At 72.7% G+C, this 53,417-nt stretch carries 59 protein-coding genes (2 of these 59 cut by a window edge); 27 read left to right on the top strand and 32 right to left on the bottom strand.

Translation table 11 applies throughout. From position 1 onward, the window contains the following. Window positions 1-795: the 5' portion of an aldo/keto reductase gene (locus ACIQWX_RS30990; RefSeq protein ID WP_400878466.1), read on the bottom strand. The gene continues 225 nt to the left of window position 1, outside the view; only the first 795 of its 1,020 coding nucleotides appear in the window; it begins with the start codon at window positions 793-795; the stop codon falls past the left edge of the window. A gap of 91 nt (window positions 796-886) precedes the next feature. On the opposite strand from ACIQWX_RS30990, the gene ACIQWX_RS30985 reads away from it, so the two are divergent. The 8 genes from ACIQWX_RS30985 to ACIQWX_RS30950 all read left to right on the top strand — a co-directional run bounded on the left by ACIQWX_RS30985 (window position 887) and on the right by ACIQWX_RS30950 (window position 7,863). Beyond that, window positions 887-1,426 carry a TetR/AcrR family transcriptional regulator gene (locus tag ACIQWX_RS30985; RefSeq protein WP_400878463.1) on the top strand — a complete coding sequence of 180 codons (540 nt, stop codon included), beginning with the start codon at window positions 887-889 and terminating at the stop codon, window positions 1,424-1,426. Next, complete coding sequence (locus tag ACIQWX_RS30980; protein ID WP_400878460.1) at window positions 1,423-2,544, top strand: cytochrome P450; 1,122 nt, start codon at window positions 1,423-1,425, stop codon at window positions 2,542-2,544. Before ACIQWX_RS30985 ends, ACIQWX_RS30980 begins: the two co-directional genes overlap by 4 nt. A 4-nt stretch (window positions 2,545-2,548) precedes the next feature. After that, window positions 2,549-2,980: a pyridoxamine 5'-phosphate oxidase family protein gene (locus ACIQWX_RS30975; protein ID WP_400878458.1), complete on the top strand. Its 432-nt coding sequence runs from the start codon at window positions 2,549-2,551 to the stop codon at window positions 2,978-2,980. A gap of 177 nt (window positions 2,981-3,157) precedes the next feature. Continuing rightward, on the top strand, window positions 3,158-4,357 hold the full coding sequence (locus ACIQWX_RS30970; RefSeq protein WP_400878455.1) for a cytochrome P450: 1,200 nt from the start codon (window positions 3,158-3,160) through the stop codon (window positions 4,355-4,357). Then, complete coding sequence (locus ACIQWX_RS30965) at window positions 4,351-5,010, top strand: TetR/AcrR family transcriptional regulator (protein WP_400878452.1); 660 nt, start codon at window positions 4,351-4,353, stop codon at window positions 5,008-5,010. The genes ACIQWX_RS30970 and ACIQWX_RS30965 overlap by 7 nt, the downstream gene beginning before the upstream one ends. Continuing rightward, entirely contained in the window at window positions 5,007-5,207 is a 201-nt protein-coding gene (locus tag ACIQWX_RS30960; protein ID WP_372664516.1) for a ferredoxin, read from the top strand. Before ACIQWX_RS30965 ends, ACIQWX_RS30960 begins: the two co-directional genes overlap by 4 nt. Further along, window positions 5,204-6,376, top strand: coding sequence for an NAD(P)/FAD-dependent oxidoreductase (locus tag ACIQWX_RS30955; protein ID WP_400878449.1), 1,173 nt, complete (start codon window positions 5,204-5,206; stop codon window positions 6,374-6,376). The genes ACIQWX_RS30960 and ACIQWX_RS30955 overlap by 4 nt, the downstream gene beginning before the upstream one ends. An 80-nt stretch (window positions 6,377-6,456) precedes the next feature. Further along, a complete protein-coding gene (locus tag ACIQWX_RS30950) occupies window positions 6,457-7,863 on the top strand; it encodes a BNR repeat-containing protein (protein ID WP_400878446.1) in 1,407 nt (468 codons plus the stop codon). Between the two features lie 3 nt (window positions 7,864-7,866). Here the strand turns inward: ACIQWX_RS30950 and glmS are convergent, their stop codons facing one another. From glmS to dapA, 3 genes are read right to left on the bottom strand one after another with little or no spacing between them, the layout of a single operon-like run. Then, entirely contained in the window at window positions 7,867-9,690 is a 1,824-nt protein-coding gene (glmS, locus tag ACIQWX_RS30945; protein ID WP_400878444.1) for a glutamine--fructose-6-phosphate transaminase (isomerizing), read from the bottom strand. Window positions 9,691-9,703: 13 nt separating this feature from the next. After that, window positions 9,704-9,976, bottom strand: coding sequence for a hypothetical protein (locus tag ACIQWX_RS30940; RefSeq protein WP_400878441.1), 273 nt, complete (start codon window positions 9,974-9,976; stop codon window positions 9,704-9,706). 50 nt (window positions 9,977-10,026) lie between these two features. After that, window positions 10,027-10,896, bottom strand: a complete 870-nt coding sequence (dapA, locus tag ACIQWX_RS30935; RefSeq protein WP_400878438.1) for a 4-hydroxy-tetrahydrodipicolinate synthase — start codon at window positions 10,894-10,896, stop codon at window positions 10,027-10,029. A 73-nt stretch (window positions 10,897-10,969) separates the two neighbouring features. Between dapA and ACIQWX_RS30930 the strand changes: the two genes are divergently transcribed. Further along, window positions 10,970-11,893, top strand: coding sequence for a LysR family transcriptional regulator (locus ACIQWX_RS30930; protein WP_400878435.1), 924 nt, complete (start codon window positions 10,970-10,972; stop codon window positions 11,891-11,893). Here ACIQWX_RS30930 and ACIQWX_RS30925 read toward each other — a convergent pair. The 4 genes from ACIQWX_RS30925 to ACIQWX_RS30910 all read right to left on the bottom strand — a co-directional run bounded on the left by ACIQWX_RS30925 (window position 11,841) and on the right by ACIQWX_RS30910 (window position 16,238). Beyond that, window positions 11,841-12,419, bottom strand: a complete 579-nt coding sequence (locus tag ACIQWX_RS30925) for a UbiX family flavin prenyltransferase (protein ID WP_400878432.1) — start codon at window positions 12,417-12,419, stop codon at window positions 11,841-11,843. The genes ACIQWX_RS30930 and ACIQWX_RS30925 overlap by 53 nt on opposite strands. After that, window positions 12,416-13,726 (bottom strand): MFS transporter, encoded by a 1,311-nt coding sequence (locus ACIQWX_RS30920; RefSeq protein WP_400878430.1) that lies wholly within the window; start codon window positions 13,724-13,726, stop codon window positions 12,416-12,418. Before ACIQWX_RS30920 ends, ACIQWX_RS30925 begins: the two co-directional genes overlap by 4 nt. 21 nt (window positions 13,727-13,747) lie before the next feature. Continuing rightward, window positions 13,748-15,070, bottom strand: coding sequence for an MFS transporter (locus ACIQWX_RS30915; protein ID WP_400878427.1), 1,323 nt, complete (start codon window positions 15,068-15,070; stop codon window positions 13,748-13,750). 403 nt (window positions 15,071-15,473) lie between these two features. After that, window positions 15,474-16,238: an IclR family transcriptional regulator gene (locus ACIQWX_RS30910; RefSeq protein WP_400878424.1), complete on the bottom strand. Its 765-nt coding sequence runs from the start codon at window positions 16,236-16,238 to the stop codon at window positions 15,474-15,476. 113 nt (window positions 16,239-16,351) lie between these two features. On the opposite strand from ACIQWX_RS30910, the gene ACIQWX_RS30905 reads away from it, so the two are divergent. Genes ACIQWX_RS30905 through ACIQWX_RS30880 form a run of 6 tightly spaced genes read left to right on the top strand, consistent with a single transcriptional unit; the run spans window position 16,352 to window position 22,798 of the window. Then, the gene (locus ACIQWX_RS30905) at window positions 16,352-16,942 is read left to right on the top strand and encodes a CoxG family protein (RefSeq protein ID WP_400878421.1); all 591 of its coding nucleotides are present in this window, start codon (window positions 16,352-16,354) and stop codon (window positions 16,940-16,942) included. Further along, window positions 16,942-17,826, top strand: a complete 885-nt coding sequence (locus tag ACIQWX_RS30900) for an FAD binding domain-containing protein (protein ID WP_400878417.1) — start codon at window positions 16,942-16,944, stop codon at window positions 17,824-17,826. Before ACIQWX_RS30905 ends, ACIQWX_RS30900 begins: the two co-directional genes overlap by 1 nt. Beyond that, a complete protein-coding gene (locus tag ACIQWX_RS30895; protein WP_400878414.1) occupies window positions 17,783-20,107 on the top strand; it encodes a xanthine dehydrogenase family protein molybdopterin-binding subunit in 2,325 nt (774 codons plus the stop codon). The genes ACIQWX_RS30900 and ACIQWX_RS30895 overlap by 44 nt, the downstream gene beginning before the upstream one ends. Next, on the top strand, window positions 20,104-20,583 hold the full coding sequence (locus ACIQWX_RS30890) for a (2Fe-2S)-binding protein (protein WP_400878411.1): 480 nt from the start codon (window positions 20,104-20,106) through the stop codon (window positions 20,581-20,583). The genes ACIQWX_RS30895 and ACIQWX_RS30890 overlap by 4 nt, the downstream gene beginning before the upstream one ends. Further along, window positions 20,580-21,350: an alpha/beta fold hydrolase gene (locus ACIQWX_RS30885; RefSeq protein WP_400878408.1), complete on the top strand. Its 771-nt coding sequence runs from the start codon at window positions 20,580-20,582 to the stop codon at window positions 21,348-21,350. The genes ACIQWX_RS30890 and ACIQWX_RS30885 overlap by 4 nt, the downstream gene beginning before the upstream one ends. After that, window positions 21,347-22,798, top strand: a complete 1,452-nt coding sequence (locus tag ACIQWX_RS30880; RefSeq protein WP_400878406.1) for a UbiD family decarboxylase — start codon at window positions 21,347-21,349, stop codon at window positions 22,796-22,798. The genes ACIQWX_RS30885 and ACIQWX_RS30880 overlap by 4 nt, the downstream gene beginning before the upstream one ends. Window positions 22,799-22,845: 47 nt before the next feature. On the opposite strand, the gene infA is transcribed toward ACIQWX_RS30880, so the two are convergent. The 3 genes from infA to ACIQWX_RS30865 all read right to left on the bottom strand — a co-directional run bounded on the left by infA (window position 22,846) and on the right by ACIQWX_RS30865 (window position 24,618). After that, window positions 22,846-23,067, bottom strand: a complete 222-nt coding sequence (gene infA / locus ACIQWX_RS30875) for a translation initiation factor IF-1 (RefSeq protein WP_400878403.1) — start codon at window positions 23,065-23,067, stop codon at window positions 22,846-22,848. Further along, window positions 23,057-23,839, bottom strand: a complete 783-nt coding sequence (locus ACIQWX_RS30870) for a GNAT family N-acetyltransferase (RefSeq protein ID WP_400878401.1) — start codon at window positions 23,837-23,839, stop codon at window positions 23,057-23,059. Before ACIQWX_RS30870 ends, infA begins: the two co-directional genes overlap by 11 nt. 170 nt (window positions 23,840-24,009) lie before the next feature. Then, window positions 24,010-24,618: a TMEM175 family protein gene (locus ACIQWX_RS30865; protein ID WP_400878398.1), complete on the bottom strand. Its 609-nt coding sequence runs from the start codon at window positions 24,616-24,618 to the stop codon at window positions 24,010-24,012. Window positions 24,619-24,648: 30 nt separating this feature from the next. Here ACIQWX_RS30865 and ACIQWX_RS30860 point away from each other — a divergent pair, with 30 nt between their 5' ends. Further along, complete coding sequence (locus tag ACIQWX_RS30860; protein WP_400878396.1) at window positions 24,649-25,059, top strand: hypothetical protein; 411 nt, start codon at window positions 24,649-24,651, stop codon at window positions 25,057-25,059. Between the two features lies 1 nt (window position 25,060). On the opposite strand, the gene ACIQWX_RS30855 is transcribed toward ACIQWX_RS30860, so the two are convergent. Further along, window positions 25,061-26,563, bottom strand: coding sequence for a phosphodiester glycosidase family protein (locus ACIQWX_RS30855; protein WP_400878393.1), 1,503 nt, complete (start codon window positions 26,561-26,563; stop codon window positions 25,061-25,063). 244 nt (window positions 26,564-26,807) lie between these two features. Between ACIQWX_RS30855 and ACIQWX_RS30850 the strand changes: the two genes are divergently transcribed. After that, entirely contained in the window at window positions 26,808-27,473 is a 666-nt protein-coding gene (locus ACIQWX_RS30850; RefSeq protein ID WP_400878390.1) for a hypothetical protein, read from the top strand. Between the two features lie 13 nt (window positions 27,474-27,486). Next, window positions 27,487-29,259, top strand: a complete 1,773-nt coding sequence (locus tag ACIQWX_RS30845; RefSeq protein ID WP_400878388.1) for a GMC family oxidoreductase N-terminal domain-containing protein — start codon at window positions 27,487-27,489, stop codon at window positions 29,257-29,259. 120 nt (window positions 29,260-29,379) lie between these two features. Here ACIQWX_RS30845 and ACIQWX_RS30840 read toward each other — a convergent pair whose 3' ends face one another. The 3 genes from ACIQWX_RS30840 to ACIQWX_RS30830 are packed head-to-tail and all read right to left on the bottom strand — an operon-like array spanning window position 29,380 to window position 31,306. Continuing rightward, on the bottom strand, window positions 29,380-30,018 hold the full coding sequence (locus ACIQWX_RS30840; RefSeq protein ID WP_400878385.1) for a DUF3618 domain-containing protein: 639 nt from the start codon (window positions 30,016-30,018) through the stop codon (window positions 29,380-29,382). Continuing rightward, window positions 30,015-30,443, bottom strand: a complete 429-nt coding sequence (locus ACIQWX_RS30835) for a phage holin family protein (RefSeq protein WP_091390416.1) — start codon at window positions 30,441-30,443, stop codon at window positions 30,015-30,017. Before ACIQWX_RS30835 ends, ACIQWX_RS30840 begins: the two co-directional genes overlap by 4 nt. Next, a complete protein-coding gene (locus ACIQWX_RS30830; RefSeq protein WP_400878382.1) occupies window positions 30,443-31,306 on the bottom strand; it encodes a hypothetical protein in 864 nt (287 codons plus the stop codon). The genes ACIQWX_RS30835 and ACIQWX_RS30830 overlap by 1 nt, the downstream gene beginning before the upstream one ends. Window positions 31,307-31,441: 135 nt before the next feature. On the opposite strand from ACIQWX_RS30830, the gene ACIQWX_RS30825 reads away from it, so the two are divergent. Both ACIQWX_RS30825 and ACIQWX_RS30820 read left to right on the top strand, forming a co-directional pair. Beyond that, window positions 31,442-31,885 (top strand): DUF2243 domain-containing protein, encoded by a 444-nt coding sequence (locus tag ACIQWX_RS30825; RefSeq protein WP_400878379.1) that lies wholly within the window; start codon window positions 31,442-31,444, stop codon window positions 31,883-31,885. Between the two features lie 4 nt (window positions 31,886-31,889). Further along, a complete protein-coding gene (locus tag ACIQWX_RS30820; protein ID WP_400878376.1) occupies window positions 31,890-32,669 on the top strand; it encodes a cytochrome c oxidase assembly protein in 780 nt (259 codons plus the stop codon). Here ACIQWX_RS30820 and ACIQWX_RS30815 read toward each other — a convergent pair. The 4 genes from ACIQWX_RS30815 to ACIQWX_RS30800 form a co-directional block, all read right to left on the bottom strand. Next, complete coding sequence (locus ACIQWX_RS30815; RefSeq protein ID WP_400878373.1) at window positions 32,611-34,593, bottom strand: amino acid transporter; 1,983 nt, start codon at window positions 34,591-34,593, stop codon at window positions 32,611-32,613. The two genes, ACIQWX_RS30820 and ACIQWX_RS30815, sit on opposite strands and share 59 nt — an antisense overlap. Window positions 34,594-34,667: 74 nt before the next feature. Next, entirely contained in the window at window positions 34,668-35,108 is a 441-nt protein-coding gene (locus ACIQWX_RS30810; RefSeq protein WP_400878370.1) for an SRPBCC family protein, read from the bottom strand. Window positions 35,109-35,136: 28 nt separating this feature from the next. Further along, window positions 35,137-35,955 carry a MerR family transcriptional regulator gene (locus tag ACIQWX_RS30805; protein ID WP_400878367.1) on the bottom strand — a complete coding sequence of 273 codons (819 nt, stop codon included), beginning with the start codon at window positions 35,953-35,955 and terminating at the stop codon, window positions 35,137-35,139. Next, window positions 35,933-36,397 carry an SRPBCC family protein gene (locus ACIQWX_RS30800; RefSeq protein WP_400878364.1) on the bottom strand — a complete coding sequence of 155 codons (465 nt, stop codon included), beginning with the start codon at window positions 36,395-36,397 and terminating at the stop codon, window positions 35,933-35,935. Before ACIQWX_RS30800 ends, ACIQWX_RS30805 begins: the two co-directional genes overlap by 23 nt. 104 nt (window positions 36,398-36,501) lie before the next feature. Between ACIQWX_RS30800 and ACIQWX_RS30795 the strand changes: the two genes are divergently transcribed. Beyond that, the gene (locus tag ACIQWX_RS30795) at window positions 36,502-36,864 is read left to right on the top strand and encodes an STAS domain-containing protein (protein ID WP_400878361.1); all 363 of its coding nucleotides are present in this window, start codon (window positions 36,502-36,504) and stop codon (window positions 36,862-36,864) included. A gap of 28 nt (window positions 36,865-36,892) precedes the next feature. On the opposite strand, the gene ACIQWX_RS30790 is transcribed toward ACIQWX_RS30795, so the two are convergent. From ACIQWX_RS30790 to ACIQWX_RS30775, 4 genes are all read right to left on the bottom strand, one after another. Continuing rightward, window positions 36,893-37,174, bottom strand: a complete 282-nt coding sequence (locus ACIQWX_RS30790) for a hypothetical protein (RefSeq protein ID WP_400878358.1) — start codon at window positions 37,172-37,174, stop codon at window positions 36,893-36,895. Window positions 37,175-37,236: 62 nt separating this feature from the next. Beyond that, window positions 37,237-37,674 (bottom strand): Hsp20/alpha crystallin family protein, encoded by a 438-nt coding sequence (locus ACIQWX_RS30785; protein ID WP_400878356.1) that lies wholly within the window; start codon window positions 37,672-37,674, stop codon window positions 37,237-37,239. 99 nt (window positions 37,675-37,773) lie between these two features. Next, on the bottom strand, window positions 37,774-38,556 hold the full coding sequence (locus tag ACIQWX_RS30780) for a GAF and ANTAR domain-containing protein (RefSeq protein WP_400878353.1): 783 nt from the start codon (window positions 38,554-38,556) through the stop codon (window positions 37,774-37,776). Continuing rightward, complete coding sequence (locus ACIQWX_RS30775; RefSeq protein ID WP_400878350.1) at window positions 38,546-38,935, bottom strand: STAS domain-containing protein; 390 nt, start codon at window positions 38,933-38,935, stop codon at window positions 38,546-38,548. Before ACIQWX_RS30775 ends, ACIQWX_RS30780 begins: the two co-directional genes overlap by 11 nt. 148 nt (window positions 38,936-39,083) lie before the next feature. Here ACIQWX_RS30775 and ACIQWX_RS30770 point away from each other — a divergent pair, with 148 nt between their 5' ends. Next, window positions 39,084-39,845, top strand: coding sequence for a class I SAM-dependent methyltransferase (locus tag ACIQWX_RS30770; RefSeq protein WP_400878347.1), 762 nt, complete (start codon window positions 39,084-39,086; stop codon window positions 39,843-39,845). Here ACIQWX_RS30770 and ACIQWX_RS30765 read toward each other — a convergent pair. Then, window positions 39,821-40,399, bottom strand: coding sequence for a TetR/AcrR family transcriptional regulator (locus ACIQWX_RS30765; RefSeq protein ID WP_400878344.1), 579 nt, complete (start codon window positions 40,397-40,399; stop codon window positions 39,821-39,823). The genes ACIQWX_RS30770 and ACIQWX_RS30765 overlap by 25 nt on opposite strands. Before the next feature lie 95 nt (window positions 40,400-40,494). Between ACIQWX_RS30765 and ACIQWX_RS30760 the strand changes: the two genes are divergently transcribed. Next, entirely contained in the window at window positions 40,495-41,388 is an 894-nt protein-coding gene (locus ACIQWX_RS30760) for an SDR family oxidoreductase (RefSeq protein ID WP_400878341.1), read from the top strand. On the opposite strand, the gene ACIQWX_RS30755 is transcribed toward ACIQWX_RS30760, so the two are convergent. The 3 genes from ACIQWX_RS30755 to ACIQWX_RS30745 all read right to left on the bottom strand — a co-directional run bounded on the left by ACIQWX_RS30755 (window position 41,385) and on the right by ACIQWX_RS30745 (window position 44,505). Beyond that, window positions 41,385-43,064, bottom strand: a complete 1,680-nt coding sequence (locus ACIQWX_RS30755; RefSeq protein ID WP_400878338.1) for an alpha/beta fold hydrolase — start codon at window positions 43,062-43,064, stop codon at window positions 41,385-41,387. The genes ACIQWX_RS30760 and ACIQWX_RS30755 overlap by 4 nt on opposite strands. Before the next feature lie 111 nt (window positions 43,065-43,175). Next, the gene (locus tag ACIQWX_RS30750; protein ID WP_400878336.1) at window positions 43,176-43,334 is read right to left on the bottom strand and encodes a hypothetical protein; all 159 of its coding nucleotides are present in this window, start codon (window positions 43,332-43,334) and stop codon (window positions 43,176-43,178) included. A 49-nt stretch (window positions 43,335-43,383) separates the two neighbouring features. Then, window positions 43,384-44,505 (bottom strand): serine hydrolase domain-containing protein, encoded by a 1,122-nt coding sequence (locus ACIQWX_RS30745; RefSeq protein WP_400878333.1) that lies wholly within the window; start codon window positions 44,503-44,505, stop codon window positions 43,384-43,386. A gap of 152 nt (window positions 44,506-44,657) precedes the next feature. On the opposite strand from ACIQWX_RS30745, the gene ACIQWX_RS30740 reads away from it, so the two are divergent. Continuing rightward, the gene (locus ACIQWX_RS30740) at window positions 44,658-45,620 is read left to right on the top strand and encodes a zinc-binding dehydrogenase (RefSeq protein ID WP_400878330.1); all 963 of its coding nucleotides are present in this window, start codon (window positions 44,658-44,660) and stop codon (window positions 45,618-45,620) included. A gap of 6 nt (window positions 45,621-45,626) precedes the next feature. Here the strand turns inward: ACIQWX_RS30740 and ACIQWX_RS30735 are convergent, their stop codons facing one another. Both ACIQWX_RS30735 and ACIQWX_RS30730 read right to left on the bottom strand, forming a co-directional pair. Then, window positions 45,627-45,860: a hypothetical protein gene (locus ACIQWX_RS30735; protein ID WP_400878327.1), complete on the bottom strand. Its 234-nt coding sequence runs from the start codon at window positions 45,858-45,860 to the stop codon at window positions 45,627-45,629. Next, window positions 45,830-46,810, bottom strand: a complete 981-nt coding sequence (locus ACIQWX_RS30730; RefSeq protein ID WP_400878324.1) for a S8 family peptidase — start codon at window positions 46,808-46,810, stop codon at window positions 45,830-45,832. The genes ACIQWX_RS30735 and ACIQWX_RS30730 overlap by 31 nt, the downstream gene beginning before the upstream one ends. A gap of 100 nt (window positions 46,811-46,910) precedes the next feature. On the opposite strand from ACIQWX_RS30730, the gene ACIQWX_RS30725 reads away from it, so the two are divergent. After that, window positions 46,911-49,532 (top strand): CHAT domain-containing protein, encoded by a 2,622-nt coding sequence (locus tag ACIQWX_RS30725; protein WP_400878322.1) that lies wholly within the window; start codon window positions 46,911-46,913, stop codon window positions 49,530-49,532. Between the two features lie 3 nt (window positions 49,533-49,535). On the opposite strand, the gene ACIQWX_RS30720 is transcribed toward ACIQWX_RS30725, so the two are convergent. Both ACIQWX_RS30720 and ACIQWX_RS30715 read right to left on the bottom strand, forming a co-directional pair. Continuing rightward, entirely contained in the window at window positions 49,536-50,201 is a 666-nt protein-coding gene (locus tag ACIQWX_RS30720; protein ID WP_400878319.1) for a DUF4097 family beta strand repeat-containing protein, read from the bottom strand. 106 nt (window positions 50,202-50,307) lie between these two features. Continuing rightward, on the bottom strand, window positions 50,308-51,261 hold the full coding sequence (locus tag ACIQWX_RS30715) for a LysR family transcriptional regulator (RefSeq protein WP_400878316.1): 954 nt from the start codon (window positions 51,259-51,261) through the stop codon (window positions 50,308-50,310). 141 nt (window positions 51,262-51,402) lie between these two features. On the opposite strand from ACIQWX_RS30715, the gene ACIQWX_RS30710 reads away from it, so the two are divergent. Beyond that, window positions 51,403-52,203: an alpha/beta hydrolase gene (locus ACIQWX_RS30710; protein WP_400878313.1), complete on the top strand. Its 801-nt coding sequence runs from the start codon at window positions 51,403-51,405 to the stop codon at window positions 52,201-52,203. A gap of 4 nt (window positions 52,204-52,207) precedes the next feature. Next, on the top strand, window positions 52,208-53,002 hold the full coding sequence (locus ACIQWX_RS30705) for an SDR family NAD(P)-dependent oxidoreductase (RefSeq protein ID WP_400878310.1): 795 nt from the start codon (window positions 52,208-52,210) through the stop codon (window positions 53,000-53,002). A gap of 5 nt (window positions 53,003-53,007) precedes the next feature. Here ACIQWX_RS30705 and ACIQWX_RS30700 read toward each other — a convergent pair whose 3' ends face one another. Continuing rightward, on the bottom strand, window positions 53,008-53,417 hold the 3' portion of the coding sequence (locus ACIQWX_RS30700) for a hypothetical protein (protein ID WP_400878307.1). It continues 331 nt past the right edge of the window; 410 of the gene's 741 nt are visible here — the last part of the coding sequence; the start codon falls outside the window, past its right edge; the stop codon is at window positions 53,008-53,010.

Below are 53,417 nucleotides of genomic sequence, written 5' to 3'. Positions count from 1 at the left end.
CTGAATCAGGGAAAGATCCGCTTGGCCGGCGATCTTGACGAGCTTCTCGACGGCGTCGAGCCGGGCCTGGTTGGCCGGGTCGGAGAGGTCGAATCGCTGGGGCAGGACGCCGGCGCGGTTCGTCGTGATCTCGCGCCCGGCGCGGACCGCACCCGACAGCCAGCCGGACGCCAGCGGGCTCCAGGCCAGCACGCCGAGGCTGTACTCCTGCGTCACCGGGAGCACGTGGGCCTCGATGCCGCGTTGCAGGATCGAGTAGCTGGGCTGCTCGGTGACGTACCGACCCAGGCGGTTTTCCCGGGCGGCCCACTGGGCCTGCACGATCCGGTACGCGGGGAACGTCGACGAGCCGAAGTAGCGGATCTTGCCGGCGCGCTGCAGGTCGGTCAGCGCGGAAAGCGCTTCCTCGTCGCTCGTGGCGGGGTCCCAGCGGTGCATCTGGTAGAGGTCGACGTGGTCGACGTCGAGCCGGCGCAGGCTGTCGTCCAGTGCCTTGAAAATCCAGCGGCGCGAGGTGCCGCGGTGGTTGCGCTCCTCGCCCATCGGCATCGCGGCCTTGGTCGCGAGCACGAGGTCGTCGCGGCGGTTCTTGATCGCCTTGCCGACCATCACCTCCGACTCGCCCTGGCCGTACATGTCGGCGGTGTCGACGAGGTTGACGCCGCCTTCGAGGGCGGCGTCGACGATGGCGGTGGCCTCGTCCTGGGTGGTGCGCCCGATCGCGCCGAAGTTCATCGCGCCGAGTGCGAGGCTGCTGACCTGGACGCCGGTGCGGCCCAGGGTGCGGTACTGCATGAGGGGAATCCTCCGTGAGATGATGGCAAGCGGAACGTTGCTCCGCTAACGATACGGAGCATTGTTCCGGTTAGCAACCCCGGGAGGTGTGGTGACCAGACCCAAGCGCGCGGACGCCCGGCGCAACGAGAAGACGCTGCTCGACGCGGCGGCCGCGGTCTTCGTCGCGTCGGGGGTGGACGCGCCGGTGCGGGACATCGCGGCGAAGGCCGGCGTCGGGATGGGCACGATCTACCGCCACTTCCCGACGCGGGCCGACCTCATCGTCGCGGTCTACCGGCACCAGGTGGAGGCCTGCGCCGACGCGGGTCCCGCGCTGCTCGAGACGGCGTCTTCGCCGCACGCGGCGCTGGCGGAGTGGATCGACCTGTTCGTCGACTTCCTGGTGACCAAGCACGGGCTCGCGGGGGTGCTGCAGGGTGACGGCTTCGCCTCGCTGCACGCCTACTTCCTCGATCGCCTGGTCCCGGTATGTGCGCAGCTGCTCGAAGCCGCCGAGCTGACCGCGAAGGTGCGCCCGCTGGAGCTGATGCGCGGGGTGGGCAACCTGTGCATCGGCGCCGAGGACGGCAACCCGGACTACGACGCCCGCCGGCTGGTCGGGCTGCTGATCGCGGGGCTGCGCGCATGACGATCGAACAGCTCACGACCGACCCGTACCCCCTGCTGGCCCGGCTCCGCGAGACCGAGCCGGTGGCCTGGCGGCCCGAGCTGACCGGCTGGCTCGTCACCCGGTACGACCTCGCGCTGCAGGTCATGCGCGACGCGGCGACCTTCACCGTGGACGACCCGCGCTTCTCGACCGCGCAGGTCGTCGGCCCGTCGATGCTCTCGCTCGACGCGGGTGCGCACACCCGGCACCGGTCGCCGTTCGCCCGGCACTTCCGGCCGCGGGAGATCGAAGACCGGTTCGAAGGGTTCGTCCGCGCCGAATGCGCCCGGCTGGTCGACGGGTTCGCCGCCGACGGCCGGGCGGAGTTGCGGCGGGCGCTGGCCGGTCCGCTGTCGGTCGCGGTGGTGGCCGACGCGCTGGGCCTGGACGGCACCGACACCGCGCGGGTGCTGGCCTGGTACGACGCGATCGTGTCCACTGTGGACGACATCTCGGCCGGTCGCTCGCCGGGTTCCCGTGGCGCGGAGGCGTTCGGCGAACTGCGTGCGCACATCGAGGGCACGGTCGGCCGGCCTTCGCTGCTCACCGAGGCGGCCACGGCGCTGGAGCTGCCGGAGGTGGTGTCGAACGCGGCGGTGCTGATGTTCGGCGGCATCGAGACGACCGAGGGCATGATCGCCAACCTCCTGCTGCACCTGCTGCGCGAACCCGCGCAACTCGAGGCCGTGCGGGCGGACCGCGCGCTCGTCCCGGCCGCGATCGAGGAGTCGCTGCGCCTGGAACCCGCGGCGGCGGTGGTCGACCGGTACGCCACCCGCGACGTTTCGCTGGCGGGGGCGTCGATCGCGCGGGGCGACCTCGTGACCGTGTCGCTCACGGCCGCCAACCGCGATCCGGCGGTGTTCGAGAACCCGGACGTCTTCGACCCGAGCCGTCCGGACCTGCGCAAACAGCTGGCGTTCGCGCACGGGCCGCACTTCTGCCTCGGCGCCGACCTCGCCCGGCTGGAGACGCGGATCGCCGTGGAGACGGTGCTCGACCGGCTGCCCGGGATCGCGCTGGCCGAGCCGGCGGCGCCGTCGGGGCTGGTGTTCCGCAAACCCGTCGCCGTGCCCGCGCGGTGGCTGCCATCATGACCGGATGACGACGTGGCGTGAGGTCGAAGCGGCGGAACCCGAGTTCGCCCAGCGCGTGCGGACGTTGTTCGACGCGCGCAAGCACAAGACGATGGCGACCCTCCGGGCCGACGGCTCGCCCCGGATCTCGGGCATCGAAATGAAGTTCGACGACGGCGAGCTGACGTTCGGGTCGATGCCGAACGCGCGCAAGGGCGCCGACCTGCGGCGGGACCCGCGGGTGGCGTTGCACAGCGCGACGGTCGACCCGGTCGACGGTGCCGAAGCCGACTGGCCGGGGGAGGCGAAGATCTCCGGCCGCGCCATCGACGACGGGGAGCGGTTCCGCGTGGACGTCGCCGAAGTGGTCCACACGCACCTGAACGAGCAGGCGACGCTGCTGGTCGTCGAGTGGTGGACCCCCGAGGGCGGCCTGCGCAAGGTCGAGCGCGAGTAAAGCGCCCCAATGTGGCCTTGGTTGCGTCTCGCGCACCGAAGGCCGCCTTGGGTGCGTCTGACGCACCGAAGGCCACATTGGGGCGCTTGGGCCCGGCCAATTAAGTCAAGCGCTTGACGTAATCATGGATCGTCGCCATGCTCGTCGTAGGGGTCATTCACCAACGAGGAGACCGCCATGACGCAAAGCCACACCGAGCTGCCGCGCTTCCCGTTCGTCGCCGGGACCGCGCTCGCGCCGCCCGCGGAGTGGGCCGAGTTCCGGACGAAGTGCCCGGTCGCGCCCGTGCAGCTGGCCAGCGGGGACGAAGCCGCGCTGATCACCCGCTACGCCGACGTCAAGAACGTGCTGTCCGACCCGCGGTGGACCCGGCCCACGCCCGCCGACAACGCCGCCCGCGTCGCCGACACCGAGTCCGGCGGCGTCTTCAACAGCGAGATGGCGACCGTCCTCCCGCAGCACGGCGAAGGGCACCTCACCTGGCGCCGCACGATCGGGAAGTGGTTCACCGCCAAGCGGATGAACGCGCTGCGGCCCGGGATGGCCGCGATGGCCGAGCAGCTCATCGACGACCTCGTCGCGAAGGGCGCGCCCGGGGACCTCAAGGCCGGGCTCGCCTTCCCGCTGCCCGTCTGGGTCATCTGCGACATGCTCGGCGTGCCCGACTCCGACCGCGACCGCTTCGCGCACTGGTCCGACGTGATGCTCAGCATGACCCGCTACACCCAGGCCGAGTTCGACGCCGCGCAGCAGGAGTTCGGCCGGTACATGGGCGGGCTCATCGCCGAAAAGCGGGCCGAGCCCGGCGACGACATCCTCAGCGCGCTGCTGCCCGAAGGGTGGCCCGACGCGATGCTGGTCGCCACCGGCATCGGCCTGCTGATCGCCGGCCACGAGACCACCGCGAACATGATCGCCAAGATGGTCGCGATGCTGCTCGCCGACCGGACCCGGTGGGAGCGGCTGCTGGCCGACCCGGCGCTCGTGCGCACCGCCGTCGAGGAGTCCCTGCGCTTCGACGCGAACGCCGGTGTCGGCATGTCCCGCTACCTCTCCGACGACTTCGAGGTGGCCGGCACCGTCCTGCCCGGCGGCACGACCGCGATGTGCAGCATGGCCGCCGCGAACCGCGACGAGACCGCGTTCGAGAACGCGTCCGAAATGGACCTCGGCCGCAGCCCGAACCCGCACCTCGCGTTCGGCGCCGGCGCGCACGCCTGCCTCGGGCAACCCTTGGCGCGCACCGAACTGCAGGTGACGCTGGAAGTCCTGCTGCGCAAGCTGCCGTCGCTCGAGCTCGCCGTCCCCGCCGACGAACTGCGCCGCGTCGAAGGGCTCGCCGTCGGCGGGCTGCGGGAACTGCCCGTCCGGTGGTGACCGCGGTCGACCGGGCCTTCGCGACGCGGGAGGCGATCCTGACCGCGGCGGAACGGCTCTACGCCGAACACGGCGTGCTCGCCGTGTCCAACCGGCAGATCAGCGAGGCCGCCGGGCAGGGCAACAACACCGCCGTCGGCTACCACTTCGGCACCCGCGCCGACCTCGTCCGGGCCATCGCCCGCCGGCACTCCGCGGCGGTCGAAGAGCTCCGGGCGCGCATGCTCGCCGACCTCGGCGACGGCGCGGACCTGCGCGACTGGGTCCGGTGCCTGGTCCACCCGTCGACCGAGTACCTGGCGCGGGCGGGCACGCCGAGCTGGTTCGCCCGGTTCACCGCGCAGGTGATGACCGAGCCGTCACTGCGGTCGGCCGTCGCCGTCGAGACGCTTTCGTCGCCGGCGCTGGCGCGGACCGTCGAGGGGCTCAGCCGGTGCCTGCCCGAGCTGCCCGCCGACGTCCGCGCCGAACGCAACGCCATGACCCGTCAGCTGCTGATCCACACGATGGCCGAGCGCGAACGCGCGCTCGCCGAAGGCGATGACACCCCGCGAGCCAACTGGCGTGAAGCCGCCACCGGCCTCACCGACGCCCTCGTCGGCCTCTGGCTCGCTCCCGTGACACCCCGCAACCCAGGAGAGGAACAAGCATGAAGGTCACTGTGGACGAAGGAAAGTGCTGCGGCGCCGGCACCTGCGTGATGCTCGCGCCGGACGTGTTCGACCAGCGCGACGACGACGGCATCGTCATCCTCCTCGACGAAACCCCCGGCGAAGAGCTGCACGCGACCGTCCGGGAGGCGGCGAGCGTCTGCCCCGGTGTCGCGATCTCGGTCAGCGAGGACGCGTGAACGTCCTCGTCGTCGGTGCTTCGGCGGCCGGGCTCGCGACCGTGGAAGCCCTGCGCCGCAAGGGCTACGACGGTCGCGTGACCGTGCTGGGCGCCGAGGCGCACCTCCCGTACGACCGGCCGCCGCTGTCCAAACAGGTCCTCGCCGGGAGCTGGGCACCTTCGCAAACGAGCCTGCGCACTCCCGACGCACTGTCCGCATTGGACACCGAGTTCGTGCTCGGCGACCCGGCGGTGCGGCTGGACGCCCGTGCACGGACCGTCCACACGGCACAGGGTCGGGCGCTGACCGCCGACGCCGTCGTGCTCGCCACCGGGCTCCGGCCGCGCACGCTGCCGGGCCAGGACGGCCTCGCGGGCGTCCACGTGCTGCGCACGCTCGACGACGCGCTGGCCTTGCGCGCGGACCTGGCGCCGGGCAAGCGGGTCGTGGTCGTCGGCGACGGCGTCCTCGGCGCGGAGATCGCGGCCACCGTGTGCGGCCTCGGCGTGCCGGTCACGCTGGCCGGCCCGCAGCCCGCGCCGCTCGCGTACCAGTTCGGGCCGCTGGCCGCGGGTCTGCTCGCCGACCTGCACATCGGCCGCGGTGTCGACCTGCGGCTGGGAAGCGCCGTCACCGGACTGTCCTCTTCAGATGGTCGAGTCAACGGTGTTCGCCTGGAAACCGATGAGGTGCTGCCCGCCGACGTCGTCGTGGTGGCGTTCGGCGCGGCCCCGGCGACGGAGTGGCTGGCGGGCAGCGGAGTGCTGTGCGACAACGGTGTCGTGTGCGACTCCCGCTGCCGCGCGGCGGACGGGATCTACGCGGCCGGCGACGTGGCCCGCTGGCACCACGAAGGCCTCGACGAGCTGCTGCGCCTGGAGAACCGGACGAACGCGACCGAGCAGGCGGCCGCCGTCGCGGGCAACATCCTCGGCGAAGATCGCCCCTACACGCCGGTGCCGTACTTCTGGACCAACCAGTTCGACGCGCGCATCCACGTGCACGGGACGCTGTCCGCGGACGCCGAAGTGTCCATTGTGGAAGGCGAGGTGGCGGCGGGCCGGTTCGTGGCGCGGTACCACCGGCGTGGCGAGGTCGTCGGCGTGCTCGGCTGGAACATGCCCAAGCAGGCCCGGCAGCGTCGCCAGGAGATCGCCGGGGCCGCGGTGTTCGCCGGGAAGCCGTAAGCACATACCCCCGTTCGTCGGTTGACGACGGCGCGGGGGAGGGTGACCCTGTTCACGTTAACATCGTGGAAGGGGCGGTCATGGCGCTGCGTTCCCGGATCTTCGGCGTGCTGGCGGCCGTCGTCCTCCCGCTGCTGCCCGTCGCGCCCGCTTCGGCGGCCGCGGCCGTGTCCGCGACGAAGATCGGGGACACCCGGCTCGACGCCACCGCGCTGTACTTCGTCTCCTACGACGGGCTGGTGAACAACGACTCCTTCCAGCAGAGCGGGATCTTCAGCTACGCCGGCTACCAGTACGCGGCCTGGTACACCGCCGACCGCAGCGCCGTGCTCGCCCGGCGGGCCGGCACCGGCGCGTGGCAGACCGCCGTGCTGCCGCACAAGCTGACCGTCGACGACTCGCACAACGTGATCTCGATGGGCGTCTCCCCCGACGACGGCCGGCTGCACGTGGCCATGGACACCCACGGCACCCAGGTGTTCTACGTCGAGTCGGTCGCGGGCCTGCTGTCCGCGCCGGCCTCGCACGCCTGGACCCCGGCCGCCTTCGGCCCGGTGCAGCGCACGCTGAACGGCGTCGACCTCGGCGCGATCACCTACCCCCAGTTCGCGGTCACGCCGGAGCGGCGGCTGCAGCTGAGCTACCGGACCGGCACGTCCGGCAACGGCGTCAACGAGCTGGCCGAGTACAGCGGCGGCAGCTGGCGCAAGCTCGGGAAGTGGACGTCGGCGACCGGGTCGTGGACCTCCGGCAACGGCGTCACCAGCACGACCCGCAACATGTACCTGCACGGCATCACCTACGGCCCCGGTGGCCGGCTGCACGCCGCTTTCACTTGGCGCGAAGGCAATTCCGGCGTGCTCTGCAACGCGGGCGGCCTGGCCAACCACGACACCGGGTACGTCTACAGCGACGACCGCGGCCGCACCTGGCGCAACAACGCGGGCGCGGCCGTCGCGACGACCGGCGGCACGCCGGTGGCGGTGGGGTCGCCGGGCACCGTGGTCGACCCGCTCGGCGTCGACCACGGCCTGATGAACCAGGAGAGCCAGGCCGTCGACTCCGCCGGGCAGCCGCACGTCGTGATCAGCTACGTACCCGGCCGGTTCACCCAGTGCGTCACGAACTACTCCGCGCAGCGCAAGCAGTACGGCCGGACGTTCTTCCTCAGCCGGGCCGCCGACGGCAGCTGGACCAAGCGCGAAGTGCCGGTCGCGCCCGGGTCCACCCAGCGCACGAAGCTGGTGTTCGACCGCGGGGACAACGCTTACCTCGTGATGCCGTACGGCCGGATCGTGGCCGCGTCGAAGGCGAGCGGCTGGACCGACTGGACGACGGTGTACACCCCGGACCTGAACGCCTTCGGCGAGGTCGACGTCGACGACTCGCGCCTCGCCGCCACCGGCGTGATTTCCGTGCTGTACCAGCAGGTCTCCACCGGAACGACGCCGTCGCCGATCCGGGTGGCCGACTTCCGCCTCGGCTGAGGACTACTCGACGGTGACGGACTTGGCGAGGTTCCGCGGCTTGTCGATGTCGTAGCCCAGCGTCAGTGCCGCGTGGTAGGCGAGCAGCTGCAACGGGATCGTCAGCAGGATCGGGTCGAGCTCCGGCTCGGTCCGCGGCACGACGATCCGCGGGACGTCCAGCTCGCCGAAGTCGACGTCCTCGTGCGTCACGGCCAGGACGGACCCGCCGCGGGCCTTGATCTGCTGCAGCGCCGCCAGGTTGCGGCCGGCCAGCTCGTCGGCGGGCACGATCGCGACTGTCGGGAGCGTGTCGTCGATCAGGGCCAGCGGGCCGTGCTTCAGCTCGGACGTCTGGTACGCCTCGGCGTGGCGGTAGGAGATCTCCTTGAACTTCTGCGCGCCTTCGCGGGCGACCGGGAACCCGCGGACGCGGCCGATGAAGAACAGGCTCTTCGCGGTGGCCGCGGCCTTGGCGTGCTCGGCGATCGCGGGCTCGTCGTCCAGGATGGACTTGATCTGGCCCGGCAGCGCGCGGATCGCGTCGATGATCCGCTGACCGTCCGCATTGGACAGATCGCGCACCCGGCCCAGTGCCAGCGCGATCAACGCGAAACCGACGGCCATGTTCGTCAGCGCCTTGGTCGAGGCGACCGCGATCTCGGGGCCGGCGTGCAGGTAGACCCCGCCGTCGCAGGCGCGGGCGATGGTCGAGCCGACGACGTTGACCAGGCCGACCACCCGGCCGCCCTTGCGCTTGATCTCCTCGACCGCGAACGCGGTGTCGATCGTCTCGCCGGACTGGCTGACCGCGATGTAGAGCGTGTCCGCTTCGATGATCGGGTTGCGGTAGCGGAACTCCGACGCGGCTTCGGCGTCGGCCGGGATCCGGGCCAGCTCCTCGATCATCGTCGCGCCGATCTGGCCGACGTAGTAGGCGGAACCGCAGCCGAGGATCTTCACGCGGCTGAACCCGCGCAGCTCCCGCGGCGTCAGGTTGAGCCCGTCGAGCCGGGCGACGCCGAACCGGTCGTCGAGCCGGCCGCGGATGATCCGCTCGACCGATTCGGGCTGCTCCTGAATCTCCTTGACCATGTAGTGCGGGAACCCGCCGAGGTCGAGGTCTTCGGCGGCGATGTCGATCTCGGTGGCCGGCTTGGTGGTGTCGCTCTCGTCGACGGTGAAAGTCCGGTAGCCGGTGGCGAAGACCGTGGCGAACTCGCCGTCGTCGAGGTGCGCGACCTGCGAGGTGTGCCGGACCAGCGCAGCGAGGTCGCTGGCGACGAACATCTCGCGCTCGCCGACGCCGATGATCAGCGGCGAGCCGTTGCGCGCGATCACCAACCGGTCCGGGTGTTCGCTGTCGGCGACGGCGATCGCGTACGTGCCGGTGATCCGCGAGACGGCCTCGACCACGGCGTCTTCGAGCGTTTCGGCGGCCGAGCGCGCGATCAGGTGGGCGAGGACCTCGGTGTCGGTCTCGGAGGTGAGGGTGACGCCGGCGTCGGCGAGCTGGGCGCGCAGGGCGTCGGCGTTGTCGATGATGCCGTTGTGGACGACGCTGATCCGGCCGTCTTCGGACGTGTGCGGGTGCGCGTTGGCCTCCGACGCCGGCCCGTGCGTCGCCCAGCGCGTGTGGCCGATGCCTGCCTTGCCGGCGAGTCGTTTCGGCAGCGCGGCGGCGAGGTTGCGGACCCGGCCGACGACGCGGTGGACCTGCGGGGCGCCCTTGGCGCCGAGGACGGCGATGCCCGCGGAGTCGTACCCGCGGTACTCGAGCCGGGTCAGGCCCTCGAGGAGGATGGGGGCGGCGTTCTGGCCGCCGATGTAGCCGACGATCCCGCACATGGCGAACCTTCTTTCAGCCGTAGACGATGCGCCGCAGCTGGCGCTCGGACAGGTCGGGTGCGGCCACCAGCCGGCCGCGCAGCTCGGCGGCGATGAGCGGGAAGATCTCGGGGTTCTTCCGGCCCTCGGCCTGCAGCTCGGCGTGCCGCCGGCGGACGTAGCCCTCGGTGGGCGTCCGGTAGTAGGCGAGGACGTCGTCGACGACGCGGGCGGCGACCCCCGGCGCCAGCCCGGTGGACGCGGCCACGCGCTCGACGATGTCGGTCTCTGCCACGTCGGCCATCATGCCCTGCGGGTGTCGCGGGTTCCAAGTTCTTGCCCGAAATCGGGCAAGCTTTACTGGTTGGACGGTTTAGGGGTTGCGTGTGTCGGTCTACCGCCTGCTTCGACCAGGGGGAGCCGGACCGCCGCGTGCGGGATGACGCCCAGCTCGACCAGCGCCGCCTTGGCCGCCGTCGTCCCGGGGCCGGCCCGCATGATGGCCTCCACCAGCGGGATCAACGACCGGTTGATCGCCCGCGCCGACTCCAGGTCGCCACGGCCGACCGCCGCGATCAGGGCCGCCGTGCGGTCCGCCACCACGTTGCCCACCACGCTGACCACGCCCGCCGCGCCGCACGCCAGGTACGGCAGGTTCAGCTCGTCGATGCCGCAGTAGTACGCCAGTCCCGTGGCCGCCATCACCGTCGTCGCCTCGAACAGGTCGCCCTTCGCGTCCTTGACCGCCCGGATCCGGGGGTGCGCGGCGAGTTCGGCCAGCGTCGACGGCGTCATCGCGATGCCCGCGCGCGCCGGGACGTCGTAGAGCATCACCGGCAGGTCGGTCGCGCCGGCCACCGCGAGGCAGTGGGCCACGACGCCGGCCTGCGTCGGCCGGGAGTAGTAGGGGCAGACGAGCAGGAGCCCGTCCGCGCCGGCCGCCTCGGCGTCGCGGGCCCGGCGGACGCTCGCGGCCGTGTCGTACGTGCCGACGCCGGCGATCACCCGGGCGCGGCCGCCGGTTCGCGCCGCGACGTTCCGGACGAGCCCGGCGGCTTCGGGCTCGGTCAGGGTGGGGGACTCGCCGGTCGTCCCGCCCACGACGAGTCCGTCGCACCCGGTGGCGAGCAGGTGGTCGACGAGGCTGGCGAGGCCGGGTTCGCTGAGCGCCCCGCCGGGCTCCATGGGGGTCACCATCGCGACGAGGTTGGCGCCGAAGTCGGTCATGCCGTCGACCGTGCCCGGCTTGAATGCTGCGGTCCAGTGACGGTTTCTTGCCGGTATTGCGTAGCCTGGCTTGATGATCGAGGTGGGCGCGCTGCGCGCGTTGCGGTCGGTGGCGGCGCTCGGCACGCTGGCCCGCGCGGCAGACGAGCTGGGGTTCACGGCGTCGGCGGTGTCGCAGCAGCTCAAGCGGCTGGAGCGGCAGGTCGGCGTGCCGGTGCTGGCGCCGGCGGGGCGCGGGGTGGTGCTGACCCCGGCCGGCCAGGCGATCGTCGACGCGGCGCCGTCGGTCTTCCAGGCGTTGGAGCGCTGTGCCGAGGCGGCCCAGTCGGTCTCGGAAGGAGCGCCGCGCGGCACGCTCCGGGTGGTGGCGTTCTCGACGGCGATCCGCGGCCTGCTCGCCCCGGTGCTGCGGGGACTGGCGGAGCGCTGCCCGGACCTGCGCGTGCAGATCACCGAACAGGACCCCGACGAGGCGTTGCGCAGCGTGGACGCGGGAACGGCCGACCTCGCGCTCGTCCACGACGCCGACGGGCTGCCGGCCCCGCTGCCGCCGTCGATGACGCAGCTTCTGGTGCACACCGACGTCGGTGACGTGGTGCTGAGCCGCGCGCACCCGCTGGCGTCGGCCGCCGCGCCGCTCGGCCGCCTCGACCTCGCGGGGCACGCGTGGGTGACCAGCCCACCGGGAACCGTGTGCCACCAATGGTTCCGCCGCCTGTTCGCGGACGCGCCGGAGGAGCCGGACGTGCGTCACCTGGTCGACGACTTCGCGACGCAGCTGGCGCTGGTCGCGTCGGGGGAGGTGATCGCGTTGGTCCCGAGACTGGCCCGGCCGCCGCTGGGGGACGGTCTGGTGGCTCGTCCGTTGCACCGGCAGCCGAAGCGGGAGGTTCATGCGGCGTGGCGGCGAAGTGCCGACGCCAGCCCGGCGATCCGGGCGCTGCTCACGGAACTCGGTCGAGCTTCCCCTCCCACGCCGGCGGCGCCAGGTCGGTGACCCCGACGCGGGCCAACGCCCGCCGGGCCGTGTGGTCCACCAAGTCGTCCACCGTTGCCGGGTGCGGGTAGAACGCCGGGACCGGTGGGGCGATGATCGCGCCCGCTTCGGCGGCCGCCGTCATCGATCGCAAATGCCCTACGTGCAACGGTGTTTCGCGGACCATCAGCAGCAGCGGGCGCCCCTCCTTGAGGCACACGTCCGCCGCGCGGCTGACCAGGTCGTCGGTGTAGCTCCACGCGATCGCCGACAACGTCTTGACCGAGCACGGCGCCACCAGCATCGCGTCCACCGGGAACGAGCCCGACGCGATGGACGCGCCGATCTCGCCCGGCCGGTGGTGCACCGCCGCGAGCTTTCCCAGGTCCGAAGGGGAAAGCCCGCACTCGTGGCGGACGGTCACCGCGCCCGCCTTCGACATGACCAGGTGGACCTCGACGTCCGGCCGGTGGGCCAGCAGCTCCAGGATCCGCACGCCGTAGCACGCGCCGCTGGCCCCCGTGATCGCGACGACCAGCGTGGTCATTCGATCGCCTCGATGCGCCGTCCGGTCTTGTCCGGCGCCGTGATCGCGAGGACCGCGGCGGCGACCGGGCCGACGATGCCGAGCGCCAGCGCGAGCGGCACCGTGCCCGCCAGCGACAGCGCCACCAGCGGGAACAGCCCGGCGCCGAACCCGCGTCCGGCGTAGTAGGAGAGGTTCGACCCGCTCGAGCGCACGCGCGTCGGGAAGAACTCGGCCATCCAGATGCCCAGCACGCCGAACCCGCCGCTGCCGCCGGCGCACATCATCAGCGCCCAGAACGTCGGGTACGCCCAGAAGTCCGTGCCGATCTTCGCCGAGCCGCTCACGACGAGGCTGAGGAACCAGCCGAACCCGAGGATCCCGAACACCGCCGACGCGAACATCGCCCACTTGCGCTTGAGGACGTCGGACAGGATTCCGGTGAGGGGGTAGGTGATCCCGGTGACGACCAGTCCCAAGAGGACGATCAGGCTCGCGGTGCCCAGTGGTACCTTCTCCACCTTGATCAGGAACGTCGACAGGTACGAGATGAGCGAGTTCGTCGTCAGGAACAACGCCGTCGCCAGCGCCATGAACACGATCGTGCCCCACGCGTAGCCGCCGCGGAACACGTCGAACAACGGGACCTTGGTGCGCCGCAGCTCTTCCGGCACGCGTCCGGCCTTCAGCTCGCGCTGGTAGAGCAGCCACTGCTCGGATTCCGGCAGCAGCACGGCCGACGCCACGCCGATCACCAGCGTCGCGAGTCCGATCAGGACGTACCCGGTGCGCCAGCCGCGGTCCTCGCCGAACGCGACGAGGCAGGCGTAGACCACGCCCTCGGTCAGGATCTGGCCGACGAAGTACATCGCCTGGATCGAGCCGCCCATCATGCCGCGCTTGCGCGTCTTCCAGCACTCGGCGAACATCGAGAACGACAGCCCGAACAGCCCGCCCATCCCGACGCCCGCGAGCAACCGGGTCAGCAGGAACAGGAAGTAGTTCGGGGCGAGCCCGCCGAGCAGCGCGGCGACGCCGAACGCGAGCACGGACCCGGTGTAGGTCCACCGCCTGCCGTAGAGGTCGCCGAGCCAGCCGCACAGGATCCCGCCCGCGATCGAGGCGAACCCCTGCAGCGTCGCGACCTGCACGATCTGGATGGTGCTGACGTGGAAGCTCTCGGCCAAATAGGACAGTGGGTAGCCGACGAGGTTGAGCTCGGCGCCGTCGAAAAGCGTGCCGAGGAAGGCGAAGAAGAGGATGCGGGCGGTCTGCGGGCGTGCCGAAGTGAGCCCACCGGCACCGGTGGGCGTGCGCAGGGTCGACAAGGAGGTTCCCCTTTCCGGGGATCAGTCGGGCAGCTGGTGGCCCCGGGTCTCGGGGCAGAACGGGGCGACGACGAGGCCGAGCACGTAGATCGACCCGACGGCGGTCGCGGCGACGCCGTACCCGCCCAGCTTCGAGATGATCGCGCCGGCGGTGAGCGGGCCGAGGAAGGCGATGAACCGCGCGGCGTTGAACACGAACGCCGCGCCGGTCGCGCGCAGGTGGGTGGGGTAGAACTCGGGCAGCCACACGGGCATCCAGGTGTACTGGCCGAGCGTGAAGAAGCCGTTGACGACGAGCACGACGACGATCAGGCCGAGGCTGTGCGTCCACAGGAACAGCACCGGGGTGAGGACGAGCGACGCGGCGAAGTACAGCAGCACCGCGGGTTTCCGGCCGACCCGGTCGGCGATGAAGCCGAAGGCGATGTACCCGGCGATCGCGCCGGCGTTGTAGATCATCCCGGCACCGCTCGCCCACGAGGTGGCCGAATGCCCGTCGGCGGCGGCGCGCGAGGCGACGTAGGCGGGGACCCACGTCGAGATGCCCCACCAGCCGAGGGTGGTGACCAGGGACATCAGCGAGCCGAGGATGGTCAGCCTGCGCAGCTTGGGGTCGACCAGGATCTGGCGCAGGGTGAGGCGGGTGAACGACTTTTCGTGAGCGGTCAGCTCGCCGTCCCGCTGCTTCAGCTCGCGACGCCGCCGGTGCGCACTGGTCCACGACTCGGACTCGGGCACCTTGCGGCGCAACCACAACGCGAACAGCGCGGGCAGCACGCCGATGAGGAACATGTACCGCCACGAGTCCGGCCCCAGCGGCGCGATGAAGTACCAGCACGCCGAGGCGACGAAGAACCCGAGCCCGAGCCCGCACTGCATGAGGCCGGCGGCCTTGGCGCGCGCGTGCGCCGGCCAGGTCTCGGCGACCAGCGAGGTACCGGTGCCCCACTCCGAACCGAGCGCGAAGCCGGTGATGAACCGCAGGACGAGGAACGAGGTCCACGACCAGGAAACCGCGGTGAGGCCGGTGAAGGCGGCGTAGAGCACCATCGAAGTGAGGAGGGCCTTGCGGCGGCCGAAGTAGTCGGCGAACACCCCGCCGGCGATCCCGCCGAAGCCCCAGCCGAGCAACGTGACGGCGATCGTGGCGCCGGTCAGGAAAGACACTTGGGTGGCCGGGGCGCCGGGCTCGAGTGTCCTCAGGACGAGACTGGCGGTCAGGATGAGCGCGTAGGTCTCGAAGCCGTCGAAGAGCCAGCCGAGGTTCGCGGCGAGCAGGGACCGCCACTGGGTGCGGTTCAGTGTCTTGGCCCAGGGTTTCCGGGCGAGCGCGACCTCGGACACGGGATCTCCTTTCCGGGCCGCCTTGGGCCGGAAGTCTTGTCCTCTAGGTAGGACATCGAGTCCTGCATGCGGAACCGTAGGTCAGGTGGTGGCGGAGGTCAAGGAGTGGTCCGGGATGCTGGACTCGGGTCTCGTCCGCAGGTGCGGAGTCAGAATCTAAATTGATCCGCAAATGCGGTTTTCTGCTGGACTTGCGGCCAGATTTGCGGACCAGGGCGAAGGTGATCCACAGTGGACTTTGCGGGGTTGGCCTTCGATGGGCGGCTTCGGCTGGGCGGCCTTGGCGGGGTGGGCCTTGGGTGGGCGGCCTCGGCCGGGCGGGCCTTGGTCGGGCGGCTTTAGCTGCGTGACCTCGGCGGCTTCAGCTCGGCGATCCCCACCGAGCGCCCTCAAGCAGGCGACCTCAGTCCGCGACCTTCGCCGCGCCGCCGGTGCGTTCGGTGATCTGCGCGGCGCACTCCCTGATCAGCGACCCATAATGATCCACAGTGGACTCGTTCAGCTCCGAAGCGAACGCCAGCGAGCAGACCACCATGCACACGTGACCCTGCGCGTCGAACACCGGCGCCGCCACGCCGGACTGGCCGAGGTCGTACTCGCGGATGCTCTCGGCGTACCCGCGCTCCCTCGTGTCCTCCAAGACCTCGCGCAGCTCCTCGCGGGTTGCGACCGTCTCGGGGGTGAACTCCTCCACGCCGAACTGCTCGACCAGCCGGTCCACCTCGGCCGGGTCGGTCCAGGCGTGGAACGCTCGCATGATGGCCGGTGCGGAGAACGGGAACGTGTCGCCCACGCCGACCGTGATGCGCACTCCCTTGCCCCGGTCGCCCTTGGCCAGCACCGAGTACGCGCCCTTTCCGTGCGGCTGCACGGCGAACACGACGAAGTTGATCCGCTGGTTGAGCGCGTCCAGCTCCTGCTGGACGATCTCCGTCATCCAGTCGTCGGACAAGCGCGCCATCGCGAGCAGGCGCGGGCCGAGCGACCAGCCGTCGCGGCTGGTCGTCCAGCCGGCGCGCTGCAGGGTCCCGAGGATGTTGTAGCAGGTGCTGCGGTTGAGCCCCAGCTCCTCGATCAGCACCCCGGAGGCCACCGGTTCCGGCCAGTCCCTCGCGATCCGCTCCAGGAGCCGCACGGCGCTCAGCACCGCTGGTACGTCGCTCGTCATCCTCGCCCCTCGTCGTTCTTCCTTCGCGCACGGTAGCCGAGCGGGTTTGCGTGTCGCCAGGACCGTGTTAGTGTCCTCTATATCAGACACCTAGTCCTCTCTGGTGGTCAGAAATGAAGCTCGGCTCCTCCTTCCTCGTTCCCGCCGGCCACGAACGCGTGTTCGCGCACTTCCTCGACCCCGACTCGATGCGGGTCAGCGTGCCCGGCTGCACGGAACTCGACCGGGCGGACGCGGAGCACTACCGCGGCCGGCTCGTCAACGAGATCGCGCACGTCCGGTTCAGCGCCGGGTTCTCCGCGGAGATCACCGAGCTGGCCGAGCCGGAATTGGTGCGCGCGCTGCTCAAGGGCGAGGACCACAAGCTCGGCAGCTCCATCAAGATCGACGCGCGGCTCGCCGTCCAGCCCGACGGCCCGGATTCGTCCAAAGTGGACTACAGCCTGGACGTCGCGATCTGGGGCCGGATCGGCAGGCTCGGCGAGTCGCTCGTGCGCCGCCGCTCGCAGGAGGTCGAAAAGGAGTTCGTCGCGGCCTTCTCCGAAATCTGCGCCGCCGGTCCGCCGGGGCCGGACAACCCCGGCCTGCGCAGCGTCCTCGAACGCCGGAACGGGCCCGCGCCGGTGACCGGAGGCCCGGTGACCGAAGCCCCGGTCTCCTGGTGGCGCCGCCTCCTCGCGCGTCTGTTCGGGAAGAAGAGCTGATGCCCGTCTACCACTACCCGGACACGCTCGGCGAAGCCTGCTCGCTCATGGCGGCCGGCGAAGACGCGATGGTCTACGGCGGCGGGACGGCCGTCCAGATCCTGCTCAAGCAGGGCGTCCTCTTCGCGTCCGACCTCGTCGACATCGGCGCCGTCCCGGGCCTCGGGGAGATCACCCGGACCAGGGACGGCCTGCGCGCCGGCCCGCTGGTCACGTTGCGGCAGATGGAAACCAGCCCGCTCGTGCGGGAACTGGCGCCGCTGGCCGCCGAGGTCTACGGCCGGGTCGCCAACCCGCGCGTCCGCAACACCGCGAGCGTCGGCGGCAACCTCGCGCACGGCGACTACCGGCTCGACCCGCCGACCGCGCTGATGGTGCTCGACGCCCGCGTCGAGCTCACGTCGTCGCGGGGCAAGCGCGCCGTGCCCGCGCGCGAGTTCTTCGTCGACTTCCAGCGGACGGCCCTCGAACCCGGCGAGATCATCACCGCGGTCGACATCCCGCGCCAGCCCGAAGACGCGGGCGCGCACTTCGCCAAGCTGTCCAGCCTGGCGGTCAACGACTGGCCGGCCGCGTCGGCCGCCGCGCTGGTCGTGCCGGCCTCCCGCGGCCGCCGCCAGGTCCGGCTCGGGCTCGGCGCGCTGGCCCACGTGCCGGTGTTCACCCAGTTCGAACTGGCCGGCGACACCGGCGTCGACGAAGCCGTGGCCACGGCGAAGGAAGTCGCCCGGCCGCTGATCGACCCCCTGCCGGACGTGCGCGGGGGAAGCGCTTACAAGACGCGGCTCGGCCTGGTGGCCGTCGAAGAAGCCGTGCGAGGTTCCTGGAAGGAGCGTGACGATGAGCGACGGATCCCGTTCCTCGGCCGGCGCCGCCGTCGGTGAGCGGTGGGCCCGCACCGACGGGCGCGCCAAGGTCCGCGGCGAGTTCCGGTACGCCGCCGAAGAACCCGTCCGGCCGTGCCTCGACGTCGCCGTCCACCGCAGCACCCGGCCGCACGCGCGGATCGTCGCGATCGACACCTCCCGGGCGCTCGCGGCCGAGGGCGTCGTCGCGGTCGTCACCGGCGCGGACCTGTTCGCCCTGCTCGGCGACCGGATGCTGACCGGGCCCGCGTTCTCCGACCAGCCGTGCCTGGCCGTGGGCAAGGTCCGGTACGTCGGTGAGCCGGTCGCGGCCGTGCTGGCGCACAGCGTCGCGGCGGCCCGCCGGGCGGCCGAGGAGATCCAGGTCGACTACGACGAGCTGGACCCGGTGCACGACGTCGACGCCGCCATCACCGGAACGTCGTTCGTGCACGAGGAACTACGGCCGTCGGCGGTGTTCGGCGACCTCAAGCACCTGCGCGGCAAGCGCGACACGAACGTCAACTACGAGTTCACCTTGAAGCGCGGCGATCCGGACGCAGCGAAGGGCAGTACGGTGGGCGCCGAGTTCTGGGCGCCGCCGACCCACCACGTGCCGATCGAGCTGCCGTACGCGGCCGCGTGGCCCGAGGGCGACCGCGTCGAGCTGCTGGCCACGACGCAGACGCCGTCGTACGTCCGCCAGAGCCTCGCCGACCTGCTCGACCTGCCGCTCAACCGCGTCCGGGTGCGGACCGCGCCGCTCGGCGGCAGCTTCGGCGCCAAGATGTACGACCGCCTCGAACCGCTGGTCGCGGCGCTGGCGTGGACGCAGCGCAAGGCCGTGCGCATCACCGCCACCCGCGAGGAGGCGTTCCTGCTCACCACGCGCCACGGCGCGGCGGTGTCCGGCAGCATGACCGCGGACGCGGACGGCCGGATCGTCGCCGCCACCGCCGACGTCCGGTACGACACCGGCGCCTACGCCGACGTCGGGCCGCGCATCACCGCGAAGTCGGGCATGGTCGCCACCGGACCGTACAAAGTGGACAACGTGCGGATGCGCTCCCGGTGTGTCTACACGAACAAGCCGTCCGCCGGGCCGTTCCGCGGCTTCGGCGTGCCGCAGGTGACGTGGTCGCACGAGTCCCTTGTGGACGAACTGGCGCGCGAACGCGGTGAGGACCCGGCCGAGTTCCGGCGGCGCAACCTGCTGCGGGAAGGCGACATCGCACCCGTCGGCACGCCGATGCACAGCGCGGACTTCGTCGGCTGCCTCGACGCCGTCACCGAAGCCATCGGCTGGTCCGAGCCGCTGCCGCCCGCAGAGGGGCGGTTCGTGCGCGGGCGCGGCGTCGCGGTCGGGATCAAGGCCGTGCTGACCCCGACGATCTCCAACGCGACCGTGCAGCTCAACCAGGACGGCTCGGCGACCGTGCTGATCAGCACCGTCGACATGGGACAGGGCAGCGACACGATCATGGCGCAGATCGCCGCCGAGGTGCTCTGCCTCGGCGAGGGCCGGGTGCGCGTCATCGGCGCGGACACCGACGTCACGCCGTACGACACGATCACCGCGGGCTCGCGCTCGACCTACCACACCGGCAACGCCGTCCGGCTCGCCGCGGAGTCCATGCGCGACAAGCTGATCGCGCTCGCGGCGAAGCACTTCGACGTGGCGGAGACCGACCTAAAGATCACCGGCGACGGACTGGTCAGCGCCCAGAACCAGGCCACCGTCAGCATCTCGGACCTGCTGCTCGCCCACTTCGGCGCGCGGGGCACCACACTCACCGCCGAGGCGAACTTCAGCACGACGTGGCAGCCCTACGACCACGAGACGGGGCAGTCGCCGCAGGTCACCGAGCACTGGTTCGCCGGCGCGGCCGCCGTCCAGCTGACCGTCGACACCGCGACCGGGCGCGTGCACGTCGAGCACCTCGCGGTGGCCGGCGACGTCGGCCGCGCGATCAACCCGGCCCTGGTCGAGCAGCAGCTCTCCGGCGCGGCGATCATGGGCCTCGGGCACGCGTTGTTCGACCAGCTCGTGTTCGACGAGGGCCAGATCGTCAACGGCACCCTGCTCGACTACCAGCTGCCGTCCATCAAGGACATGCCGGACAAGCTGACGCCGATCGTCGTCGAGAGTCCACATCGGACCGGCCCGTTCGGCGCCAAGGGCGTCGGGGAGACCGCGATCATCCCGCTCGCCCCGGCGATCGCCAACGCCGTGCGCGACGCGACCGGCGTCCGGCTGACCGAGCTGCCGCTCACCCCCGAGCGGATCCTCACCGCGATCACCGAGCAGGAGCAGTCATGAGGGAGATCCAGCTGACCGTCAACGGACGGCGCCGCCGCCTCGCCGTCGCCGACGACGAGCTGCTGCTCGACGTGCTGCGCCGCGAGTTCGGCGTGACGAGCGCGCGCGAAGGCTGCGGCGTCGGCGCGTGCGGCGCCTGCACTGTCCTGGTGAGCGGACGCAGTGTCTCGAGCTGCCTGACCCGCGCCGCGCGGTACGACGACGCCGAGATCACCACGGCCGACGGGCTGCCGGACGGCGACGAGGTGGTCGAGGAGTTCGTCGCGGCCCGCGCGATGCAGTGCGGCTACTGCATCCCGGGGTTCGTGCTGATGGCGCACGAACTCCTCGAAGAGAACCCGCGGCCGACCGACGACGACGTCACCGAGCACCTGGAAGGCAACATCTGCCGCTGCGGCACCTACGGCGAGATCCGCACCGCGATCAAGGCCGCGGCCGCCCGTCGCGAAGCCCGCGAGGGAAGGAAGAGCGCGTGAAAGAGCTGAACGTCCACCGCACCGGGACGCAGGGACGGCCCGTCGTGCTGCTGCACCCCCTGGCGCTCAGCGGCGCGGTCTGGGACCCGGTGGCCGAATACCTCGGGCAGCGGCACCAGGTCCTCGCCCTCGACGCGCGAGGCCACGGACAGTCCTCTTGGGACGACACTGAGTTCACGGTGGAGGACATGGCCGCCGACGCCGCCGCTGTCATCGAGGACTTCGGCGCGGGCCCGGCCGACGTCATCGGGTTGTCCATGGGCGGCAGCACGGCGCTGGTGCTCGCCGCGAGCCGCCCGGACCTCGTGCACCGGCTCGTCCTCGCCGACGCGACCGCGTGGTACGGCCCGGACAGCGCCGCCGAGTGGGCGCAGCGGGCCGAGCGGGCGCTCGGCCTGGACCGTCGTGCCCAGCTCGAGTTCCAGCGGGACCGGTGGTTCGCCGACGCGTTCCGCGCGGCACGTCCCGACGAGGTCGAGCGCGTGTGCGACATCTTCGTCGCGACGGACTCGAAGGCCCACGCGGCCGCCTGCCGGGCGCTGGGCGGGCTGGACGCGCGGGACCGGCTCGGCGACGTCCGGGCCGAAACGCTGGTCCTCGTCGGCGCCGAGGACTACGCGACCCCGCCGGAGATGTCCCGCGAGCTGGCCGCCGGGATCGCGGGCGCCCGGCTGGAGGTGCTCGACCGCGCCCGGCACCTGAGCCTGCTGGAACGGCCGGACCTGTGGCCGGTCGTCGCCGCGCACTTCGCCGGGGAGCCGTCGTGACGGAACCGCTGCTGAGCCTGCGTTCGCACCTCGACGCCGTCGCTGGGTTCGGAGAGCTGCGGACGGTGCGGGGCGCGCACTGGGACCTCGAGCTCGGCGGGATCGCCGAGCTGAGCTACCGGCTGCCCGGGACGCCCGCCGTGCTGTTCGACGAGATCACCGGCTACCCGGCGGGGATGCGCGTGCTCACCGGCAGCACGGGCTCGCCGCGGCGGTTCGGGCGGACCCTGCGCCTGGGCGACGACCTCGACGACGCCGGCGTGGTCGAGGCGCTGCGCGGCAAGCCGTCGCGCTGGGCGGCGGCGGCCCGGGACTTCCCCGTCCGGGCCGTCGACGACGCGCCGCTGCTGGCCAACGAGGTCCCCGGCGAGAAAGTCGACTTGGTGACGTTCCCGGTGCCGCGCTGGCACGAGCACGACGGCGGCCGGTTCATCGGGACGGGCTGCTTCGTCGTCACCAGCGACCCGGACACGGGTGTCCACAATGGTGGGTGCTACCGGATGGAGGTGGCCGACGAGGGCCGGTCCGTCACCCTCGCGGTGGTACCGGGCAAGCACGGCGACCAGAACATCCGGCGCTGGTTCGAGCGCGAAGGCCGCGCGCCGGTGACGGTCTCCTTCGGACACGACCCGCTGCTGCTCGTGCTGGGCGGAACTGAGGTGCCGCACGGGATTTCCGAACTGGAGTACGCCGGTGCGGTGCTCGGCGAGCGCGTCCCGGTCGTGACCGGGCCGGACACCGGGCTGCCGATCCCGGCGGGCAGCGAGCTGGCGATCGAGGGCTGGCTGCGGCCGGACCACCTGCGCGAGGAGGGACCGTTCGGCGAGTGGACGGGCTACTACTCGGGCCGCCGGCGGCCGAACCTGGCGGTGGACATCACGCGGCTGTACCACCGCGACGACCCGATCCTGCTCGGCGCCCCGCCGGGCAAGCCGCCGCACGACTACTCGTACATGCGCACGGTGATGAAGTCGGCGATGATCCAGGACGAGCTGGCGGCGTCGGGCGTCCCGGGCGTGGTCAAGGCGTGGGCCCACGAATCGGGCGGCGGCCGGCTGTTCGTCGCGGTGTCGGTGAAGCAGCGCTACGCCGGGCACGCGCGCCAGGTGGCGTACCTGACCGCGCAGTTCCCGGCGGCGGCGTACATGAACCGGTACGTCGTGGTGGTCGACGACGACATCGACCCGGCCGACCTCGACCAGGTGATCTGGGCGATGTCGACGCGCAGCGACCCGGCCGGCGACATCGAGGTGATGAAACGGACTTGGGGGAGCAAACTGGACCCGCTGTCCGTGGAGGGCGAGCTGCCGTTCAACAGCCGCGCGATCATCGACGCGTGCCGCCCCTACGAGCGGCTGGCGGACTTCCCGCGGGTGGCGGAAAGCTCACCGGAGTTCCTGCGGGACATCGCGGCGAAGTGGCAGACGGCGCTGGCCGGTCGTGAGTGAGGAACAGTGTTCTAACACTGTTTTTCTCACTCACGACCGGCGCGGGACTAGGTGCGGTAGCGGAACAGGATGCGGCCGCGGGCGAGGTCGTACGGGCTCAGCTCCACCAGGACCCGGTCGTACGGCAGGATCTTGATGTAGTTCTTCCTGATCTTCCCGCTGATGTGCGCGAGGACGTGGTGCCCGTTCGGCAGCTCCACCTTGAACGTGGCGTTGCGCAGGCACTCGATCACGGTTCCCTCGACTTCGATGCCGCCCTTATTCGCCATGGCGCACCAGCTCCAGGCTGCCGCCCGACCGCCGGGCGCCGAGGCTGTCGAACAGCGCCGTCGCCGCCGGGTTGGTCTCCTTGACTTCCGCTGACGCCGTGGGGATTCCGGCCGCGTGCAACGAGCCCAGCACGTCGGTCAGGAGCGCCCGGGCGATGCCTCGGCGCCGCTGGTCCGCGCGGACCGCGAGCAGGCCGATCCGCGGCAGCCGCGTCACCTGGACGACCCGGACCAGGCCGACGTACGAACCGCCCGAAGCGGCGGCCGCGTACAGCGCCGGGTCGACGATGGTGTCGCCGTCCGGCCGGGGCAGCACCTCGGCCGGCATCTCCTGCCAGCCGACGCTCGCCTCGACCTCGGCCCGGATCACGCGGTCCAGTTCGCGCAGCGGGCCCTCCGAAGCCGAGCCGCGGGGCACGAGCGTCACGCCCGGAGGCGGGGTCACCGGTGCCTGCCGGGTGGGCACCAGGTACTCCCGCTCGCGACGGCGGATCGTGAAGCCGGCTCGTTCCCAGCCGGCCAGCAGCTCGGCGTCGGTCTCGTCGACGACCGTGTACGAGGAGACGGGCAGGTCGGCCAGCATCGCGTCGGCGAGCTGGTCGAAGACCGAGCGGTGCCAGGCGTCGATGCTGAGGAACGTGCGCCCGTCGGGCCGGGTGGTGGCCTCGCCGCGGCCGGCGACCTGGTCGTCCTCCAGCGCGTGCCACAGCTGATGCGTGATCCGGGTGATCACCACCGCCGGCTCGCCCGAGGTGAAATGCGAAGTTTGCAAAGGTTCGTACCTTTCGGGAGTGCGTCAAGCGCTCCCGGCGACCCCTACGTCAGTCGCCCGACCGTGACGACGAGGGGAGCACCCACATCGAAACAGCGTTCATGGGGCTCACCTCCCGGCGTCGAGTCACGGTCACCGGCACGATAGCGCGCCGCCGCCGTCCCGCCCACTCATTTACCGGCGCGCGCCACCACCAGGCGGGCGACCAGCGACGGGAACGCCAGCAGCACCAGCACGTAGTAGCCGAAACCGGGCTCGACGAACCCGACCACGACGGCGAGCGCGAACACGACCGCGCTCAGCACGTGGTTCCAGAACACCTCGTCCGTCACGGGTTCGGCGTCCCCGCGGATCGCCGGGTCGCGGCGGATGAGGAACACCATCGTCGTGTGGCACAGGCTGCTGGCCAGCAGCGTCCCCAGGTAGAACAGCACGGTGAAGCGTTCGGACCGGTACGCGCCGATCAGCTCGGTGGGGAAGGGCAGCAGGGCGATCGTCAGCAGCCAGAGGAAGTTCACGCGCACGAGCGCGGTGCTGTAGGAGCGCACGTGCTCGAAGATGCGGTGGTGGACCGACCAGAAGCGGCCGATCACGACGAAGCTGAGCAGGAAGCTGACGATCTTCGACCAGTTGTCCGTCACCGCCTCCACCGCGGGCTTGTGCTCCGCGACCAGCTCCGGCACGAGGTCGGTGAGCGGCAGGACCAGCAGCGTCAGGGCGATCGCGACCACGGCGTCGGTGAAGAACACCAGCCGCTCGGATGATTTCTTCTGCTCCACGTGGCCATCCAACACTACAATCCCGGGGCCATGACCCTCGCCGCCGCGATCACGTTCACCTGGCTCGGGATGGTGCTCGCGATCTCCTTCCTCGAAGCGCCGCTGAAGTTCCGCGCGCCCGGCGTCACCCTGCCGCTCGGGCTCGGGATCGGCCGCGTGGTGTTCGCCGCGCTCAACAAGGTCGAAGCCGTGCTCGCGCTCGGTGTTGTCGTCTTCCTGGTCGCCGGGCCGCGGACGGTCCCGGCCGTCGTCTTCGCCGCGGTCGCGGTGCTCGCGCTGCTCGTCCAGCTCTTCGCCGTGCGGCCCGCGTTGACGCGCCGCTCGGACCGCGTGCTGGCGGGCGAAGACGGCCCGCGCAGCCACGCCCACCTCGTCTACATCGGACTCGAGGTGGTCAAAGCGGCCGCACTGCTGGCCTTCGGCGTCGCGTCCCTCGCCTGAGTCACCGCTTCGGCAGCACCAGCAGCGCGTCGCCGACCGGGCGCTCGCCCGTCGCGTCCGAAGGCGAACTGACCAGCTTGCCGTCGATCGCCATCGCCGTCGAGCCGCCGCCGTCGAGGTTGATCGCCGTCACCGCGCCCAGCCGCGCCATCAGCTTCGCGCCCTCGATCAGCGAAAGCCCTTCGGCGAAGCCCGGTTGACGCCCGTCGGCGGTGACGATCAGCAGCCGTCCCCGCCGGTCGAGGCCGACCATCGTGCGCGGGTTGCGCTTGACGCCCCAGCCATACACGAACGACGGGTCGCCCGGGTGCACGATGCCGTCCGACGCCGCGTTCACCGCGATCCGGCCGTCGCGGACCAGCCACGGGCCGCCGTTGACGACGCCGGTGGGGCGGACCGGGTGCGCGCCCTCGAAGATGCGCGTCCCGACCGGCAGCCTCGTGCCGGGCCGCGCGTGCGCGGTCAGCCACGTCGCCGCCGCGCCGATGCCCTGCACGGTGTGCCCGCCGGCCGGCACGGCACCGCCGGCGGGTCGCACCGCCGTGACGACGTCGCGGGCGTCCAGCACGGCCTCGACGCCGTCGCCGGCCGGGGTCGGCGTGCCGAGCTGCGGGGTGAAGAGCACCAGCTCGTCGGGGTGCGTGCAGGTCGTGTCGTGCAGCGGCCGGTCCGTCGGGACGTCGCCGGGCTCGCCGCAGTTGCGGATCAGGCCGGGCTTGCGGTTGACGCCGTTGACCTCGCGGCCGCCGACGGTGAGCGCGGTCCGCGGGACGCCGATCGACGGCCGGTCGCCGAGCAGCAGCGCGGGCCGCCCGGCGGTGGCTTCGCTCTGCAGGAGGCCCTGGTAGACGCCGATGCCGGCCGGCTCGCCGGGGATGCCGTCGCGCGGGTCGATGACGAAGAAGCCGCCGTTGGTCCCGACGAGCGCGCCCGCGGCGGCCGCCAGCGCCGACGTCGTCCGCCGGCCCGCGACCGACTCCCCGTGCGACGCGACGACGTCCCCGCGGAACCGCCGCGGATTGACGACGGCGACGCGGACGCGTTGCGGGCCCTGCGCTTCCGGCCCGTCCTGGCCGGTCCACTCGACGGCGCCGGGGAAGCCGTTCGCGGCCATGGCGCTCGCGGTGGCGGCGGCCTGCGCGCGGTCGGCGAAGGAGCCGACCCGCACCCGCCAGCCGAGGGCACCGCGTGGGGTGTCGGAGAAGGCCGGCCAGTCGACCTCTTCGGCGCGCGCGGCGAAACCCTTGCCGCGCAAGGCGGTCACGAGGGCGTCGGCGTGCTCGCGGGTCCCGAGCACCGACGCCGGCGCGTCCGGGTCGGGGCTCGACCCGCCGGGCACCTGCGTGGTGACGGTCCAGGAGTTGTGCCCGGTGCCCTCTCCGGTGACCGTGGTGGAGACGGTCAACCCGGGCGCGAGAACGTCCCCGCCGGCCGAGGCGGGCGAACTCAGCGCGACCGTGAGCGCGGCGGACAGGACCAGGGCGAGCGGCATCCTCGTCTTCACGCGAGGCACCGTACCCGGACGGAGTGGCTTGCGCACGAACTTCCGATGTACTCCGGTTGCCGCGTTTATCCGGCGGATTTGTCACGGCACGACGGGCGGAGCGGGGCGGACTCCGTCGGCGGCCACAACCGCGCGGCGGCCGATCGGGTGGTCCGCCCGGAATGACCGGCGAGGCCGCCGGATCCTCCTAAAGTCGTTGTCCACGAACGCAATCGGCGCAGGTACGCGAGACGCGGTGGTGATCATGGCGGTGCCCGGAGAACGGTTCCCGATCGGACGGCGCGCGGTGCTGGGCGGGGTGGCGGCCGTTCCGCTGCTGCTCGCGTTCCGTGCGGCGCCGGCCGAAGCTGCGAGCCTGCCGCCGATCAAGGACGCCTTCGACGGGCTCGTCGCCTTCCTCGTGCCGGGCCGGGACCGGTTCTCCGTCCACCAGGGACGAGCCTCCACTTCGGACGGTGGGGTCGCCGCGGGTGCCGGACCCGCGCTGGAGTACGTCTACGACCAGGCGATCCCGTACCCGCTGGTGGGCCGGCCGTTCGACCTGAACCTGCCCGGCGCGGCGGCCGTCGCGGCGATCCTGAACCTCGTCGCGGCCGAGGTCGCGCCGGCCTCCGTGCTGGGGCCGTTCGCCGCGGCTTTCGCCAACCTTTCCTTCGCCGACAAGGTCGAGGTCTTCCGCCGGCTGGAGGAACCGGGACTCGCCGACGGCACTCCCGTGCGCTTCATCCTCGACACCGTCCCGACGCTGGCGGCGTTCATCGCCTACTCCGAGGCGCCGGTGTTCGACCGCGCCACGAACCGGCTGACCGCGGTGCCGCTGGGCTGGCAGCTCAGCGCGTACCAGGGGATCGGCGAGGGCTGGCCCGAATTCCAGGGCTACTACCGGGGAATCGACCGGGTACCGGACTGAGGAGGACGTCGTCATGCGCGACATCGTGGTCGTCGGGGCCGGTGGCGGCGGGCCCGTCGTGGCCAAGGAGCTGGCCGCCCGCGGGCTCGACGTGCTCGTGCTCGAAGCCGGGGCGCGGCACCTGCGTCCGGAACAGGAGTGGACGCGGCTGGAGGACGACACCAACGACCCCATCACCGGGCGGTTCCGGGTCGGGCCGTCGCGGCGCGAAGAAGCACCGTGGCTGCGGGACTTCCCGCAGAACTCGTTCGTCTGGCAGATCGCCGGCGTCGGCGGGACGACGCTGCACTACTTCGGCAACAACCCGCGGCCGGCCGCCGGCGCGTTCGCCGGGTACGAAGGCGCCGACCGGGCCGAGTACGACACCGCGCACGTTTTCCCGTTCCCCTACGCCGAACTCCGGCCGTACTACGAGTGGTGCGAGGAGACGCTGCCGGTGCGGACGGCGCCCATGGGCACCAAGGAAGCCGTCTTCTTCCGCGGCGCCGAACGCATGGGGCTGACGCACCAGACGTGGAAGGACGTCCGCGGCCCGTCCTACCGGGCGCAGGAGAACGCGATCCTGCAGCCCCAGGGCACCGCGGGCCGCACCGCCGACCCCGCGCGGCTGCTGTTCCCGGAAGCGCGGGGCTGCACCTTCTGCGGGCACTGCTTCCAGGGCTGCCTCGAACCGCGGCGCGCGCCGCGCAACCTCAAGGCCAAGCGGTCGACCGACAACTCCTACGTCCCGATGATGCTGACCGCCGACGCGTGGGCACCGGGCGGTCGGGCGGCGGAGCTCGTCACCGACGCCTACGTCGTGCGGGTGCTCTCGGAGCGGGCCGGCTCGCGCACGGCGGCCCGCGGGGTCGTCTACCGCACGCCGGACGGCGCGTTGCACACCGTGGAGGCGCGCGTGGTCGTGCTGGCCGGCGGGTGCATCGAGAATCCCCGGCTGTGGTTCAACAGCGGGCTGCCCAACCCCAACGACTGGGTCGGGCGCGGGCTGACCGAGCACCACCTCGACTGGGTCGTCGGCACCTTCGACGAGTACACCGGGGAGTCGAAGGGCGCCGGGTCGAACGCCCGCCTCGACTTCCCCGGCTACGGCGGGGTGGAGAACGTCTGCCTGCCCCCGGCGTTGCAGGCCTTCGCCTTCGCCTACAGCGACGCCGGGATGTCCGGCTACTACGACAACGGCGCGGGCGTCGGCCCCCAGGGCGCCGACACGCTCGGCCGCTTGGTGGGCAACGACCTCAAGGCGGCGCTCACCGACGTCAACAAGCTGCTGACCGCGCTGGTCGTCACCGACGACGACGTCCAGGCCGAAAACCGGGTGACGCGGTCGGCGATCATCCCGCCGGACGAGCACGGCCCGGTGCCGCGCGTCGAGATCCGCCACCGCGCCCGCACGGCGCGGACCCGGCGCAACCGCGAGTTCCTCGCCGCGCGGTCGGCCGAGCTGATGCGGCTCGCGGGCGCGCGGAGCGTGCACCGCCTCGACTGGGCGCCGCTGCTGCTCCACGTGCAGTCCAGCATGCGCATGGGGCTCGACGCGGCCGATTCGGTGCTGGACGCGACGGCCGAAGCCCGCTGGGTCGACCGCCTGTTCATCGCCGACAACTCGGCGCTGGCCAACGCGGCGGGCGGCGCCAACCCGACGTTGACGACGCAGGCGGTCGCCACCCGCACGGCGGAGAACATCTTCCGGCGCTACTTCGGCGGCGACCCGTGGGTGGGCCGCGAGGCACCGACGTCGTCGATCGACGACCGGGTCACCCAGGCGGTACTGGCCCGCGATCTCTAGCGCCCCAATGTGGCCTTCGGTGCTCCACCGATGCCCCCGCCGCCACCCTCAACGGAGGCGCTTCGCGCCGCAGTGCCTATTCAACGCAACCAAGGCCACATTGGGGCGCTCGGGGCCGGGTCAGCTCCGGACGTTGTGCTGGGCTTCCTGCGCCCGGTCGGTGACGTCGCCGGTGGCCGACTGGGCTTCGTCCTTCACCGTGGACGCGCTGTCCGCGGCTTCGGACTTCACCGACTCGACCGCCTGCTGCGCCGGCTCGCGCAGGTTCTCCTTGAGCTCCTCCGCCGCGTGCTGGGCGACCGGGGCCAGCTGCTCGCGGGCCAGGTCGGTCGCCTGGCTCGCCAGCTTGCGCTCCGGCTCGCTCGCCGGCAGCAGGGACGACACCAGCCAGCCCGCGCCGAACGCGATCAGGCCGGCCGCCAGCGGGTTGCCCTGCGTGCCGCGGCGGATCTGCTGCGGCGCTTCGGACACCGCGTCGGCCGCGGAGCTCACCTTGTCCTGCGCGGTCGAGGCGGCCGAGCTCACCTTGTCCTGCGCCGTCGAGGCGACCGAGCCCACCTTGTCCCCGGCGACCGACGCGTGGTGGTCCGCGGTGCCCATCACTCGCTCCTTCGCGTTGCCGAACGCCGTCCGCACGCGGCCGACGCGGCGTTCGACGATGCGGCCGGGGCTGACCTTCTCGGTCAGCGCGTTGACGTCGGTGCTCAGGTTCCGTTGCGTGCCTTCGATTTCCCGGCGGATCCGGTCCGGTTCGGTCATGGTCGTTCGCCTTTCAGTGCGTCCGGGACCTGCTGCAGGGTCTCGACGGTGCGTTCGGGTTTCGGGTTGATGCGGCGGAATTCGCTGCGCCCGGTGGCGTACAGGACCGCGCCGGCGATCGCCCAGACCGCGGCCACGATCAGCGCGGCCCAGCCCCCGTCCATCACGTTTTCGAGGCCCTGCCACAGCGCGACGGACAGGAACAGCAGGACCATGTAGCCGGCGAACCCGGCGCCGCCGAACATGCCGGCGCCCTTGGCCGCCTTCGTGGCTTCGGCCTTCGTCTCGGCCTTCGCCAGCTCGACCTCCTGGCGCACCAGGGTGGAGAGGTCCTTCATCACGTTGGACAGCAGTTCGCCGACCGAGCTGTCGGCGACGTCGACGGGCGGGCTCGCCTGCGGCGGGGGCCCGGGTGGCTGGGTCATCACGGCACCTGCCCGGGCGAGGTGGGCCGGCTGGGCTGCGGCAGGGGCTGCGCGCCCGGCTGCGGCGCGGCAAACCCGCCGGGCGTGGTCGGCGGCGCGTCGAGCCGGTCGGCGCCCGGCTGGGGCGCGATGAGGCCGTCGGGACCGACCGGGCCACCCGGCTGCGGGGCGTTGTACCCGCCGGGCGCGACCGGCGGCGCGTCGATGCCACCGGCGCCAGGCTGCGGTGCGTTGTACCCGCCCGGCGCGACCGGCGGCGGGTAGCCCGTCCCGCCCGGGCCGGGAGCCGGCGGCACCGGCGGAACGCCGGCCGGACCCGCGTGCGACGCCGGGGCGGCGGCCGCCTGCCCGTTCGGCGAGCTGTTTTCCTGCTGCTGCTGGGCGACGACGCCGCGGGTGAGCCGTCCGACGAGGGCGCCGGCCACCGCGGCACCCACCAGGAACGTCCCGGGACGGCGGCGGGCGAAGCGCCGCACCTCGTCGAGCAGGTCGCCGGGTTCGCGGTGCTCCAGCCAGTCCGCGACCGAGCGCGTCTTGTCGGACACCTGCCGCGCGACGTCGGCGGCGACGCCCGGGGAGTCGGTCTGTTCGGCCATCCGGTCCAGCTGGCCCGCCAGCTGGTGGAGGCTCTGGGCCGCCTTCCGCTGGCCGTCCTTGGCTTGGGACTCCAGCTGCGCGCGTCCTTCGCGAAGGAGGTCACGCGCCTCGTGCTGAGCGTGCTGGGCGACGTGTTTCGCTTCCTGCGCAGCGGTTTGCGCGACCTCGCCGCCGCGGTCCGCGGCCGTCGAGGCCACCTCGCGTGCTTCGTTCTTGGCGGTTTCCGTCGTCGACGGCGGCGACTGGCCGCCGGATCCCTGTGTCATCCCTACCTCCTTGCGGGAGAGGCACTTCCGGTGCCCTCGGCTTCGTTGAGCGGCGGGCTACCCGGGCGGGATCGGCATAAACCGCCATGCGTGTCCGCGCGAAACCGGGGTAGCCCGCTAGCGGAGGTGGTGGGTGTGCCGGAACTCGTCGTCCGGAAGGCGCGTTCGGCGTGGGCGGGAGTGCTCGCCGGGGTCGGCGTCGCCGCCTTCGTCGACGAAACGGTGTTCCACCAGCTGCTGCACTGGCACCACTTCTACGACGGCTCGACCACCGACGCCGGGCTGGTCTCCGACGGGCTCTTCCACGCGTTCGGCTGGTTCGCGCTCGTGTTCGGCCTCGTGCTCGTCGCCGACCTGCGGCGCGGCGACCGGCTCTCCGGCCGGGCCCTCGCCGGCGGGGTGCTGACCGGAGCCGGCGCGTTCCAGCTGTACGACGGCACGATCCAGCACAAGCTGCTCGGCCTGCACCAGATCCGCTACGCCGTGGACCTCACGCCGTACGACTGGACGTGGAACGTCGTGGCGGTGGTCCTGCTGGCCGCCGGCGTGTTCTTCCTGCGCCGCGCGAAGACGGCGTGACGGCGTGACGGGGCACGGCGGCCCGGCCCCGGCGATCCTGGCCGTGCTGGTGTTGGCGGCCTACGAGCTGGGCGCGTGGCGCCTGCGCGGCCGCGGCGACCGGTGGCCACCGGCGCGCGACGCCGCTTTCGGCCTCGGCGTCGCCGCCGCGATCTTCCCCGCCGCACCCGGGTTCACCGGGCACGTGCTGCAGCACGTCGTGGCCGGCATGCTCGCGCCGCTCCTGCTGGTGCTCGCCCGCCCGGTGACGCTCTTGCTGCGCACCGCTCCGCTCGCGGTGCGCCGCGGGCTCAAGCCGGTGCTGCGGTCGCGCCCGGCGGCGGTGCTGACGTACCCGCCGGTCGCGGCCGTCCTCGACGCCGGGAGCCTGTGGCTGCTCTACCGGACCGGCCTGTTCGCCGCGGCCGGCCGCGACCCGTGGCTGCACGACTTCGTCCACGTGCACGTCGTCCTGACCGGCGTCCTGTTCACGGCGTCGGTGTGCCGGCTCGACCCGCTGCGCCACCGCGTCGGCCTCGGTCCACGCGCGGCCGCGCTGGTCGGCGCCGCGGCCGCGCACGCCGTGCTGGCCAAGTCGCTCTTCGCCACGCCGCCGCCGGGCACGGCCTTCACCGTCGCCGACCGCCAGGCCGGCGCCCAGCTCATGTACTACGGCGGCGACCTGGTCGAACTGGGCCTGGCCCTGGTCGTCGCGCTGAGCTGGTACGCCGCCCGCGGCCGGGCCGTCAGCCGCCGACGTGGATACCCGGCCGGCGCGCCGGGTCCTTCTCCGCGCTGCGGATGATCTCGCGGACCACCGGCGCGGTGTCGCCGCGGCCCAGGATCAGGTAGCGGAACAGGTGCCCGAGCGGGTTGCCCTCCGCCCACTCGAAGTGGCACTGCGGCCGGACGCCGGTGACGTCGCGCAGGGCCAGGAGGATCGCCGCGATGGCGTTCGGCGCCGCGGGGCTCTCCGCGCGCAGGATCCGGTAGCCGTCGATGTCGACGCCCCGCACCTCGAGGACGTTGCTGAACTCCGACGGGTCCACGACGTCGATCTCCAGGAAGATCACGTCCGCGGCGCCGGGGACCGGGTTCATCGAGCGCTGCTCGGCTTCCTTGGCCGAGTACTCCGCCTCGTCGCCGCCTTGCCGCCGGTTGGCGATGATGTGCAGGTTGCCGTCGTGGGCCAGCGAATCGGCGACGAACCGGCGGGCCTCGTCGTCGAACTCGATGCGCTCGGCCCGCAGCTCCGTCGTCCGCGAAACCCGCGACACCAGCGAGACGACGATGATGCCGAGGATGAACAGGGCCGAGATGGCGATGCCGTCCGGCTTCTCGATGACGTTCTCGACGAGCGCGTACACCAGGACGAGCGTCAGGACGACGAACCCGATCGCCGCGCCGCGCTGGTGCCGCCGGATCGCCGAGATGCTGACCGCGACCGAACCCGACACCATCATCGCGAGGATGCCGGTGGCGTAGGCCCCGGCCTGCGCGTTGACGTCGGCGCCGAACGCGACGGTGATGAGGATGCTGATGGCCGTGTAGACGAGCACGACCGGCCGCACCGCGCGGCCCCACTCCGGCGCCATGCCGTAGGACGGCAGGTACCGCGGGACGATGTTGATCAGTCCGGCCATCGCCGACGCGCCGGCGAACCACAGGATCAGGACGCTGCTGATGTCGTAGGCGGTGCCGAAGATCTCGCCCAGCTCGCGGTGGGCGAGGTAGGCCATGGCCCGGCCGTTGGCTTCGCCGCCCTCTTTGAACGCGTCCGCCGGGATCAGCACGGTCGTGACGAAGCTGGTCGCGATCAGGAACACGGACATGATCAGCGCGGCCGCGGTCAGCAGCTTGCGCGTGTTGCGGATCCGCGACTCGAGCTTCTCCTCCGGCGTCTTCCCCTTCGCGGCGACCAGCGGCATCATGCTGACCCCGGTCTCGAACCCGGAGAGGCCCAGCACCAGCAGCGGGAACGCGATCACGGCCGGCCCGACGATGCCGCCGAACCCGCCGCCGCCCGCGGTGAGCGCGTCGGTCCAGCGGGACAGCGCCGCGGAGTCGCCGAGCAGGTCGACGACGCCGACGACCGTGACGATCCCGTTGAGCAGCAGGAAGACCGCGACGAGCGGGATGGCGACGCCGACCGCCTCGCTGAAGCCCAGCAGGAAGACCCCGCCGAGGATCAGCAGCAGCACGACGGTGATGAGCACGGCGTGCCCGTGCAGGAAGCCCGGCAGGTACGGGTTCTCCAGCATGTGCACGGTGGCGTCGGCCGAGGAGAGCGTGATGGTGATGATCCACGACGTCGCGACGAAGCCGAGGAGCGTGAGGACGAACAGCTTCCCGCGCCAGAACGGCAGCAGGTCCTCCAGCATCGCGACCGAGCCCTGGCCGTGCGGGCTTTCGCGGGCGACCCGGCGGTACATCGGCAGCATGCCGAGCAGCGTCAGCGCGACGATCAGCAGGGTCGCCAGCGGCGAGAGCGCCCCGGCGGCGAGCGCGGCGATGCCGGGCAGGTAGGAGAGGGTGGAGAAGTAGTCGACGCCGGTCAGGCACATGACCTTCCACCAGGCCTGCGGGGTGCCGTGGTCCTCACCGCCCTGCCGGCCGACGGGGGCGACGCGGTGCTCCAGCAGCCACCGGGCCAGCCCGGAGGCCGGCGGCTTCGGCGGCACCGGGCTGTCGACGCTCGCCGGCACGGTCACCTCGGGTGAAGCACCCATCCTCGTCCCCTCATCGCTGGACAACGCCGGGCACAAGGATGCCCGACGCGGGACGGGCGAGGCGCGAGGGTCCGCTAGCGGGTCTCGATCACCCGCTTGAACTCCGTACAAGCGCGTTCGACCTTGCGCTGCGGATCGGCGAGCAGCGACGCCACCGCCGCACCCACCTTCCCGCCGGGCGGCGCGTACTCGAGGCTGACTTCGAGCCCGGTACGCCCGTCGCCCTTGTCCTCGAACACGACCACACCGCCGTTGGACACGTCCGGGTCGGCCGCGTCGACCGTCGTCCAGGCGATCCGGTGCGGTGCCGCGTCTTCGGTGATCCGCGCCTCCCACTCGAGCGTCTTGCCCGCCGGGCCGGCGACCTTCCAGCGCGTCCGGGAACCGTCTTCGGTGAGCGCTTCCACCGACTCGACGTCGGAAAAGATCTCCGGGAGCCGGGTCAGCGGGCGCCACCAGTCGTAACACGCCTGGGCGGGCGCCTGGACCTCGATGCGGTGCGTGGCTGTTTCCATGGTCGCGGGCTACCCGCCTCGACCGTCGTTATGCCCGGTCGAGGAGAACGAGTGCGTCGCCGAGCGTGGCCGGGCGCGCCGCTCTTCCGGTCCGGCTCGGCCAGCCGGGCCCGGCCAGGACGAGCCGCGGCACCGGCAGCCGGCGCGGTGGTTCCGCCGCGTGGCTCGCCCACAGCACCACGGCCGCCGGGCCGGTGCGGGCGATCGCGTCCCGCAGCGCGGTGTCCGGAATGGACCCGCCCAGGAACAGCGCCGCGCGGCCGTGCTCGGCCAGGGCCGCGCGCAGGACCTCCAGCGGCAAGGTGTGCCGCTCGCCGTCCGCGCACGCCAGCAGGACCGGCGGCGACGCACCGGCCGGCGCCGGGATGCGGTGCAGGGCCGCGGCGATGGCCCACGACAGCCCGTGCACCAGGTCGACGCACCGGTCGCCGTCCAGGGCGGCCAGCGCGGGCCGGCACAGGTCTTCCCACGTGCCGGCGACGTCGTGGCCGTTCAGGTGCGCGTCCAGCAGTGCGGTCGCCGTGTCGATCTTCAGCCGGCGGACCGCGGAGAGCAGCGTCTCGACGTCGGTGCCGCCGGCCCGGAACGCGCGGGCGGCCGCGGACTCCGCGCCGAGCCCCTGGTCGATCAGGTGCTTCATGCGCAGCAGCGCGTCGACGTCGGCCCGGCCGTACCGGCGGTGGCTGCCCGTCTGGGGCGTGGTCAGCCGCAGGTCGTAGCGGCGGTGCCACGCGCGCAGCGTCGACGGCGGCAGGCCGAGCATGCGCGCGACCGCCCCCGCCGTCCAGGTGACGGCGGGGGCGGTCGCCGGGGTGTCCGCCGGCTCAGGTCCCGGGCCGCTCGACATCGCCGCGCCACGCGCCGGTCTCGCGGCCGCCGCGTTCCTCGATGAAGGTCTTGAAGCGGCCCAGGTCGCCCTTGACCCGCCGGTCGAGGACGCCGAGCTTGTCCGCCACGTTCTCGACGAAGCCCTCGGGGTCGATGTCCAGCTGCGCGGTGACCCGCGTGTGCCGGTCGTCGAGGCGGTGGAACGTCACCACGCCGGCGTGGTTCGGGCCGGTGTCCGACTTCCACGCGACGCGCTCGTCCGGGTGCTGCTCGGTGATCGTCGCGTCGAACTCGCGGGTCTGCCCGCCGACGCTGATCTTCCAGTGCGTGTGCGTGTCGTCGAGCTGCCTGATCTCGTCGACGCCTTCCATGAAGTGCGGGAAGGACTCGAACTGGGTCCACTGGTTGTACGCCGTGCTGACATCGGTTTCGACGTCGACGGTCTCGGTCACGGTGCTCATCGCGGGCGTCTCCTTCCTGATGTGGTCAAGGTGCGGTTACCCCGGGAATCGATGACAAAACGATGCGGTCCGCCTAAAGTCGGGCACGGTGGAAGGGAGGCGCGGTGGCCGACGAGCGGACGCTGAACGTGCGGGTGCGCACGGTGCCCGAAGCCGTCGTCGTCGCGGCCGCGGGCGACCTGGACCTCGGCACCGCGCCGGTGCTGCGCGCCCGGACGCGGGCCGTGCTGGACGACCGGCCGGGTGCGCTCATCGTCGACCTGGACGGGATCGGGTTCTGCGGATCGGCGGGCCTGCAGGTGCTGGCCGAGCTGGCCGCGGAGACGACGGCGGGCGGGGTGCCGCTCGCGGTGGTCGCGGACGGGTACCCGGTGCTGCGCGCGGTCCGGCTCAGCCGGCTGGACGAGGCGTTCGCCGTGCACCCGACCGTCGACGCCGCCTGCGAGTGGATCCGCGACCGGCCCTGAGTCCGCAGTGGACGTCCACTGTGGATGGTCAGGCGGCGGTGCGCACGGTCCGTGCGGTCCGTGCGGTGCTGGTGACGGCGGCGAGCACGGCGTCCGCGTCGAGGGCCGGGTCCCACAGCGCGCACCCGGCGACGTGAGCGAGCCGGCGCCGCCGGTGCGGCCCGGAGTCGGTGAGCGCGACGTCCGTGGGGCGGCCGTTCTTGACCGCGTGCACCGCGCGGGTGACGAGCACCGCCTCCTGACGGGTGGTGCCGAGTTCTTCGGCCGCGGCGAAGATCCGTTCCGCCGCGGCCTGGACGGGATCGGTCATGCTGTTCCTCGAAAGCCCTTCGCGGCGGACCGGCCGGTGCCGGTCCGCCGCGGCCGGGTGCCTCAGGCCTTGATCTGCTTGCGGTCGGAGTCCTCGCCGGCGATCTCGATGCGGCGCGGCTTCGCCTTCTCGGCGACCGGGATGCGCAGCGTCAGGACGCCGGCCTCGTAGTCGGCCTTGATGTGGTCGGCGTCGAGGGTGTCGCCGAGGAAGAGCTGGCGCGAGAAGACGCCGAGCGGCCGTTCGGAGACCTGCATCTGGACGTCGTCGCCGCCGGGGAGCGGGCGACGCTCGGCCTTGACGGTCAGGACGTTGCGCTCGATGTCGAGCTCGATCGCGTCCTTCGTGACGCCGGGCAGGTCGAAGCAGACCACGAACTCGTCGCCGGCGCGGTAGGCGTCCATCGGCATCGCGGCCGGCTTGGACCAGGTGCCGGGGCTGCCGAAGACCTGCTGGGCGAAGCGGTCGAGCTCGCGGAACGGGTCGGTGCGCATCAACATCGTTCTCCTCCTGTTCGACGATCGGGGTTGTCAACACGCACTGCATTTGTAGCATGTCATCCGAACGATGACAAGTACCAAGTCGTCGAAGTGATGACGTCAACCGGGCAGGTCGATCTCGGTGTGCCGCTCGGCGAGGGTCCCGGCCAGCTCGGCCAGCTTGACGTTCAAGTCCTGCGACGTGCGCCGCAGGACGTCGAACGCTTCGTCGGCCGAGACGCCGCGGCGGGCCATGATGATGCCCTTGGCCTGGCCGATCACGTCCCGGCTGTCGATCGCCTTGCGCAGGTGCGCGGCCTGCAGTTCGGCGCGCGTGACGGCGTCGGTGGCCGCCAGCGCCAGCGACGCGTGCGTGGCCAGCAGCAGGAGGACGTCGCGGTCGGCTTCGTCCAGCCCGTTCGGGGAACGCGAGTACACGTTGAGCGCGCCCACGGACGGACCGGACGGCGCACCCGGGATGAGCGCGGTGGAGACGACAGCCCGCACGCCGAGCTCCGCCGCGGCGGGGGCCCACCGCGGCCAGCGGGGCTCGTCGGCGAGGTCGGGTGCGACCGCGACCGCGGGTCCGGCGGGTTCCGCCGACTCGACGCACGGCCCTTCCCGGAACCGGTACTGCAGCAGGTCGAGCTGGATGGCCACCTCGCCGGTCTCCGCGGGCGTGTGGAACTGCCCGTCGGCGTCGATGAGCGTGAAGCTGGCGAGGTCGGCCGAGGGAACCATCGCGGTGGTGGCCTCGAGGACGCGCTTGAGCACGTCCTCGACGCTGGGGGCGGTCAGCAGCCGGCCGGTCAGCCGGGCGAACTCCCCGGCGAGCGGGCCGGGCCGGGTTTCGCCGGCGACGAAGACTTCCTTGTCGTGCCGCCACTCCTGCTCAGACGTCATGGTGTCCCGTCGCCTCGGCGAGCGTCCGGTGCAGGGGCAGCGCGTCCTCGAGCCCCAGGACCCGGACCGGCCGCAGCACCGCCCGTCCCTCGGCGACGACGGCCACCGGCACGTCCGCCGCGCGGGCCACCGAAACCGCTTCCAGCAGCACGCCCAGCCCGCGGGCCGAGCAGAAGGCCAGCCCGGTCAGGTCGATGACCAGCGCTCTCGGCGCCAGGTCGAGCTCTTCGCACAGCAACGAGGCCAGGCGGTCCGTCCGCGCCAGGTCCAGGTCGCCCGTGACGGTGACGACCGTGCGCTCGGCCGTCGCCGTGATCGCCGTGCGGGAAGGGGCGCTCGTCAGCAGGGCGATGCCCGGACGAGTGATGGTGGCTTGCATGGTGTTCTCACCTCGGTCCCGGCCGGCGCGGGAGCGCGCGGGCCCTCGGGGTTCCAGGAGGCGGCTGCTGTGCTCAACCGCAGCGACGACGACACTACCCCGCGCGCCCGCCCCGAGTCACCCGGCGCGCGCCGGTACCGTGCTTCCGATGGGTGACGACACCTGGGCCGCGCTGGCCGGCCGGTTCGCCGACGACGCCTACGCGTCCGTGAAGGGCCGCGTGCGCACGTACGTGCTGCACCGCCAGCTGCTCGAACACCTCCCGCCGCCGCCGGCGACCGTGCTCGACGTCGGCGGCGGCGCCGGGCACCAGTCCTTCCCCTTGGCCGAGGCCGGGTACGCCGTCACGCTGCTGGACTCCTCGCCCGCGATGCTGGCCAAGGCGCGGCAACGGCCGGCCGCCGAGCGCGTGACGTTCGTGGAGGCCGAGGCCGAACACGCCGAAGAGGCCGTCGGCGGCCGGCGCTTCGACGCCGTCCTGTGCCACGGCGTCCTCGGGTACCTCGAGCGGCCGGAGCCGGTGGTCGACCGGCTGTGCCGCCTAGCCGCTCCCGGGGGCGTGGTCTCGATCATGACGGGCAACGCCCACGCGATGGCGGTCCGGCCGGCCCTGGAACAGCGGTGGGACGACGCGCTGGCGGCGTTCGACACGCGGAGCGAAATCGGCGTGCTGGGCGTCCCCACCCGGGCCGACACCGTCGAAGAGCTGAGCGAGCTGCTCCGCGCCGGGGGCGTGGAACCCGTGCGGTGGTACGGGGTCTGGCTGTTCGTCGACTGGCTCGGGTTCGGCGGCGCCGAGGTGGACCCGGCCGACGCGGAACGGGTCGCGGCCGTCGAGTTCGAGGCGGGCCGGCGCGATCCCTACCGCCGGCTCAGCCGCGTCTTTCACCTCGTGGGGCGCAAGGCCTGAGCCGCCAGCGTCAGCAGTTCGGCCAGCACTTCGGCCGCGATGTCGGCCAGTGACCGCTCTTCCCGCAGCCACCGGGTGAACGCGATCCCGAAGACGGTGGCGCCCGACTCCGCGGCCAGCGTGGCCGCGACGTCGTCGACGCCCCGGGCGCGCAGGGCGGCGGCGACCGTCGTGGCCAGGGTCGTGAGCTTGTGGTGCTCGCGTTCCTGCAGCGCGGGGTTGCGGTCGATCACGGCCTGCCGCGCCAGCGAGTGCGGGCGGCGCTCGTCCGGGAAGAACGTCGCCGCCGACCGCAGCGCGCCGGCGACGACCTCGAACGGCGACGCGTCCGGCGGCGCGGCGTCGATGCCGTCGAGGAACGCCTTGACCAGCAGTTCCTGCCCCTGGAAGAGCACCTCGCGCTTGTCGCTGAAGTGCCGGAAGAAGGTGCGTTCGGTGAGGCCGACGGCCTGGGCGATCTCCGCGGCGGTCGTCTGCTCGTAGCCGCGGGTGGCGAACAGCTCGAGCGCGGCCTTCTGCAGCCGTTCCGCGGTTCCGGGTTCCCAGCGCACCATGAATCGATTCTAGGTGATGACAGCGACTGACATGGAGGCGTAGGGTTGCGGATGTCAGCCACTGACATCGTCTCTCATCTCAAGGAGTGCACGCCATGCGCGTTTTCGTCACCGGAGCCTCCGGCTGGATCGGCACCGCCGTCGTCGGCGAGCTGCTCGCCGCCGGCCACGAGGTCACCGGGCTGGCCCGGTCCGACGCCTCGGCCGCCAAGCTGGCGGCGAAGGGCGCCGGGGTCCGCCGCGGCGACCTCGACGACCTGGCCGGCCTCCGCGCCGGCGCCGAGGCGGCCGACGCCGTCATCCACCTGGCCAACAAGCACGACTTCGCCAACCCGGCGGTGTCGAACGCGGCCGAGCGCGCCGCGGTCGAGACCATCGGCGACGCGCTTTCCGGCAGCGGCCGCCCGCTGCTGCTGGCGTCCGGGATCGCCGGCATCCGGCAGGACCGCCCGGCGACGGAGGCGGACGCGTCGCCGTTCCACGGCCCGGATTCGCCGCGCGGCGGCGCGGAGAACCTGGCGCTGGAGTACGCCGACCGCGGCGTGCGGCCGGTGAGCCTGCGGTTCTCACCGACGGTGCACGGCACGGGCGACCACGGCTTCATCGCGGTCCTGTCGGCGATCGCCCGTGAGAAGGGCGTGTCGGCGTACCCGGGCGACGGCTCGAACCGCTGGGCGGCGGTCCACGTGACGGACGCGGCCCGCATGGTCGTCTCGGGCCTGGAGAAGGCCCCGGCGGGCGCGCGGTTGCACGCGGTCGCCGAGGAGGGCGTGCCGACGAAGGAGATCGCGGAGGCGATCGGCCGGGCGTTCGACGTGCCGGTGGCGTCGGTCGCTCCGGACGACGTGGCGGCGCACTACGGGTGGATCGGCGGGTTCTTCGCGATGGACCTGGCGGCGACCAGCGCGGCGACGCGCGAACTGCTGGGCTGGGTGCCGAGCGGGCCGACGCTGATCGAGGACCTCGAGGCGGGTGCCTACTCGGGTTAGTCGCCGCGGTTGACGCTGCTGATGCGGTCCTGAAGCCGTTCGCGCGTAGGCGAAAGCGCGTCGCGCGGTGCGGGTTCCGGGAACGCGTCCCCGGTCGCTTCGCCCGCCGGGCCCGACGCCGGGAACACCGTCTTCTCGCCCGGCAACGGCACCCCCGGGCAGATCGTCGCCGCCGGGCGGGGGCCGCCCAGGAAGTAGCCGTTCACCAGACCGTCCACACAGGAATTCGCGCTGACCGCGTACTGGCCGTGGAACGGCGAATCCGCCACCGACACCATCGGGACGCCGGCCGCCCGGGCCGCCGCCTCGGCCTGCTCGTAGCCCGTCTGCGGGTCGAACTCGCCCTGGACCACCAGCACGTTCTTCGCCGCCTCCGCCGGCAGCGTCGGCAGCGGGTGGCGGGGGAGGTCGGACCAGAACCCGCACGGCTCGCTCAGCCCGTACGCCCAGCCGAACAGCGGGTACGCCGGGCCCTGCAGGTCGCTCAGCAGCTTGTACCAGGTCGCCGCGCGGGTCGGCTGGTCGCCGCACGCCACGGCCAGGCGGGTGCCGCCCACGTCCGCGTAGTCGGGCTCGGGCGGCGCCACGTCCGCCGCCGTCAGCTTCGCCAGCGGCACGCCGAACTCCGCACGGGACGCGCGGTCGAGGGCGTCCGCCAGCGCGGCCGGCGGGGCCGGCTTGGTGCCGTCGAGGGCCGCCACGCCCTTGGTCAGCACCAGCGAGCCGACCAGCCACTGCCTCGGGCTGCCGTTGCCGACGAAGACGTGGTCGAAGACGTCCGGTGAGACGCCCTGGGTGCGGAAGTAGCCGCGCACCCGCTCGTACGTCTTCTTGACCTCGGGGACGGTCTTGCCGAGCTGGTCCGGGAACCGCCGCGCCAGCCACGGCGCGTAGACGCGGTCGAACTGGCGCTGGTCGATCTTCGGGAACGCCTCGAACGCGGCCTGCAGCCTGCCCTCGAAGTTGACGCTGGAGTCGAGGACGATCCGGCCCGCGCGCTTGGGGAACAGCGACGCGTACTTCGCGCCGAGCCACGTGCCGTAGGAGTAGCCGAGGTAGTTCAGCTTCTCGTCGCCCAGCAGCGCGCGGATCAGGTCCATGTCGTGGGTGGTCTGCCACGTCGTGACGTACGGCGCGAGCGCGTCGCTCTGGCAGGCCTCGGCCACCGCGCGCGGCGTCCGCTGGTGGGCCAGGATGCTGGCGGGCGAGCGGTCACGCGCGTCGAGGCCGGCTTCGGTCGGCAGCCTGCCGATCGGCACGCGGCAGACGAACCCCTCGTCGTCGCCGCCCTCCTGGCCGGTGCCGCGCGGGTCCATGCCGACGAAGTCGTAGTGCTCGCCGACCGCCGGTTCCAGGCCGGCCAGCGCGCCCGCGAGCGAGGTGCCCTGGCCGCCGGGCCCGCCCGGGTTGACCAGGATCGCGCCCCGCCGCTCGCCGGTCGCGGCGGCGCGGCTGATCGCGACCTTCAGGTCGGTCCCCGGCGACGGCGCGGACCAGTCCCGCGGCACGGTGATCCGCGCGCACTGGGCCTTGGCGCTCTTGAACGGGCAGCCACCCCACTCGACCTTCTGCGTGAGGTAGGGCGCGAGCGGATCGGGCGTGGTCGCCGCGGCCGGCGCCGTCGCCGCCACCAGGATCGAGGCGGCGACCGCCAGCCCCGCTTTGGACGTCCGCACCGCAGCTTTCCTTCCGTGTTTCCGTCAACCCGGGAACACCCAAGCACGGTGCGGCGGGCGCGGGCAGCCCGAAGACCACCGACGGCACCGAGATTTCCCTCGATCCGGTGATCAGCTGGGCGGTTCGGGCTCCGCGTCGTCGTCGCCGACGTCCTGGTGCTCGGGCTCCTCGCGGTCCGTCTCCGGGATCGGGACGTCGAGGTCGAGCTCCGGCGTGCCGGGCGGGCGGGGCGCGTCGGGCGTGATGGGTCCGTTCTCGGCTTCGGTCATGGCACCCGGTTACCCGGGAACCGCCGGGCCAAGCGGACCCGCCTGCCCGTCACGAGCAGAACGCGGTGTCCACTGCGGACAGGACGGCCTTCGCCGCCTTCTCGCCGTCGCCGAAGGTGCCCGGCAGCGCGGTCACCGCCAGGCCGACCGACCGGCCGTCCTCGGTGGCGCCGCCGCGGGTCTCGTAGCCGGGGATGTCGCCGCCGTGGCCCCAGTAGACGCCGCCGCAGCTCAGCGGGACGCGGAACACGCCGAGGCCGTACTGCCAGCCCGGGAACAGCGGCGCGTCGACCGTCTTGCGCATCTCCGCGAGCTGCGCGGGCGGCAGCAGCTTGCCGTCGAGCAGGGCCCGGGCGACCTTCGCGAGGTCGCTCGGCGTCGAGATCAGCTGCCCGGCCGCGCCACCCCACGACGGGTCCATCTCGGTCGCGTCGACGACCTTCGTGCCCGTGCTGTCCGCGAGGGCGTAGCCGTGCGGGTGCGGCCCCTGGATCGTCTGGTCGCCCGGCTGCGGCCAGTACGTGTCGCGCAGCCCCGCCTTCCGGATCACGCGCTCGGTGATCTGCTCCTGCACCGGGCGCCCGGTCACGCGCTCGATCAGCAGGCCGGCCAGCAGGTAGTTGGTGTTGCTGTACTCCCACTTCGTCCCGGGCGCGAAGTCCGCCGGGTGCGCCAGGGCCGCGGCGAGCAGGTCGTGGGGCTGGAAGAACTTGTGCTGCACGTCCTCGAAGTTCTCGACGCCGAGGTACGCGGTGTAGTTCGGCAGCCCGCTGGTGTGCTGCAGCAGCTGCCGGACGGTGATGGCGTGGCCGTCGATGCCCTCGCCGCGCACCAGCCCGGGCAGGTACCGCTCGATCGGCGCGTCGAGCGCGACCTTGCCCTCGGCGACCAGCTGAAGGACGACGACCGCGGTGAACGTCTTCGTGTTGCTGCCCGCGCGGACCCGGCCGTCGCGCGGCACGGGCACCCGCCGGTCCAGCCGAGCGGACCCGGCGACCAGCGACGTGGACCCGCCGCGGTCACCCACCCAGGCGAGCGCCGCGGGGAACTTCTCCTGGCTCACCAGTGCGTCGAGACTGTCCTGCACCGGAGACCTCGTGTCCGCGGCCGCCGCCGTGGTAATGGTGCCCAGCAGGCCCGCCACGGTCAAGATCGCCACACCCTTGCGCATCGTTTCTCCTCCATGTCCGGATCGGTAACGGAAATGCTGCTCGAATCCGGCACGAAGATCAGTAGCGCGGGCCACCGGATCGCCGGTAGCGCAGGCACTACCGCGCGAAAAGGCGTTGCCCGGCGGAACTCCGGCGTGGCACGGTCGCGCCCGTGAGCACGACTATGCGCGCGGCGGTCTGCGTCGGAGCCGGTGGCCCGGAGGTCCTGGAAGTCCGTGAGGTGCCGGTGCCGGAGGTGCGGGCGGGCTGGAGCCTCGTCCGGGTGCTGGGCGCGGGCCTCAACCGGTCGGAACTGCGGACCCGGCAAGGACATTCGCCGAATGTGCGGTTCCCGCGCGTGCTCGGCATCGAGTGCGTCGGGGTCGTGGCCGAGTCGACCGATCCGGCGCTGCCGGAGGGCACGACCGTCGCGGCGGTGATGGGCGAGATGGGCCGGGAGTTCGACGGCGGTTACGCGGAATACGCGTTGCTGCCCAACGCTTTGCTGATGCCGCTCACGACGGCGCTGCCGTGGGAGGTCCTGGCCGCGTTGCCCGAGACGTACCTGACCGCCCAGGGTGCGTTGGACGCGCTGGGCATCGGCCCGACCCGGTTGCTGATCCGCGGCGGGACGTCGTCGGTCGGGCTGGCGGCGGCGTCGATCGCGGCGGGCCACGGCGCCGAGATCGCGGCGACGACCCGCCGCCCGGACAAGGCGCCCGCGCTGACCGCGGCCGGCGTCACCCACGTCCTGATCGACGACGGCGGGCCCCTGGAGCTGCCGTGGCCCGACGGCCCCGACCACGTGCTCGACCTGGTCGGCGCCCGCACCGCGGTGGACTCCCTCCGCCTGGTCCGCCGGGGCGGCACCGTCTGCGTCGCGGGATCGCTGAGCGGCTGGTCGATCGCGGACTTCCAGCCGGTGGCGATGATCCCGTCGGGCACCCGCCTGACGGCGTTCCACAGCGACGACATGAAGGGCCGCACCGACGTGCTGCAGCGGATCGTCGGCGAGGTGGAGGCCGGGGTGTACCGGCCGAACGTCGACCGCGTCTTCGGGCTGGACGGGATAGCCGACGCCCACCGGTACATGGAAGACGACCAGGCGAGCGGGAAGCTGGTCGTCGTCCCCTGAGCCCTGTCAGGTGAACAAGGCTTCGTCCTGCCAAGCGAACTTCTTGACGACGTCGCCGGTGGCCAGTGCCGCGTGGAAGGCCCCGGTCGCGGTCACCTCGCCGGGTTTCGTGCCGGCGGCGATGGCCCCGCTGACCGTGGCGGTCGAGAACGAGGTCCCCCGCCAGCTCGCGTAGCCCTCGAAGTCCTGCACGCCCCCGCCGCGCAGCGTCACCTTGCCGGACAGGTAGGTGCTGACCACCTCGTCGCCGAGGGCGGTGCAGGTGACCCACGGCAGGTCGGGGCTGTACGGCGCCCGGGTGCCGTCCGCCTTGGTGCCCCGGCCGCGATGACCCCGGTCAGGGCGGCCGGCCAAGTGGGCGAGGTTCGGGTGAGACCGTTGCGGATCCCCGGGATCCCGCCGTGGTTGCCGGCCGCGGCGACGATGATCATGTGCGGGCTCAGCCGCTCGATCGCGCGCTGGACGATCAGCGGGCAGTTGCCGTCCTGGGCGCGCGTGCCGATCGCGAGGTTGAGCACGTCGATGCCGTCCTCGAGGAACCCGGCCAGCTCCACGACCGTGTCCCACGCGCTCGCCCGGCCGTCCGAGTCCAGGACGTCCCGCACGACCAGGGTCGCCGCCGGCGCCTGGGCCAGGATCAGTCCGGCCACGAACGTCGCGTGCCCGTTCTCCCACGGGGTGGCCGTGCCGGGGCCGGGCAGGTCGAAGGTGGTGTCCCCGGCCGGGGTTTCGTAGTGCCCGTCGAGGTCGGGGTGGCGGTACAGCTTCGTGTCGAGGACCCCCACCCGGACTCCGCGGCCGGTCGCCGGGGCGGCGCCGGTGGTGTCCGGCCGGGTCGCCTGCACGGGGTCGAAGTCGCCTTGGGACTGGGTTTGCGGGTAGGCGCCGAACTGGTTGCTCAGCTTCCGGTTCTTGCCGAGCAGCGGGACCCAGCCGCCGCTGCGCGCGGCGAACCGGCGGCGCAGTTCGAAGAGCACCGCGTCGATCTCCATCACGAACGGCAGATCGGGGGCCATGCTCAGACCGTAGGTCAGCTCCAGCTTGGCCAGGTCGAACGGCTCGACCTCGCCGGCGCGGGTGACGATGATGCCGAGGTCCCGCAGCGCCGCTTCGACGAGCGGGCGTTGGCGCAGGTCGACGATCAGCTCGTCGGGCGGGGCGTCTTCGGGTACGTCGGGCAGGTAGTACACGGCAATCCCTCCTCGCTGTGGTGGCACCTCTACAGACGTGCGCGGGGCTCGCGCTGATACGCGCTGGCGGAGGACCGCGCCGCCGGGAATGCTGGTGTCCATGGTGGCGGAGTCGGCGCTCGCCGAAGCCCTGGCGGCCATGCGGCTGGCCGATCTGCAGCCCGGAAGGGCAGTTCCGGCCGCGGCCGGGGCCGTCCGGCGGGCACTGCGCGAACGGGATCCCCGCGCCGCCGCGCTCGCCGAGCAGGCGTGGGGCCACGCGCTGCTGCAGTGCAGCGAAGTCGGCGAGGCCGTGCGGCACCTGCGCCGCGCGGTGCGGCACGGCGAACGCGCCGGCCGGCGGGCGCTCGCCGGGGAAAGCCGGATGAAGCTGGCGTTCGCGCTGGTGCAGCGCGGCAGCTCGCGGGCCGCGCTGCGCGAGATCGACGTCGCCGTGCGGGAGCTCGACGGCATCGGCAAGGTCCTCGCCCAGCGCGCGGTGATCCGCTACCACGTCGGCCGGCTCGACGAGGCGGCCGTCGACTACCAGGCCGCGGTCCGGGAACTGCGGCGCGGCGACGACCGGCTCGGGTTGCAGCGCGCGCTGATGAACCGGGGGATCCTGCACGCCGAGCGCTACGAGTTCGACGCCGCCGTCCGCGACCTGGCCGAGGCCGACGTCCTCGCGCGGGAGCTCGGCCGCGACCTCGTCGTCGGGATCATCGCGGAGAACCTGGGGTTCGTGGAGAGCCAGCGCGGCGACGTCCCGGCCGCGCTCGCCTGCCTCGACCGGGCCGAGGAGATCATCGGCGCGCACGGCGGGCAGCTCGCGCCGGTGCTGCAGGACCGGGCCGAACTGCTGCTGTCGGTCGGGCTCGTCACCGAGGCGCGCCGGACGGCCGAGCGCGCGGTGCGCGTGTTCGCCGCGGAGAACCGGCGGTTGAAGGTGCCCGAAATGCGGCTGCTGCTCGCGCAGATCGCGTTGCTGGACGAAGACTGGGCGACGGCCGCGGAGCAGGCCCGCACGGCGTTGCGCGCGTTCACCGCACAGGGACGAGAACAGTGGGCCGCACTCGCGCGTTCGGCGCAGTTGCGCGCGCAGCTCGGCGCCGGTGAAAGCAGCCGGATCAGCGGCGCGGCAACGGAAACCATGGTGTCCACTTTGGACGCGAACGGCCGGCCACTGGCGGCGGTGCAGGCCCGGGTGGACGCGGCCCGGCTCGCCGAGGCCCGCGGGCGGACGGCCGTCGCCGCGGAACACCTCGCCGTCGCGGCCCGGGCGCGGCGGGGATCGGGGCCGGCGACCCTGCGGGCACGCGGCTGGTACGCCGAGGCGTTGCGACGTCGCCGTGAGAACCCGCGCGGCGCGCTCACCGCCGCGCGGACCGGGCTGCGCATCCTGGACGAGCACCACGCCGCGCTCGGCGCGAGCGACCTGCGGGCGTACTCGGCGTCGCACCGCGCGGACCTCGTCGGCCTCGGGCTGCGCGTCGCGCTGGAGGAGGGCCGGGTGCGCGGGGTCTTCGAGTGGGCGGAACGCGGCCGGGCGAGCCGGTTGCTGCACCGCCCGGCGTTGCCGCCCGACGACCCCGAACTGGCCGCGCTCCTGCCGCGGCTGCGGGCCACCGCCGGGGCGCTCGAACAGGCCCGGGCCGCGGGCTCGCCCACCGGACGGCTGCCGCACCGGCAGGTCGAGCTGGAACGGCGGATCCGCGACCGCAGCCGGCTGCTGCCCGCCGCGGGCGGCGACGCGCCGGCGCGTCCGGTGTCCGTCGACGACCTCGCCGATGCCCTCGGCGAGCGCGCGCTGCTGGAGTTCGTCGAGGTCGACGGGACGTTGCTGGGGTTGTGCCTGGTCGAAGGTCGGCTGCGGCTGCACACCCTCGGCCCGGTGGCCGAGGTGGCCGGCCTGCTGGACCGGATCCCCTTCGCGCTGCGCAAGCTGGCTGCTCGCGCGGCCGACCCGTCGGTGGAGCGGTTCCTGCACGGCGCGGGCGCGCGCCTCGACGCCGTGGTGCTCGGGCCGCCGGCCGAGCTGGGGGACCGTCCGCTGGTCGTGGTGCCGACCGGGATCCTGCACAACGTGCCGTGGGCGGTGCTGCCGTCGTGCGCGGGCCGCCCGGTGGCCGTCTCGCCGTCGGCGACGCTCTGGCACGCGGCGGCGACCCGGCCGCCGGGCCCGGCGCGCGCCGTCGCCGTCGCGGGCGGCCCGGGACTGCCGGGCGCTCGCGAAGAGGCACTGGCGGTCGCGGGGATCCACGGGCGGACCGCTCTGGTGGACGAAGCCGCGACGGTCGAGGCCGTTCTGGCGGCGCTCACCACGGCGGGCACCGTGCACCTGGCCGCGCACGGCACGCTGGCGGTGGACAACCCGCTGTTCTCGGCGCTGCGCCTGCACGACGGCCCGCTCCTCGGCCACGACGTGCGGCGCCTGCCCCGCGTGCCCGAGACGGTGTTGCTCGCCGCGTGCGACGTCGGCCGGTCGGTGGTGTGCCCGGGCAACGAGCTGCTCGGCCTGAGCGCCACGTTCATCGAACGCGGCACCGCGCAGCTCGTCGCGTCGGTGGTGCCGGTGCCGGATCTCGCGACGACCCCGCTGATGACGGAGGTCCACCGGCGCCTCGCGGCGGGCGAGGCACCGGCGGCGGCGCTGGCGTCCGCGCAGCAGAAGGTGGCGGCCGACGGACCCGGCGCACTGGCGGCATCGGCCGGCTTCGTCTGCATCGGCGCCGGCTCTCGCTAGCCGTCACTTGCTCCGGGCCACGATGTCGCCGTACGACGTCGTCGCCTTGATCGCCAGCTCGGGCTTCCGGGTGTTCTTCAGGCCGTTGTCGATGCGGCCGTACGACGTGCCCGCGTCCAGGGACGCGGACACACCCGGTGCCGCGCCGACCGTGATCGCGCCCTTCTGGGTGTCCAGCACGACGTCGCCGCGGACCGCTTCGGCGATGCGGATGTCGCCGCGCGCCGTGGTGATGCGCGCCGGGCCGTCCAGGCGGCCGACCTCGACGTCGCCGTCGGTCGCGGTGAGCTGGACGCTCGCCACCTCGTCGAGCCGGATCAGGCGGTAGGCGCCCTCGAAGGCGACGTCGCCGAGGCGGCCGGTGCCGACGAGCTCCGACGCGGCGGTCGTGGCCCGCACGTCCGAACCGGCCGGCAGCCCGACGACGACCTCGATCGCGCCGGTGGCACCGAGGTACGCGTTCCTGCCCTGCGGGGCCCGCACCTCGAGGACGCCGTCGGCGTAGCTGACGGTGGTCTGCTCGGCGGCCTTCACGTCGCGGTTCCTGCCCGGGTCGGCGGGCCGGACCTCGACGGTCGTGTCGGCCCGGTCGCCGGCGGCGAGGTGGACGCGCCCGGCGGGCAGGTCCAGGACGGCGGTGATCGGGGCGGGGGTGGTGAAGTTCGGCATCGTGGTCTCCTGTGGTTCCGGGCCCCCGTCGGTGGGGACGAGAACCACGATGTCCGGGCGCGCTGACACCCGGCGGCCACCGGCCTGACACGCCGGCTGACACGCGTCAGGCGAGGTCTTCCGGCGGCGCCCACAGCGGCGCGGCGTCGGCCCGCTCGGGGTGCAGCCAGCGGTGCCGGCCCGCGGTTTCGCGGGCGATCCGCAGGTACTCGCGGACGGGCTCCGGCGGCTCGCCGTCCCGCCACGCCAGCGACCACGGGTACACCGGCTGCAGCTCCTGCGGCCGGTGGACCGGCACGCCGCGCGAGGCGTACCGGCGGGCGTAGCTGTCGAACTCCAGCAGGAACGCGCTGTCGGTCGCGCGCCCGAGGGCGGCGTGGCAGTGCTCGAACGTGCCGGGGTTGCCCAGCCAGCGCAGGGTCAGGCCGGTCTGCTGCTCCAGCGACGTCAGGTACCGGCCGTGCACGTTGTAGAGCGCGGTGCCGGGAGCGTCCGCGAACACTTCGAGGGGACGCTCGTGCAGCGACGCGACCGCGCGCCGCGGGTCGCCGGGCCTGCCGACCAGCCGGAACGGCTCCAGCCGCAGCCGCTCGTGCCGCCAGCCCGCCGGGAACTCGGCCGTCAGCGCGGCGGTGACGCGGATGACCGCGACGTCGAGGTGGTCGTCGAGCAGCGCGGCGAGCTGGCGGGCGCTGTCCATCTGGCTCTGCACCACCTGGACGCCGGGGTGGGCGGCGACGAACGCGTCGGCGACGACGCGGCTGGTGTCCAGCTCGAAGATGTGCGCGACCCGCACGCGGTTCGGCGCGGGCTCGCGCAGCATCTGCTCGGCGGTGGCCAGCAGCTGCCGCGCGTGGTGCAGGAACCGCTCGCCGCGCGGGGTCAGCGTGACGTGGCGGCTGTCGCGCACCAGCAGCGGCGCGCCGACGTCGGCTTCGAGCCGGCGGATCTGCTTGGACAGCGCCGGCTGGCTGATGAACAGCTTGGCGGCGGCCCGTCCGAAGTGGAGCTCGTCGGCGACCGCGACGAAGTACCGCACCAGCCTGAGGTCGAGGTCCATCCCGGCCTTCCCGCGCGACGAAACAGAAGCAGCGCACCAACGATGCCACCCCGGCTATCGATGCGCACGCACCAGGTCTTGGACGCCGGGGCCGCGGATCGGGTTGGCTGAGCGGAGAACCTGCACGAAGCGGAGGAAGCGATGGCGGACACCGGAACCCCGGTCGTGTTCATCCACGGTCTGTGGCTGCACGCCACGTCGTGGGACCCCTGGATCGAGCACTTCCGGGCCGCCGGGTACGCACCCGTCGCGCCCGGCTGGCCGAACGAACCCGCCACCGTCGAGGAAGCGCGAAACAACCCCGACGCCGTCGCGGACATCGGGATCGACGACGCCACGAACCACTACGCGTCGATCATCGCCGCCCTCGACCGGCCGCCGGTCGTCGTCGGGCACTCGTTCGGCGGCCTGATCACCGAAAAGCTGCTCGGCCAGGGCATCGGGCTCGCCGGCGTCGCGATCGACCCCGCGCAGATCAAGGGCGTCCTGCCGCTGCCGCTGGCCCAGCTGCGCGCCGGCCTGCCCGCGCTCGGCAACCCCGCGAACCTCCACCGGTCCGTTTCGCTGACCGAGAAGGAGTTCCGGTTCGGCTTCGGCAACGCGCTGAGCGACGAGGAGTCGGCCGAGCTGTTCCGGCGGTGGACGATCCCGTCGCCGGCCCGGCCGCTGTTCCAGGCCGCGGCGGCCAACTTCGTCCTGCACTCGCAGGCGAAGGTCGACACCCACCGCGCGGACCGCGGCCCGCTGCTGCTGGTCTCCGGCACCGCCGACCACACCGTCCCGGACGTCGTCACCCGCTCGACGCTCAAGCAGTACCGGGACTCCACCGCCGTCACCGAGCTGAAGCAGTTCGAGGGCCGCGGCCACTCGCTGACCGTCGACAGCGGCTGGCGCGACGTCGCCGACGCCGTGCTCGGCTGGCTGCGCGAGCACGGGGTCTAGGCCCGTGGACCTGGGTCTGGACGGCGCGGTCGCCGTCGTCACCGGGGCCAGCCGCGGGATCGGCCTCGCCGTCGCCGAAGCCCTCGTCGCCGAAGGCGCCCACGTCGTGGCCGGCGCCCGCGAGCCGGGGCCCGGCCTGGAGGCGCTCGTCCGCGCCGGGAAGGCGCACGCGCTGGCCGTCGACCTCGGCACGCCCGAGGGCCCCGGCCGGCTCGTGGAGCTGGCGCTCGCCGAGCTGGGGCGCGTCGACGTCCTGGTCAACAACGTCGGCGCCGTCACGCCGCGGCCGGACGGCTTCCTGCTGGTCACCGACGAGGAGTGGACGCGGTCGCTCACGCTCAACCTGCTGAGCGCGGTGCGGGCCACGCGCGCGGTGCTGCCGTCGATGGTGACGGCCGGGCGGGGGAGCGTCGTCACGATCGCGTCGATCAACGCCACCCTGCCCGATCCCGGCGTGATCGACTACAGCGCGGCGAAGGCGGCGCTCGTCAGCTTCACGAAGTCGGTGTCGAAGGAGTTCGGGCCACGCGGCGTCCGCGCCAACGCGATCAACCCGGGCCCGGTCGCCACGGACCTGTGGCTCGGCGTGGGCGGCGTCGCCGAGACGATCGCGGCGACCACCGGGGCGGACGCCGGGTCGGTCGCCGACGAGGCCGCCGCCCACGCCGTCACCGGCCGCTTCACCAAGCCGGCCGAGATCGCGAACCTGGCCGTGTTCCTCGCCAGCGACCGGGTGGCGGCGAACATCACCGGCACCACGGTCACCGTCGACGGCGGCTACACGACCGAACTGCACTGAGGTTGTCAGGCCCCGGGGCCGGAGTAGATCTCCGAGGCCTTCGGGGCGGTGACGGTCGTCGGCTTGTCCCAGTCGGAGAACTCGAGCGTGCCGCTCTTGGGCTCCTGCATGCGCAGCAGGTAGTGCGGTTCGGCGGCGGCGATGGTCGCGGTGCCGTCGGAGGAGGTGAACGTGAGGGCCGGGATGCCGTCGGTGGTGGTCTGGCCGCTCGCGGTGAAGCTGGTGGAGTCCAGCTGGCCGACGGTGTTGTCGGTGAACGTCTTGTAGTCGAGGAACTGCTTGAACGCCTCGCCGATCCCGGCGCCGATCTGCGACGTCGAGGGCACCCACTTGTCCTTGAGCTGCTTGCCGACCGACGCCGGGATGCCCGCCTTCTTGATCAGCGAGTCGCTGAACCGGAAGAAGTACTTGTCGC

This window comes from Amycolatopsis sp. NPDC098790, from assembly GCF_044759945.1.
Classification (GTDB): Bacteria; Actinomycetota; Actinomycetes; order Mycobacteriales; family Pseudonocardiaceae; genus Amycolatopsis.
Note: the sequence above shows the minus strand (reverse complement) of the source record. Positions and strands in the feature narration are given on the sequence as shown.

What these genes read in the sequence shown, in the direction of transcription:
- ACIQWX_RS30780 (WP_400878353.1), bottom strand. Translation starts at nt 38,556, where the DNA reads ATGACGTCTGAGCAGGAGTGGCGGCACGACAAGGAAGTCTTCGTCGCC.
- ACIQWX_RS30715 (WP_400878316.1), bottom strand. Translation starts at nt 51,261, where the DNA reads ATGGACCTCGACCTCAGGCTGGTGCGGTACTTCGTCGCGGTCGCCGAC.
- ACIQWX_RS30775 (WP_400878350.1), bottom strand. Translation starts at nt 38,935, where the DNA reads ATGCAAGCCACCATCACTCGTCCGGGCATCGCCCTGCTGACGAGCGCC.
- ACIQWX_RS30860 (WP_400878396.1), top strand. Translation starts at nt 24,649, where the DNA reads ATGACCCTCGCCGCCGCGATCACGTTCACCTGGCTCGGGATGGTGCTC.
- ACIQWX_RS30720 (WP_400878319.1), bottom strand. Translation starts at nt 50,201, where the DNA reads ATGCCGAACTTCACCACCCCCGCCCCGATCACCGCCGTCCTGGACCTG.
- ACIQWX_RS30745 (WP_400878333.1), bottom strand. Translation starts at nt 44,505, where the DNA reads ATGCGCAAGGGTGTGGCGATCTTGACCGTGGCGGGCCTGCTGGGCACC.
- ACIQWX_RS30950 (WP_400878446.1), top strand. Translation starts at nt 6,457, where the DNA reads ATGGCGCTGCGTTCCCGGATCTTCGGCGTGCTGGCGGCCGTCGTCCTC.
- ACIQWX_RS30790 (WP_400878358.1), bottom strand. Translation starts at nt 37,174, where the DNA reads ATGACCGATCCCGTCCAGGCCGCGGCGGAACGGATCTTCGCCGCGGCC.
- ACIQWX_RS30850 (WP_400878390.1), top strand. Translation starts at nt 26,808, where the DNA reads ATGGCGGTGCCCGGAGAACGGTTCCCGATCGGACGGCGCGCGGTGCTG.
- ACIQWX_RS30785 (WP_400878356.1), bottom strand. Translation starts at nt 37,674, where the DNA reads ATGTTGATGCGCACCGACCCGTTCCGCGAGCTCGACCGCTTCGCCCAG.
- ACIQWX_RS30895 (WP_400878414.1), top strand. Translation starts at nt 17,783, where the DNA reads ATGAGCGACGGATCCCGTTCCTCGGCCGGCGCCGCCGTCGGTGAGCGG.
- ACIQWX_RS30960 (WP_372664516.1), top strand. Translation starts at nt 5,007, where the DNA reads ATGAAGGTCACTGTGGACGAAGGAAAGTGCTGCGGCGCCGGCACCTGC.
- infA (WP_400878403.1), bottom strand. Translation starts at nt 23,067, where the DNA reads ATGGCGAATAAGGGCGGCATCGAAGTCGAGGGAACCGTGATCGAGTGC.
- ACIQWX_RS30770 (WP_400878347.1), top strand. Translation starts at nt 39,084, where the DNA reads ATGGGTGACGACACCTGGGCCGCGCTGGCCGGCCGGTTCGCCGACGAC.
- ACIQWX_RS30925 (WP_400878432.1), bottom strand. Translation starts at nt 12,419, where the DNA reads ATGACCACGCTGGTCGTCGCGATCACGGGGGCCAGCGGCGCGTGCTAC.
- ACIQWX_RS30970 (WP_400878455.1), top strand. Translation starts at nt 3,158, where the DNA reads ATGACGCAAAGCCACACCGAGCTGCCGCGCTTCCCGTTCGTCGCCGGG.
- ACIQWX_RS30905 (WP_400878421.1), top strand. Translation starts at nt 16,352, where the DNA reads ATGAAGCTCGGCTCCTCCTTCCTCGTTCCCGCCGGCCACGAACGCGTG.
- ACIQWX_RS30750 (WP_400878336.1), bottom strand. Translation starts at nt 43,334, where the DNA reads ATGACCGAAGCCGAGAACGGACCCATCACGCCCGACGCGCCCCGCCCG.
- ACIQWX_RS30800 (WP_400878364.1), bottom strand. Translation starts at nt 36,397, where the DNA reads ATGAGCACCGTGACCGAGACCGTCGACGTCGAAACCGATGTCAGCACG.
- ACIQWX_RS30890 (WP_400878411.1), top strand. Translation starts at nt 20,104, where the DNA reads ATGAGGGAGATCCAGCTGACCGTCAACGGACGGCGCCGCCGCCTCGCC.
- ACIQWX_RS30830 (WP_400878382.1), bottom strand. Translation starts at nt 31,306, where the DNA reads ATGACACAGGGATCCGGCGGCCAGTCGCCGCCGTCGACGACGGAAACC.
- ACIQWX_RS30845 (WP_400878388.1), top strand. Translation starts at nt 27,487, where the DNA reads ATGCGCGACATCGTGGTCGTCGGGGCCGGTGGCGGCGGGCCCGTCGTG.
- ACIQWX_RS30930 (WP_400878435.1), top strand. Translation starts at nt 10,970, where the DNA reads ATGATCGAGGTGGGCGCGCTGCGCGCGTTGCGGTCGGTGGCGGCGCTC.
- ACIQWX_RS30975 (WP_400878458.1), top strand. Translation starts at nt 2,549, where the DNA reads ATGACGACGTGGCGTGAGGTCGAAGCGGCGGAACCCGAGTTCGCCCAG.
- ACIQWX_RS30810 (WP_400878370.1), bottom strand. Translation starts at nt 35,108, where the DNA reads ATGGAAACAGCCACGCACCGCATCGAGGTCCAGGCGCCCGCCCAGGCG.
- ACIQWX_RS30765 (WP_400878344.1), bottom strand. Translation starts at nt 40,399, where the DNA reads ATGGTGCGCTGGGAACCCGGAACCGCGGAACGGCTGCAGAAGGCCGCG.
- ACIQWX_RS30815 (WP_400878373.1), bottom strand. Translation starts at nt 34,593, where the DNA reads ATGGGTGCTTCACCCGAGGTGACCGTGCCGGCGAGCGTCGACAGCCCG.
- glmS (WP_400878444.1), bottom strand. Translation starts at nt 9,690, where the DNA reads ATGTGCGGGATCGTCGGCTACATCGGCGGCCAGAACGCCGCCCCCATC.
- ACIQWX_RS30710 (WP_400878313.1), top strand. Translation starts at nt 51,403, where the DNA reads ATGGCGGACACCGGAACCCCGGTCGTGTTCATCCACGGTCTGTGGCTG.
- ACIQWX_RS30760 (WP_400878341.1), top strand. Translation starts at nt 40,495, where the DNA reads ATGCGCGTTTTCGTCACCGGAGCCTCCGGCTGGATCGGCACCGCCGTC.
- dapA (WP_400878438.1), bottom strand. Translation starts at nt 10,896, where the DNA reads ATGACCGACTTCGGCGCCAACCTCGTCGCGATGGTGACCCCCATGGAG.
- ACIQWX_RS30980 (WP_400878460.1), top strand. Translation starts at nt 1,423, where the DNA reads ATGACGATCGAACAGCTCACGACCGACCCGTACCCCCTGCTGGCCCGG.
- ACIQWX_RS30840 (WP_400878385.1), bottom strand. Translation starts at nt 30,018, where the DNA reads ATGACCGAACCGGACCGGATCCGCCGGGAAATCGAAGGCACGCAACGG.
- ACIQWX_RS30940 (WP_400878441.1), bottom strand. Translation starts at nt 9,976, where the DNA reads ATGATGGCCGACGTGGCAGAGACCGACATCGTCGAGCGCGTGGCCGCG.
- ACIQWX_RS30725 (WP_400878322.1), top strand. Translation starts at nt 46,911, where the DNA reads ATGGTGGCGGAGTCGGCGCTCGCCGAAGCCCTGGCGGCCATGCGGCTG.
- ACIQWX_RS30900 (WP_400878417.1), top strand. Translation starts at nt 16,942, where the DNA reads ATGCCCGTCTACCACTACCCGGACACGCTCGGCGAAGCCTGCTCGCTC.
- ACIQWX_RS30805 (WP_400878367.1), bottom strand. Translation starts at nt 35,955, where the DNA reads ATGTCGAGCGGCCCGGGACCTGAGCCGGCGGACACCCCGGCGACCGCC.
- ACIQWX_RS30835 (WP_091390416.1), bottom strand. Translation starts at nt 30,443, where the DNA reads ATGACCCAGCCACCCGGGCCCCCGCCGCAGGCGAGCCCGCCCGTCGAC.
- ACIQWX_RS30910 (WP_400878424.1), bottom strand. Translation starts at nt 16,238, where the DNA reads ATGACGAGCGACGTACCAGCGGTGCTGAGCGCCGTGCGGCTCCTGGAG.